This window comes from Microcella sp., assembly GCF_051860105.1.
Classification (GTDB): Bacteria; Actinomycetota; Actinomycetes; order Actinomycetales; family Microbacteriaceae; genus Microcella.
Map to the genome: position 1 here is coordinate 7,864 of NZ_JBHYEO010000011.1, position 41,043 is coordinate 48,906.

The 41,043-nt window shown below is 69.5% G+C and carries 40 protein-coding genes; 25 read left to right on the forward strand and 15 right to left on the reverse strand.

Going from position 1 to position 41,043, the window contains the following annotated elements:
* The 8 genes from ACTIE9_RS07780 to ACTIE9_RS07815 all read left to right on the forward strand — a co-directional run.
* Nucleotides 1–857 (forward strand): ATP-binding cassette domain-containing protein (locus tag ACTIE9_RS07780; RefSeq protein WP_439565011.1); only part of this gene is annotated, 857 nt, incomplete at its 5' end.
* A gap of 55 nt (nt 858–912) precedes the next feature.
* Entirely contained in the window at nt 913–1,731 is an 819-nt protein-coding gene (locus ACTIE9_RS07785) for an energy-coupling factor ABC transporter ATP-binding protein (RefSeq protein WP_439565012.1), read from the forward strand.
* An 8-nt stretch (nt 1,732–1,739) separates the two neighbouring features.
* The gene (locus tag ACTIE9_RS07790; RefSeq protein WP_439565013.1) at nt 1,740–2,636 is read left to right on the forward strand and encodes an energy-coupling factor transporter transmembrane component T family protein; all 897 of its coding nucleotides are present in this window, start codon (nt 1,740–1,742) and stop codon (nt 2,634–2,636) included.
* 12 nt (nt 2,637–2,648) lie between these two features.
* On the forward strand, nt 2,649–3,431 hold the full coding sequence (locus ACTIE9_RS07795) for a nucleoside phosphorylase (RefSeq protein WP_439565014.1): 783 nt from the start codon (nt 2,649–2,651) through the stop codon (nt 3,429–3,431).
* Entirely contained in the window at nt 3,428–4,198 is a 771-nt protein-coding gene (locus ACTIE9_RS07800; protein WP_439565015.1) for a nucleoside phosphorylase, read from the forward strand. The genes ACTIE9_RS07795 and ACTIE9_RS07800 overlap by 4 nt, the downstream gene beginning before the upstream one ends.
* Nucleotides 4,189–5,505 carry an MFS transporter gene (locus ACTIE9_RS07805; RefSeq protein ID WP_439565016.1) on the forward strand — a complete coding sequence of 439 codons (1,317 nt, stop codon included), beginning with the start codon at nt 4,189–4,191 and terminating at the stop codon, nt 5,503–5,505. Before ACTIE9_RS07800 ends, ACTIE9_RS07805 begins: the two co-directional genes overlap by 10 nt.
* Complete coding sequence (locus ACTIE9_RS07810) at nt 5,502–6,830, forward strand: hypothetical protein (RefSeq protein ID WP_439565017.1); 1,329 nt, start codon at nt 5,502–5,504, stop codon at nt 6,828–6,830. Before ACTIE9_RS07805 ends, ACTIE9_RS07810 begins: the two co-directional genes overlap by 4 nt.
* The gene (locus tag ACTIE9_RS07815) at nt 6,827–7,756 is read left to right on the forward strand and encodes a nucleoside hydrolase (RefSeq protein ID WP_439565018.1); all 930 of its coding nucleotides are present in this window, start codon (nt 6,827–6,829) and stop codon (nt 7,754–7,756) included. Before ACTIE9_RS07810 ends, ACTIE9_RS07815 begins: the two co-directional genes overlap by 4 nt.
* Here the strand turns inward: ACTIE9_RS07815 and ACTIE9_RS07820 are convergent.
* Nucleotides 7,729–9,279, reverse strand: a complete 1,551-nt coding sequence (locus ACTIE9_RS07820; RefSeq protein WP_439565019.1) for a PucR family transcriptional regulator — start codon at nt 9,277–9,279, stop codon at nt 7,729–7,731. The two genes, ACTIE9_RS07815 and ACTIE9_RS07820, sit on opposite strands and share 28 nt — an antisense overlap.
* 147 nt (nt 9,280–9,426) lie before the next feature.
* Between ACTIE9_RS07820 and ACTIE9_RS07825 the strand changes: the two genes are divergently transcribed.
* Together ACTIE9_RS07825 and ACTIE9_RS07830 are read left to right on the forward strand one after the other, a co-directional pair.
* Nucleotides 9,427–10,161, forward strand: coding sequence for a formylglycine-generating enzyme family protein (locus tag ACTIE9_RS07825; RefSeq protein ID WP_439565020.1), 735 nt, complete (start codon nt 9,427–9,429; stop codon nt 10,159–10,161).
* Entirely contained in the window at nt 10,158–10,874 is a 717-nt protein-coding gene (locus ACTIE9_RS07830) for a formylglycine-generating enzyme family protein (RefSeq protein ID WP_439565021.1), read from the forward strand. The genes ACTIE9_RS07825 and ACTIE9_RS07830 overlap by 4 nt, the downstream gene beginning before the upstream one ends.
* A 71-nt stretch (nt 10,875–10,945) precedes the next feature.
* On the opposite strand, the gene ACTIE9_RS07835 is transcribed toward ACTIE9_RS07830, so the two are convergent.
* The gene (locus ACTIE9_RS07835) at nt 10,946–11,845 is read right to left on the reverse strand and encodes an A/G-specific adenine glycosylase (protein ID WP_439565022.1); all 900 of its coding nucleotides are present in this window, start codon (nt 11,843–11,845) and stop codon (nt 10,946–10,948) included.
* A gap of 56 nt (nt 11,846–11,901) precedes the next feature.
* On the opposite strand from ACTIE9_RS07835, the gene ACTIE9_RS07840 reads away from it, so the two are divergent.
* Both ACTIE9_RS07840 and ACTIE9_RS07845 read left to right on the forward strand, forming a co-directional pair.
* The gene (locus ACTIE9_RS07840; protein WP_439565023.1) at nt 11,902–13,374 is read left to right on the forward strand and encodes an SDR family oxidoreductase; all 1,473 of its coding nucleotides are present in this window, start codon (nt 11,902–11,904) and stop codon (nt 13,372–13,374) included.
* 60 nt (nt 13,375–13,434) lie between these two features.
* Nucleotides 13,435–14,340: a glycerophosphodiester phosphodiesterase gene (locus ACTIE9_RS07845; RefSeq protein WP_439565024.1), complete on the forward strand. Its 906-nt coding sequence runs from the start codon at nt 13,435–13,437 to the stop codon at nt 14,338–14,340.
* A 14-nt stretch (nt 14,341–14,354) separates the two neighbouring features.
* Here the strand turns inward: ACTIE9_RS07845 and ACTIE9_RS07850 are convergent, their stop codons facing one another.
* Nucleotides 14,355–15,734 (reverse strand): M20/M25/M40 family metallo-hydrolase, encoded by a 1,380-nt coding sequence (locus ACTIE9_RS07850; RefSeq protein ID WP_439565025.1) that lies wholly within the window; start codon nt 15,732–15,734, stop codon nt 14,355–14,357.
* 56 nt (nt 15,735–15,790) lie between these two features.
* Between ACTIE9_RS07850 and ACTIE9_RS07855 the strand changes: the two genes are divergently transcribed.
* The 4 genes from ACTIE9_RS07855 (at nt 15,791) to ACTIE9_RS07870 (ending at nt 20,261) form a co-directional block, all read left to right on the forward strand.
* Nucleotides 15,791–17,695 (forward strand): DUF2207 domain-containing protein, encoded by a 1,905-nt coding sequence (locus tag ACTIE9_RS07855; protein WP_439565026.1) that lies wholly within the window; start codon nt 15,791–15,793, stop codon nt 17,693–17,695.
* A 108-nt stretch (nt 17,696–17,803) separates the two neighbouring features.
* Nucleotides 17,804–18,643: an ABC transporter substrate-binding protein gene (locus ACTIE9_RS07860; RefSeq protein WP_439565027.1), complete on the forward strand. Its 840-nt coding sequence runs from the start codon at nt 17,804–17,806 to the stop codon at nt 18,641–18,643.
* Nucleotides 18,643–19,497 (forward strand): amino acid ABC transporter permease, encoded by an 855-nt coding sequence (locus ACTIE9_RS07865; protein ID WP_439565028.1) that lies wholly within the window; start codon nt 18,643–18,645, stop codon nt 19,495–19,497. The genes ACTIE9_RS07860 and ACTIE9_RS07865 overlap by 1 nt, the downstream gene beginning before the upstream one ends.
* Nucleotides 19,494–20,261, forward strand: coding sequence for an amino acid ABC transporter ATP-binding protein (locus ACTIE9_RS07870; RefSeq protein ID WP_439565029.1), 768 nt, complete (start codon nt 19,494–19,496; stop codon nt 20,259–20,261). Before ACTIE9_RS07865 ends, ACTIE9_RS07870 begins: the two co-directional genes overlap by 4 nt.
* On the opposite strand, the gene mmuM is transcribed toward ACTIE9_RS07870, so the two are convergent.
* Nucleotides 20,250–21,146, reverse strand: coding sequence for a homocysteine S-methyltransferase (gene mmuM, locus ACTIE9_RS07875; RefSeq protein WP_439565030.1), 897 nt, complete (start codon nt 21,144–21,146; stop codon nt 20,250–20,252). The genes ACTIE9_RS07870 and mmuM overlap by 12 nt on opposite strands.
* Before the next feature lie 230 nt (nt 21,147–21,376).
* On the opposite strand from mmuM, the gene ACTIE9_RS07880 reads away from it, so the two are divergent.
* The gene (locus tag ACTIE9_RS07880) at nt 21,377–23,521 is read left to right on the forward strand and encodes a DEAD/DEAH box helicase (protein ID WP_439565031.1); all 2,145 of its coding nucleotides are present in this window, start codon (nt 21,377–21,379) and stop codon (nt 23,519–23,521) included.
* On the opposite strand, the gene ACTIE9_RS07885 is transcribed toward ACTIE9_RS07880, so the two are convergent.
* The 6 genes from ACTIE9_RS07885 to ACTIE9_RS07910 form a co-directional block, all read right to left on the reverse strand.
* Nucleotides 23,518–24,093: a hypothetical protein gene (locus ACTIE9_RS07885; protein WP_439565032.1), complete on the reverse strand. Its 576-nt coding sequence runs from the start codon at nt 24,091–24,093 to the stop codon at nt 23,518–23,520. The two genes, ACTIE9_RS07880 and ACTIE9_RS07885, sit on opposite strands and share 4 nt — an antisense overlap.
* Before the next feature lie 308 nt (nt 24,094–24,401).
* Complete coding sequence (locus tag ACTIE9_RS07890) at nt 24,402–25,739, reverse strand: maltokinase N-terminal cap-like domain-containing protein (RefSeq protein WP_439565033.1); 1,338 nt, start codon at nt 25,737–25,739, stop codon at nt 24,402–24,404.
* Between the two features lie 59 nt (nt 25,740–25,798).
* Nucleotides 25,799–26,707 carry an aminotransferase class IV gene (locus ACTIE9_RS07895; RefSeq protein ID WP_439565034.1) on the reverse strand — a complete coding sequence of 303 codons (909 nt, stop codon included), beginning with the start codon at nt 26,705–26,707 and terminating at the stop codon, nt 25,799–25,801.
* The gene (locus ACTIE9_RS07900) at nt 26,704–26,913 is read right to left on the reverse strand and encodes a hypothetical protein (protein WP_439565035.1); all 210 of its coding nucleotides are present in this window, start codon (nt 26,911–26,913) and stop codon (nt 26,704–26,706) included. Before ACTIE9_RS07900 ends, ACTIE9_RS07895 begins: the two co-directional genes overlap by 4 nt.
* Nucleotides 26,914–26,984: 71 nt before the next feature.
* On the reverse strand, nt 26,985–27,725 hold the full coding sequence (locus ACTIE9_RS07905; protein ID WP_439565036.1) for a Pr6Pr family membrane protein: 741 nt from the start codon (nt 27,723–27,725) through the stop codon (nt 26,985–26,987).
* A 57-nt stretch (nt 27,726–27,782) separates the two neighbouring features.
* Nucleotides 27,783–29,996: a S9 family peptidase gene (locus tag ACTIE9_RS07910; RefSeq protein ID WP_439565037.1), complete on the reverse strand. Its 2,214-nt coding sequence runs from the start codon at nt 29,994–29,996 to the stop codon at nt 27,783–27,785.
* Between the two features lie 347 nt (nt 29,997–30,343).
* On the opposite strand from ACTIE9_RS07910, the gene ACTIE9_RS07915 reads away from it, so the two are divergent.
* Nucleotides 30,344–31,285 carry a J domain-containing protein gene (locus ACTIE9_RS07915; protein ID WP_439565038.1) on the forward strand — a complete coding sequence of 314 codons (942 nt, stop codon included), beginning with the start codon at nt 30,344–30,346 and terminating at the stop codon, nt 31,283–31,285.
* An 81-nt stretch (nt 31,286–31,366) separates the two neighbouring features.
* Here ACTIE9_RS07915 and ACTIE9_RS07920 read toward each other — a convergent pair whose 3' ends face one another.
* Nucleotides 31,367–32,248, reverse strand: coding sequence for a DUF4190 domain-containing protein (locus ACTIE9_RS07920; protein WP_439565039.1), 882 nt, complete (start codon nt 32,246–32,248; stop codon nt 31,367–31,369).
* Nucleotides 32,249–32,346: 98 nt separating this feature from the next.
* Here ACTIE9_RS07920 and ACTIE9_RS07925 point away from each other — a divergent pair, with 98 nt between their 5' ends.
* The 6 genes from ACTIE9_RS07925 to ACTIE9_RS07950 all read left to right on the forward strand — a co-directional run bounded on the left by ACTIE9_RS07925 (nt 32,347) and on the right by ACTIE9_RS07950 (nt 36,621).
* Nucleotides 32,347–32,595 carry a type II toxin-antitoxin system Phd/YefM family antitoxin gene (locus ACTIE9_RS07925; RefSeq protein ID WP_439565040.1) on the forward strand — a complete coding sequence of 83 codons (249 nt, stop codon included), beginning with the start codon at nt 32,347–32,349 and terminating at the stop codon, nt 32,593–32,595.
* A 3-nt stretch (nt 32,596–32,598) separates the two neighbouring features.
* Entirely contained in the window at nt 32,599–32,994 is a 396-nt protein-coding gene (locus ACTIE9_RS07930) for a type II toxin-antitoxin system VapC family toxin (RefSeq protein WP_439565041.1), read from the forward strand.
* On the forward strand, nt 32,991–33,767 hold the full coding sequence (locus tag ACTIE9_RS07935) for a DUF429 domain-containing protein (RefSeq protein WP_439565042.1): 777 nt from the start codon (nt 32,991–32,993) through the stop codon (nt 33,765–33,767). Before ACTIE9_RS07930 ends, ACTIE9_RS07935 begins: the two co-directional genes overlap by 4 nt.
* Nucleotides 33,768–33,819: 52 nt before the next feature.
* Nucleotides 33,820–34,632, forward strand: coding sequence for a DarT ssDNA thymidine ADP-ribosyltransferase family protein (locus ACTIE9_RS07940; protein WP_439565043.1), 813 nt, complete (start codon nt 33,820–33,822; stop codon nt 34,630–34,632).
* A 125-nt stretch (nt 34,633–34,757) separates the two neighbouring features.
* Nucleotides 34,758–35,639 carry a hypothetical protein gene (locus ACTIE9_RS07945; RefSeq protein ID WP_439565044.1) on the forward strand — a complete coding sequence of 294 codons (882 nt, stop codon included), beginning with the start codon at nt 34,758–34,760 and terminating at the stop codon, nt 35,637–35,639.
* A 205-nt stretch (nt 35,640–35,844) separates the two neighbouring features.
* On the forward strand, nt 35,845–36,621 hold the full coding sequence (locus tag ACTIE9_RS07950; RefSeq protein WP_439565045.1) for a hypothetical protein: 777 nt from the start codon (nt 35,845–35,847) through the stop codon (nt 36,619–36,621).
* Between the two features lie 4 nt (nt 36,622–36,625).
* On the opposite strand, the gene ACTIE9_RS07955 is transcribed toward ACTIE9_RS07950, so the two are convergent.
* Both ACTIE9_RS07955 and ACTIE9_RS07960 read right to left on the reverse strand, forming a co-directional pair.
* On the reverse strand, nt 36,626–36,970 hold the full coding sequence (locus tag ACTIE9_RS07955; protein ID WP_439565046.1) for a HepT-like ribonuclease domain-containing protein: 345 nt from the start codon (nt 36,968–36,970) through the stop codon (nt 36,626–36,628).
* Nucleotides 36,971–36,974: 4 nt separating this feature from the next.
* Entirely contained in the window at nt 36,975–37,439 is a 465-nt protein-coding gene (locus tag ACTIE9_RS07960) for a nucleotidyltransferase family protein (protein WP_439565047.1), read from the reverse strand.
* A gap of 250 nt (nt 37,440–37,689) precedes the next feature.
* On the opposite strand from ACTIE9_RS07960, the gene ACTIE9_RS07965 reads away from it, so the two are divergent.
* Complete coding sequence (locus tag ACTIE9_RS07965) at nt 37,690–39,435, forward strand: NERD domain-containing protein (RefSeq protein ID WP_439565048.1); 1,746 nt, start codon at nt 37,690–37,692, stop codon at nt 39,433–39,435.
* Between the two features lie 10 nt (nt 39,436–39,445).
* Here ACTIE9_RS07965 and ACTIE9_RS07970 read toward each other — a convergent pair whose 3' ends face one another.
* Nucleotides 39,446–39,928: a hypothetical protein gene (locus tag ACTIE9_RS07970; RefSeq protein ID WP_439565049.1), complete on the reverse strand. Its 483-nt coding sequence runs from the start codon at nt 39,926–39,928 to the stop codon at nt 39,446–39,448.
* A gap of 121 nt (nt 39,929–40,049) precedes the next feature.
* The gene (locus tag ACTIE9_RS07975) at nt 40,050–40,793 is read right to left on the reverse strand and encodes a hypothetical protein (protein WP_439565050.1); all 744 of its coding nucleotides are present in this window, start codon (nt 40,791–40,793) and stop codon (nt 40,050–40,052) included.
* Nucleotides 40,794–41,043 lie beyond the last annotated feature (250 nt).

Below are 41,043 nucleotides of genomic sequence, written 5' to 3' on the forward strand. Positions count from 1 at the left end.
ACCCCATCATCACGTTCGACAACGTCACTTACACCTATCCGGGAACCGAGACCCCGGCCCTCGAATCGATCAGCTTCTCCGTCCTCCCGGGCGAGTATGTCGCGGTGCTCGGACTCAACGGGGCGGGCAAGACAACCCTCGGCCTCTGCGTCAACGGTGTCGTGCCGACCATGCTCGGAGGCGACCTCACCGGACAGGTGACGGTGGCCGGGCTCGATGTCGGCGAGTACGCCGTGCGCGAGATGGCGAAGATCGTCGGCATGGTCTTCGACAACCCCGAGTTCCAGATGAGCCAGCTCTCAGCCGCTGAGGAGATCGCCGTGGGCCTCGAGAACGCCGGCGTTCCATACGAGGACATGATCCGCATCATCCCCGAGACCCTTGCTCTCGTCGGACTCGCCGGATTCGAGGAGCGTTCACCGCTCGGCCTCTCGGGCGGGCAGCAGCAGCGTCTGGCCATCGCGGCCGTGCTCGCGATGAGCCCGCAGATCCTCATCATGGACGAGCCCACCTCGAATCTTGACCCCATCGGCAAGCAGGAGGTGTTCGACATGGCTGCCCGGCTCAATCAAGAGAAGGGAATGACGGTCATCGTGATCGAGCACGAGGTCGAGGTCATGGCCCGCTACGCCGATCGCGTCATCGTGCTCGACGGCGGTCGCATCGTCATGAACGGCACACCGCAGGAGATCTTCAGCCGGGTGGATGAGCTCGCCGCTCTTCACCTCCGTGTTCCCGAGAGCGCCGCCCTTGCCACCCTGCTCGGTGAGCGGGGTTTGTGGTCTGGCGAGATTCCCACCCGTACCGAATCGGCCGTCGCGGCCGTCACGAAACTTCTGGAGGCCCGTCGTGGCTAGGAAAGCTCCGCTCCCAACCCCAGCCGAGGCGCGGGCCACCTCAGAGCACGCCATCGTGGTCTCCGACGCGCGGTACGTGTACCCGAACGGCAAGGTTGTCGCCCTCGACGGCGTCAGCGTCACCGTCGATCACGGTGAGCTGCTCGGCATCATCGGGCAGAACGGCTCGGGGAAGACAACTCTCACCAAGCTGCTGAACGGCTTGCTCCAGCCGTCGAGCGGATCCGTCGTCGTCAACGGCGTCGCGACGGCCGGGCGCACGGTTCAGGAGATGTCTGCCCATATCGGCTACGTGTTCCAGAACCCCAACCATCAGTTGTTCGCGCGCACTGTGCAGGCTGAGTTGGAGTTCGGGCCCACCAACATCGGCATCGAGGGAGACGAGCTCGCTGAGCGCGTCGCCCGCGCGGTCGAGTTCTTCGGCCTCGCTGATGTGATCGACGAGCATCCGTACCGCGTCAGCTTCCCCATTCGCAAGCTTGTGGGTATCGCGTCGATCGTCACGATGCAGCCGTCGATCCTCATTCTGGATGAGCCGTCGACGGGTCAGGATCACCAAACGACGACCATCATCAACAGCCTCATGCGACGGCTCGCCGAAGAGGGTACGACAGTCGTGTGCGTCTCGCATGACATGCCCTTGCTCGCCGATGTCGTCGAACGCGTCATCGTCATGAAGGATGCGCAGATCATCGCGGACGCATCGCCCCGCGCGGTCTTCGCCGACAAGACACTCATGGCTCGCACCAATCTTCAGGCACCGCAGATCACCGAGATCGCGCTGCAGACGGTGGTTCCGCTCGGCGGACCCGTCGCACTCACCCCGTCAGAGCTTGCCGCCGATCTCGGCGAGCGGCTCGGCTCGAAAGCGTAGGAGCACAGATGTCGATGCAAGGAGCCCTGCCGGTCTCCCTCATTCCGGGTGATTCGGTGCTGCACCGCGTTCACCCTCTGCCCAAGATGATCTGGGTGGTGCTCTACGTCGTTGTGGCCTTCATGACGCAGAACGTCGTGGTGCTGTTCAGCATGGCGGCTCTGGCACTGGTTCTGGGCATCATCGGGGGCGTGCTGCGCCCGCTCATGAAGGCATCGTTCATCATCGTGCCGATCGGTTCCTCGTTGCTCGCGTTGCAGCTCATGGCGCCGGCCGTCGAACAGCCGTGGACCGAGATTGCTCAACTGGGGCCCATCACCTTGTATGAAGATGGCCTGTACTACGGACTCGTGTTGCTGGGGCGAATCGTGGCGTGCCTCCTGATGGCGCTCGTCGTCGTCATGACGACCCACCCGAGTGACCTCTTCACCACCCTGGCGAAGCTCAAGGTGCCCTACACCCTGAACTTCATGATGGCGATGACGCTGCAGCTCATCCCGGTGTTTCAGCGTGAGGTGGGCATCATTCTCAGCGCTCAGAAGTCTCGGGGTATGAAGGGCAACGGTTTTCAGGCAGTGCTGCCGAGCTTCGTGCCTGTGTTCGTCGGGGCGATCGAGCGGGTGCAGCAGCTCTCGATCTCGCTCGAATCGCGCGGCTTCGGGTCGGCGGGCCACAAGACGTCATACCGCCAGGTGAAGGGGCGGCCGACCGACTGGGTGCTCGCGGCGATGGGCATCGCCGCGGCCGCGACGGTCGCGACGATTTCGATCATGCGCGGGGGCTGGAACATCAGCGAGCTCCTCGTCGTCGAGCCGATGACCGCCGTGGTCGTCTGGGTCGTCTCGGCCTCCCTCTTCCTCGGGATCATCGCTTTCGCCCTCATCCTCTCGTTCAGAAAGAGCTAGGAGTTCTCGACCATGGCCGTCACGAATCATGACGATCGGCAGTACCACATCCAGGTCGCACCGGGAGAGGTGGGGCGGTACGTCTTCCTGCCCGGCGACCCCGGCCGTTGCGAGCCGATCGCGCGCTACTTCGACGACCCGGTGCTCGTGGCCCGCAACCGCGAGTACGAGACCTGGACGGGCACGCTCGATGGCGAGCGGGTCTCGGTGACCTCGACGGGCATTGGCTGTCCCTCGGCGGCCATCGCCATGGAGGAACTCGCCCGTGTCGGGGCGGACACCTTCGTGCGCGTGGGCACGTCGGGCGCGATGCAGCCGCACATCGAACCGGGAGATCTCGGGATCGTGCACGCGGCGATCCGCGATGAGGGCACGACCCTGCACTACCTGCCGGTCGAGTTTCCGGCCGTCGCCGACATCGATGTGACGCGCGCGCTCGCCGTCGGTGCCCGTTCGACCGGCAAGACCGTGCACGTGGGGGTGAGCCAGTCGAAAGACTCGTTCTACGGCCAACACGAACCGGGGCGCATGCCCGTCGCCGCCCGACTGCAGGAGCGGTGGAGCGCGTGGATGGCGGGCGGGGCGATCTGCTCGGAGATGGAAGCGGCGGCGCTGTACATCGTCGCCGCGACCATCAAGGTTCGCGCTGGCGGAATCATGATGATCATGGGACACCACGACCAGTCGCCCATGACCGAGGAGGAAGAGGCCCGCGGCTCGCTCGACAACCTGCTACCGGCGGCGATCGCCGGGATGCGCGAGCTCATTGCGCGCGATCGTGAGGCGGCAGCGTGAGCGGCGGTCTCGACCCTAACCTTCAGTACCACCTCCAGCTGCGTCGCGGCGATGTCGGTCGCTATGTTCTGCTTCCCGGTGACCCCGGGCGGTGCGCGCCCATCGCGGAGTTGTTCGACGACGCAGTGCACGTGGCGACCAATCGCGAGTACACGACCTACACCGGCACGCTCGACGGCGAGAAGGTCAGTGTCGTGTCGACGGGCATCGGGTGCCCCTCGTCCGCCATCGCGGTCGAGGAGCTCATCAAGCTGGGTGCCGACACCTTCATTCGCGTAGGCACCTCGGGTGCGATCCAGCCCGATACTCCCTCCGGAACGCTGGCCATCGTGACCGCGGCGATTCGTGACGAAGGCACCTCGGCCCACTACCTGCCGATGGAGTTTCCGGCGATCGCGCATCCGCAGGTGGTGGATGCTCTCTCTCAGGCCGCCCGTCGCACGGGTGCCCCTGCCGAGCGCGGGGTGACGCAGTCGAAGGACTCCTTCTACGGCGAGGTCGAGCCGGAGCGGATGCCGCTCGCGGGCATGCTCGCCGAGCGCTGGCACGCCTGGGTGGCCGGGGGAGCGATCTGCTCGGAGATGGAGGCATCGACGATCTTCTGCATCAGCTCGATCCACCGGGTTCGCGCGGGCGGTCTCATGCACGTGCACAATGACGCAGCGGGTGGTGAGCATGACCCCGAGCGGCGCCTGCTGCTGAGCACGGCGGTGGAAGCGCTGCGCGTGCTCATCGCTCAGGACCGCGCGGGCGGCTCATGGCCCTGACGGCCGATGCCGCTCGCCTCGCGGAGGTCGCCCCCGAATTCGTCGCGCGCATGCGCGGCCATCAGCGCCGCAATGTCACGTTGATGGTGCTCGACGGCGCCGCGTTCGCGATGGTGCTGTCAATGCTGAGTGAGACCACGATCATCCCCGCATTCATCGATGGGCTGACGGGTAGTGCCGTGCTGGTGGGACTCGTCGGGGCGCTCTACGCGCTCGGGCGGTATGCGCCGCAGCTGCTTGGCGCCCACCTCGTGCTCGGGCGGGAACGGCGCAAACCACTCTTCGTGACCATCGTCGTCGCGCAACGGGTGGGCATTCTCGCGGTCGCGGTGAGCGCCCAGCTCGCGGGGGTTCTGGACACGGGAGTCGTCGCCGCACTCTTCCTCCTGTCGTTCGGTCTCTACGCCGCCCTCGCAGGAATCGTCGGCCCGGTTTTCGGCGACTTCGTGGCGAAGGCGGTGCCGGTGGGTCGGGGCATCTTTTTTGGTGTCGTTCAGCTCATCGGCGGTGCGCTCGGGTTCGGGGCCGCCCTCCTCGCTGAGCGTGCACTTCGCACGATGCCCTTTCCCGCGGGCAGTCAGATTCTCTTCTGGGCGGCCGTGGCCGGCTCGCTCGTATCGCTGATCTTCGTGAGCCTGCTGCGCGATGAGCCGCTCCCGACGCCGGAACCTCGTCCGCCGTTCTCCCGCACGCTGGCGAGCATCCCGGGCATCGTGCGGGGTGATCACGACTACCGGCGCTACCTGGTGGGGCGACTGCCGCAGGCCGTGGCCGCGGGAGGAATGGGCTTCGTCGTGATCGCAGGGTTGCAGTCGGGGTCGCTGGTAGCGGCCGATGCGGCCCTGCTCGCCGCGGCGTTCATTCTCGCCCAGGCGGTGCTGGGATTCGTGCTCGGGGTGCTCGGTCACGCCCGGGGGTGGCGAGCCGTCATGGTGGTCGGAGCCTCACTCATGAGCGCCGGGTTCGCCGTCGCGGCTCTCGACTCGTCGCTCATGTCGAGCCTCGTGGCGATGGCGCTGCTCGGAGGGGCGAACGCCCTCGTGTTCGTCGGTGACCAGAACATGTCGATCGAGCTCGCCCCGCCGGGCGCGACGAGCGTATACATCGGGTTGACCTCGACTGCTCTCGGCCCGTTCTTCATCGTCGGTCCGCTTCTCGCGGGTGCGCTGCTCTCGGTGATCGGAGCACCCTTGGTGTTCATGGCGGCCGCGATCCTCGCCGCCGGGGGGGCACTGCTGAGCCTGCGGGTGCGCGAGCCCCGCCATCGGGCTGCCGAGACGCACCGGATCGATCGGGTGCTGCCGTGACGACGGCCGCTGACGTGGAGCGGCTGCGCGCGATCGCCCCCGACTACGTGGCCCAGATGCAGCGTCATCGTCGACGCAACACCACGCTTATGGTGCTCGAGGGGGGAACCTTCGCCATCGCGATGTCGCTCTTGAGCGAGACGACGATGATTCCGGCCTTCGTGCAGGCCCTGACGGGCAGCGCCCTCCTCGTGGGGCTGGTCGGTGCGGTGTTCGCCCTCGGACGCTATCTGCCCCAGCTGGTCGGCGCACACCTCGTTCTCGGCCGAGCACGACGCAAGCCGCTCTTCCTCACTCTCGTCGTCGCCGAACGGGTGGCAATCCTGCTCATCGCTTTCGCGGCGTCGCTCACCGGAGTGCTCACGACCGAACTCGTGGTGGTGCTGTTCTTCCTCGCCTTCGCTGCCTACTCCACAACCGTCGGTCTCATCGGGCCGGTGTACGGCGACTTCATCGCGAAAGCCGTGACGCAGGCGCGTGGCTGGTTGTTCGGTCTCGTGCAGCTTCTCGGGGGAGTGCTCGGATTCGCGGCGGCACTCGGCGCTGAGCGGCTGCTCGATGAGCTGCCCTTCCCGCTCGGCAATCAGGTTGCCTTCTGGGCGGCCTTCGTGCTGTCTCTCTTCTCGATTGTCTTCGTGTCGCAGCTTGTCGAGATCGAGTTTCCGCACGTCGAACCGCGACCGCCGTTCCGTGCGCTCCTCCGCGAGGTTCCCACCATCGTTCGCGGCCATCTCGACTATCGGCGGTACCTGCTCGCCCGAGCGGCGATGGCCCTCGCGACAGGAGGCGTCGGCTTCGTCGTCGTGGTCGGAATCGCGGGGCCGCTGCGGGCCTCCGATGCGGCCGTCATGGCGGCGGTGTTCGTTCTCTCCCAAGCGGTCATCGGATTCGCCCTCGCACTGATCGGCAATCGGGCCGGCTACCGTCTGGTGGCGATCATCGGGGCGGGGCTCATCGTCGGCGGCATGATTGCTGCTCTCGGCGCGAGCACCCTCTGGGGCTTCGCACTCGCCTGCGCACTGCTCGGCGGAGCCAACTCTCTCACCTTCGTGTGCGACCCGAGCATGTCGATCGAGTTCGCCCCGCCGGGTCGAACGAGCGTATACCTCGGAACCACGCTGACGCTGCTCGCGCCCTTCTTCATCGTTGGTCCTCTCATCGCAGGCGTGCTGATCCCGCTGGCCGGCGCAACGGCCGTGTTCACGGGATGCGCCGTCCTCGCCGCGGTCGGCGGAATCCTCGCGCTCCGTGTGCGCGAACCGCGTCGCGCCAGCAGAGAGAGCGCCGCATCCTCGTCACTCATCAGCTCTCAGGAGGAGCCATGACCCGCAGAATCATCATCGACACCGACACCGCCGCTGATGACAGCTTCGCGATGCTCGTCGGGCTGAGGCATCCGGAGGCCGTGCTGGAGGCCGTGACGATTGTGGCGGGCAATGTGGCGTTCGACCAGCAGGTCGAGAACGCGCTGATCACGATCGATGCGGCCGGCCGCAGTGGTGAGGTTCCCGTCTACCCTGGTGCGCGGGTACCCCTCATGCGCGAGTGGGTCGAGGCCAGCGCGCACGGCGACGGCAAGGGCAATCGCGACTGGCCGGTTCCCACGCAGAAGCCGAGCGGCGAACGCGCCGCCGACGCACTCGTGCGCATCGTCGATGCGAACCCTGGTGAGATCGACATCGTGGCGATCGGGCCGCTCACGAACATCGCGACAGCGGTTGCGCTTGACCGCGATTTTGCCGCCAAGACGAGGTCCCTCTGGATCATGGGTGGGTGCGACAACTCGGTCGGCAACATCACCGCCGCGGCCGAGTACAACTTCTACGTCGACCCCGAGGCGGCGGCGATCGTGCTCGACGCCGGGTTCGACACAACGATCGTGACGTGGACCCTGACGTTGCGCCGCGCCCTGTGGACGCGCACCCAGCTGGAGCACATCGCAGAGATCGGTACGCCCCTCGCCGAGTTCTTCACGATCCTGGATGCTCCCAACCTCGAGTTCAACGAGACGGTGGCGATCGAGGGGAGCACGCACCCCGACTCGCTCACCGCGATGCTCCTCGTGCGCCCCGACCTCATCACGGCATCGTCTCGGCGCTTCGTTGCCGTTGAGACGCGCGGCGACATGACGCGGGGCTACTCGTTGATGGACGCTCGGGCCGAGCGCAATGCTCCCAACGCGACGGTGATCGACGACGTCGATGCCGAGGGCTTCTACCGCGCCTACTGCGACTTGCTCGCCGCGGGCTGACGCTCCCGAGGCTCCGATGCCGCTCGAGCGGCAGGGGTGCGGGTGAGGATCGACCACCCGATGGTCGCGACCTGCAGGGCGACAGCGCGAGCGGGGTCGGAGAGGGCTCCGGCGCCGAGTAGCGATTCGATCCGATCGAGGCGGCTGTAGACGCTCTGCCGACGGATTCCGAGGTCACTCGCTGTTGCGGTCTTCTCTTGGCCATTGCGGAAGTAGGCCAGGAGAGTCGGCAGCAAGGCTGTGCTGCGGCGCGCATCATGATCGAGCACGGCGCTCAGCTGGCGTTCGACGAACTCGTCGAGCGCACCCGTTGCCGCGACAGAGCGGAGGAGGCGTACGAGCGCCGCATCATCGGTCAGGATGGGCCGGTGCCCCGCACCGATGAGGGGTGCGACGGTGATGGTCTCACGGGCGTCGTCAACGGCGCTCGCAAGCTCGGCCCAGGACCGCACCGGGGTCGAAACGGCGACACTGCGGAACAGCGGTGCCGGTGCCGTCGTTGCGCGCTCGACCAGGGCGCGCAACGCCTCGGGCTGACGCACGGTCGTCTGCGCGATTACGACGATGAGTACCTGTGACCGGGCGATGATCGCATTCCCCACCACTCGCGGCACCAGGTCGCACAGGTGGGCGTAGCCCTCGTCGAGCCCCCGGCCCGGACCGGGCGACGCGCACACGACGATCAAGCTTTGATCGGCAGCGAGCGAGAAGCCGAGGGCGTTCGCCCGGGCCGCCAACTCGCTCCCGGTGGTGCCGGGGCGATCGACCTCGGCCAGGAACTCCTCGTGCGCGTAGCGGCGGCTCGGCATGACCGGCCCGATGCGAACGAGTTCGAGGGCCAGGGCGGCTGCGCCGCGGTCGACGATGATGCGGTTCTCGACCGTGACGGCAGCCGCGGATCGAATGCGGCCCCGCGGCTCGCCGAAGAGCAGCACCGGGCGGTCGAGTTCAGTCGCCCCGTCGGGAACAGGCCCCGACGCGGCGATCACCCGTCCGTCGACGTCGAGGTATGCGGCCGGCGCGGCGGTCATCTCCTCAACGACTTGCAGCACTCCGCTGGCCCCCCGCCCCGCCAGCAACGCGTCGATCAACCGGGTGGTCGCGGCATCGGATGCGCGCGCCGAGCGAGATTCGGCATCGAGGATCTGGCGGTGGGCCGCCTCTGTGATCTCGATGAACGGCACGACACCGTGAAGACGGACGACCGCGATTCCGGCGGCGCCCAGTTCATCGACCAGCTCGAGTGGCACCGCCGAGAAGGTGCGCCCGACCTCGAACAGCAGTGCGGCGACGTCGATCGCGACGAGCGACTGCGCATACTGGCGGATGCGGGTTCCGGAGGCGCCGACGAGGCCCAGCCCCGAGGTCAGCAGTGCTTCACCTCCCTTGAGCAGGGGGGCGATGTCGAAGATCTCGGAGGTGTGCACCCAGCGCACATCACGACCGTCGTCTCCGCACAGCACCTGCGGTTCGGCGGGGGCGAGGGCCGGAAGATGCAGGAGGGCGTCGACGGTCAGGGTCACGCTCTCAGGCTCGCGGATGCCGGTCACAATGTCCACCAAATGCTCGAATGTGCAGCCAATCATGGACACGGTGTCCCTTGTCGCGCCGGTCCCGCGCTTCCAGACTGGCGGAGTCCACTTGCACCGCTGCCGGAGGAAAGACACCACATGACGACCGCGTCGATCGTTCGAGGAGCCAGCCCGCTTGTCGAGGTACCGGAGGGGTACTCCTGGATGGGCTGCGACGATTTCGAGCGGGAGGCTCCCCGTCGACGGGTGTACGTGCCCTCATTCTGGATGGACAAGTATCCGGTGACGAACGACGACTTCCTCGCCTACATCACCGACACCGGTGCGCGTCGACCGAGCTACTGGATCGATGGCCTCCCCCCGGAGGGCTATGGCGACCACCCGGTCATGGTGTCGTGGCGCGCGGCCGACGACTACGCCCGGTGGGCCGGAAAGCGGCTTCCGACTGAGGCGGAGTGGGAGAAAGCCGCGGGAGGGGCCCAGGGCAACGTCTTCCCGTGGGGCGACCGTTTCGACGCCGATCGGGCTCTGACCTGGGAGACGGGAGCGATCACGGGGCAGCGGAGCGAGCCCGTGACGGCGCGGCCGCAGGGGGCGTCGCCGTACGGGTGTGAGCAGATGGTTGGTCTCGTCGAGGAGTGGGTCGACGACGTCTATCGCGGATACAGCGGGAGCGGGTACGACTCGCTCGGGTACACGCAGGGCTACCGCGTGCTGCGCGGTGGCAGCTGGATCTTCTCGCAGACGCATGCCCGCATCACCTACCGCTGCTTCGAGGAGCCGGATCTCAGTGATGAGCACTTCTGGGGCCTCGGAGGTCCCAGCTTCCGCTGCGCGTCGTCGGCGGCCCCGCAGCCGGAGAAGCGCGCGTGAGCGCCGCCGGCCAGGGTGCCCTGCAGCACGACTTCGTGAGAATTCCGGCTGGTTCGTTCCTCATGGGCAGTGATGAGTTCGACCTCGAGGGGCCCGAGAGAACCGTCGAGCTGCCCGCCTTCGAGATCGATCGGTACCCGGTGACGGTAGAGCAGTACCGCCGGTTCGCGGCAGCAACCGACCGCGAGCTACCCGCCGACTTTCCGACGGTCCCGGTGCTCGAGGCCGATCCGAGTCGACTGCTGCACCCCGTCGAGCGGGTGTCGTGGCATGACGCCCTGGCGTATGCGACCTGGGCCGGGTACCGGCTCCCGTCCGAGGCGGAGTGGGAGCGGGCATCCCGGGGAGTGGACGGCCGTCGTTGGCCGTGGGGCGACCGCTTCGACGAAGCGCGCGCCGTGGTGTGGGATAACGCGAAAGCGCTCGGGGTCACGACCGTCGCGATTGACCAGTTTCCCGGCGGCGAGAGCGCTGACGGTGTGCGACACCTCGCCGGCAACGTCGAGGAGTGGGTCATGGATGCGCTGCTTCCGTACCCCGGGAGCACGCACAAGTCGCCGTCAGCCGACGGTTCGTGCCGGGTGCTTCGCGGAGGTTCCTGGTTCTACACCAACGAGTACGCCCGTGGATCGTTCCGGCGGGGGGCCCTGCCGGAGTTCACCGGATACGACGGCGCAGGTGGCCCGGGATTCCGCTGCGCACGCGACATCTGAGGGCTCGTCTGCTGACGACCACCTCCGCTACCTGAGGGGGCGCGTGCTGCCACCTGGGGCCGCGCGCCTCCTCAGCCCGGCAGGGTGAAACCCTCGTCGGGCGAGCCGGTCGCCAGCCCGTCGGCGAGCAGGCCCGCGAGGGCGCGCTCGCGCTGCACGGAGTCGGGCCAGAGGCCCTCGACGACCTCGGCGGGCACGGGGGTGTCGCTGTGCCGCAGCTCGCGCATGATGAGCCCGCGCACCTGGCGGTCGCTGCCCTCGAAGCGCGCCTGACGCGGCGCCGAGGGGCCGTCGTAGTCGGGGTACCCGGCGGCGCGCCAGGCGCACAGCTCGGCGATCGGGCAGGCCTCGCACCGCGGCGTGCGCGCGACGCACACGGTCTGGCCGAGCTCCATGGCGCCGGCGTTGAACGCTCGCGCCTCGGCGGGGTCGCTCGGCAGCAGCTCCTGCATCGCGGCGAGGTCGACCCGCGTGCGCGCCGGACCGGACTCGCCCTGACCCGCGACCGCGCGGGCCAGCACCCGGCGCGTGTTGACGTCGACGACCGGCACGGGCTGGCCGTAGGCGAAGGCCGCGACGGCGCGGGCGGTGTAGTCGCCGATTCCGGGGAGGGCGATGAGAGCATCCACGTCATCGGGCACGACCCCGCCGTGCTGTTCGCTGATCGCGACGGCGGCGGCGTGCAGCGCGAGGGCACGGCGCGGATAGCCGAGGCGGTCCCAGGCGCGCACGGCCTCGGCGGGGGAGTCGGCGGCGAGCGCGTCGGGGCTTGGCCAGCGTGCGAGCCACTGCTCGAGGCGCGGGATCACGCGCGCGACGGGCGTCTGCTGCAGCATGATCTCGCTCACGAGCGTGCCCCAGGCGCTGAAGCCCGGCCGCCGCCAGGGCAGGTCGCGCGCGTTCTCGGCGAACCAGGCGATCACGCGGGGCGGGATGCCCGCCCGCCGTTCGTCGTCGCCTGCACTCTGCACCCCTCCACGCTACGTCGTGCGGGGCAACTCTCAGCGCGCGCCCCTACCGTGACGGCATGAAGATGCTCGTCACCGGGGCCACCGGCTACATCGGCGGTCGACTCGTGCCGCGCCTGCTCGAAGCGGGGCACGAGGTGCGCGTGTTCGTGCGCGACCCCGTGCGGCTGCGCGATGTGCCGTGGGCCGGCCAGGTCGAGGTGGCGACCGGAGACCTTGCGAACGCCGGCGATGTCGCGCGCGCGGTCGCCGGAATCGATGTTCTCTACTACCTCGTGCATTCGATGAGCAGCACGGGTGATTTCGAACGCACCGAGCGGCACGTGGCATCCACCGTCGCCGCGGCGGCCGCGGCCGCGACGGTCGGCCGCATCGTCTACCTCGGCGGCCTGCACCCCGAGGGCAAGCTCTCGCCGCACCTGCGCAGTCGCAAAGAGGTCGGCGACATCCTCATGGCGAGCGGGGTGCCGACGGCGGCCCTGCAGGCGGGCGTCGTGATCGGGTCGGGGTCGGCGAGCTTCGAGATGATCCGTCACCTGACCGAGGTGCTGCCCTACATGCCGGCGCCGAAGTGGGTGCGCAACTTCATCCAGCCGATCGCGGTGCGGGATGTTCTGCACTACCTCGTCGGCGCGGCGACCCTGCCGGCCGAGGTCAACCGCACGTTCGATATCGGTGGCCCCGACGTGCTGCGCTACGGCCAGATGATGAACGGCTACGCGGTGGAGGCGGGGCTCAAGCAGCGCCCCATCGCGAGCCTGCCCGTGCTGACGCCCTACCTGGCGAGCCAGTGGGTGAACCTCGTGACGCCGATTCCGCGCGCGCTGGCGGTGCCGATCATCTCGAGCCTGCAGTACGACGCCGTCTGCACCGAGCACGACATCGATCAGTTCATCGATCCGCCGGCCGCGGGGCTCACCGGCTATCGCCGGGCCGTGCGCTACGCGCTCGCGAAGATGCGCGAGGGCGAGGTCGAGACGACCTGGCAGAACGCCACGGTGCGCGGCGCCCCGAGCGACCTGCTGCCCAGCGACCCCGACTGGAGCGGCCACACCGTCTACACCGACCGTCAGGAGGCGGACTCGGCGGCGCCGCCCGAGGCGCTCTGGCGCGTCGTGGAGGGCATCGGCGGCGACAACGGCTGGTACTCGCTGCCCGTCGCGTGGGCCGCGCGCGGCTGGCTCGACAAGCTCGTCGGGGGAGTAGGCCTGCGCCGCGGCCGCCGCGACCCCGATCGGCTCGCGCCCGGTGAGGCGGTCGACTTCTGGCGCGTCGAGACGCTCGAGCGCGGGCGGTTCCTGCGCCTGCGCGCCGAGATGAAGGTGCCGGGCCGCGCCTGGCTCGAGTTCACGGTGGAGCCGCGGCCGGGCGGCGGATCGCGGCTCATCCAGCGCGCGGTGTTCTTCCCGAGCGGGCTCGGCGGGCGGCTCTACTGGGCCGCGGTGTTCCCCTTCCACGGCATCATCTTCAGCGGCATGGCGACGACGATCGCGAAGACGGCCGCGACACGGATTCAGGTCACGAAACGGTAACGACTGCGCTAGCATGACGGAACCGCAACGACGCGGTGCCCGTACCCGGAAGCGATGCCGATGCCGAGACTCCGTGCGACTGCTCGTCGAGCTGCCGAGCGCCCGTACTCCGCGCGCCGCACCGCTGCCTCCTTCACCGCGAGCCTCGCCCTCGTCGCCGTGCTGGCGATCGACCACACCGCTGCCACCGTGTATGCCGCGCAGCCGCTCGGCTCGCTCGGGCTCAACGACGGCGTTCCGCTCACCATCGCGCACCGCGGTGACCCCGCGGCGGCCCCCGAGAACACCCTGCCCGCCTTCGACGCGGCCCTGCGGAGCGGAGCCGAGGTTCTCGAGCTCGACCTGCGCATGACCGCTGATGAGCAGACGGTGGTCTTCCACGACGAGCTGCTCGACCGCACCACGAACGGCTCGGGCCCGATCGCTGAGCGCACGCTTGCCGAGTTGCAGGTGCTCGACGCGGGCAGCTGGTACGGCAGCGCGTGGGCGGGCACGCGCATCCCGACCTTCGACGAGTTCCTGCCGCTGCTGCAGGGCTCCGACGCGCGCGCGCTCATCGAGCTCAAGGGGCTCTGGACGGTGGAGGCCCTGCGCCCGATCATCGCCGGCATCTACCGCTACGGGGTGCAAGACCGCGTGGTGCTCGCGAGCTTCGAGGTGCCGACACTGCTCGAGCTGTGGCGCGAGGCACCCTCGCTGCACCGCGCCGTGATCGTGCGGCGGCTGCCCGACGACCCGGTCGACTTCGCCGCCTCGGTCGGGGCCTCGACGGTCGTGACGAGCCTGCGGTCGTTCCGCGTCGACCCCGAGGCCGCCGCGATGCTGCAGCGCGCGGGCCTCACGGTCGTCGTCTACACGCTCAATCGCGGTGACCTCTGGCAGCAGGCGCTCGACCTGGGAGTCGACGGCGTGGTGACGGATGCCCCCCGCCGGCTCGCGAGCGTGCACGACACGCTGCAGGGCTGAGCGGGTCGCGCGGGCTACCGCCGCCGCAGTAGCGCCTCGTAGGTCGCGACCCCGTCGAGGAAGGCGCTGACGCGGATGCGCTCGTCGCGCGCGTGCAGGCACGCGCGCTCGGCGGCGCTGAGCCGGAACGGCGTGAAGCGGTACACGTGCTCGCTGATCGCCGTGAAGAAGCGGGAATCGCTCGCCTGCATCATGACGTAGGGGCTCACGAGCAGGCCGGGATGCGTCTCCTGCAGGGCCGCCACAAGGTCGTTCCACGCGACCCCGTCGGCCGGGGAGACGGGCGAGGGCTCGCTCGGCTGCAGCACGTCGATGGCGACGAGCTCGTCGTCGATGCCGCGACGAACCTCGTCGACGGCCTCGGCGACGCTCGACCACGGTGCGATGCGGATGTTCACAGTCGCTTCGGCGTGCTCGGGCAGCGCGTTGGCCGCGTGGCCGGCGCGCAGCTCGGTGACGGCGCGGGTCGTGCGCAGCAGCGCGGTGATCTCGGCCCCGCGCCGCAGCAGCGCGCGCACGATGAGCGGTGCGAAGAGGTCGACGCGCGTGAAGACGAAGCGCAGCGGTTGCCGGGCCCGCGCCCCGAGCGTGCGGATCATGCGCCGCATGACCGGGTCGAGCCGCGCACGAGCGGGTGCAGCGTTGAGGCGCAGGATGGCGCGTGCGAGGCGCTCGGTCGCGGCGAATGGAGGAGGGCTCGACGCGTGGCCGCCCTGCTGCTCGACCCGCAGGCGCAGGGTCGTGATGCCCTTCTCGGTGACGCCGACGAGCGCGAACGGCTCATCGAGCCCGGGAAACGAGTCCTGCACGATCGCCCCACCCTCATCGAGCACGAGCGCCGGCCGGATGCCGCGCTCGCGCAGCAGGGCGACCGCGGCCCGGGCATCGTCGCCCGCGACCTCCTCGTCGCCGCCGAACGAGAGCAGCACGTCGTGGCGCGGGGTGAACCCGGCGGCGAGCAAGCGGTCGACCGCCTCGAGCTGGGCGACGAGCGCGCCCTTGTCGTCGATCGCGCCCCGGCCCCACACCACGGGCTCGCCGTCATGCTCGACGACCTCGCCCGCGAACGACGGGTGCTGCCAGCCCTCGTCGGTCGCGGGCACGACGTCGCTGTGCGCCATGAGCACCGTGGGGCGGGATGCCCCGCTCGGGTCGGAGCCGGGCCACCGGTAGAGCAGCCCGCGCGCCCCGACCCGCTCGACCTCGAGCCGCTCGTGCACGCGCGGGTACAGCTCGTCGAGCGCGGCGGTGAAGCGAGCGAACGGCTCCACGTCGGTGCGCGGGCCGGGGCCGCTCGTCGGTCGCGAGATCGTGGGGATGCGCACGAGCGCGCGCAACCGCTCGATCGCGCGCGCGTCGGCATCGGCATCCCGCATCGGTGCGCTGTCGCTCATGCGCTAACCCTAGGGCGGCCCTCGTGGTCGGGGGTGTCAGCCGGTAGCGTTCCGGTATGCGCCGTGCCCCCCTGCGTCGAACCGTGCTCGCGGTGCTCGCGGGCGCTCTCGTGCTCGCCCTCGCGGCCGTCGTGATCGTGCTCGCCCTCGGTCGCGCTGCGCCTGAGGCGCTGACGAGCGGCGCGGCCGAGAGCGACTCAGCGGCTGCGGCGGCGCGCACGGCCCCGCTCTCGGCGGTGACGGGCGGTGGGCTGCGCACGGGCGTGAACGACTTCACCTTCGACTCGTTCGACGTCGAATACCGGCTGGGCCGCGATGCCGATGGCCACGCCACGCTGCTGACGACGGAGACGCTCGTCGCGCGCTTCCCCGAGTTCGACCAGAACCGCGGCATCCGCCGGTCGCTGCCGGCCACCTACCAGGGGCACACGACGCAGCTCACGGTGGTCTCGGTGACGGACGGCGACGGGCAACCGCGCCCGTACGACGTCGAGTACGGCTCGGGCATCGTCGACATCATCGCGGCTGTGCCCGAAGGCCAGTTCGTGCGCGGCGAGCAGACCTACGTCATCACCTACAGCCAGCGCGACGTCGTCGACTACTTCGCGAGCTCGGACGCCGAGGAGTTCTACTGGAACCTGACCGGCACCGACTGGGCTCAGCCCTTCGCGCGCGTCTCGGGCACCATCGTGCTCGATGACGGCCTCGCCGACGCGCTGCTGGATCAGGATGCCTGCTACCGCGGCTATGCGGGGTCGACCGAGAGATGCGCCATCACGCGCTCGGGCGGCACCTTCTCGATCGACGAGCTCGCCCTTGGCCCCTACCAGACGGTGACGATCGCGATCGGCTTCGCCCCGGGCACGTTCACGCTCTTCGACGCCTCCTACCTCGTGACGCCGTGGGCGTGGGTTCAGCTGCTCGCCGTGGCCGTCGCGCTCGCCACCGCCGTGCGGGCGGTCGTGCTGCGGGCCACGCGCTACCGCGACGCCCCCGGCCGCCCAGTCATCGTCGCGGAGTACCTGCCGCCGCCCGGCCTCAGCCTGCTCGAGGCCGCGGTGCTCACCCATCGCCGCACGCGCGCCGTGGCGAGCCAGCTCGTCGACTTCGCCGTGCGACGGGCGATCACGATCATCGAGACCCCGGCGGCCTGGTTCCGCTGGCGCGACACCTGGACTCTGCGGCTCGAGACCGCATCGGGCATCGAGGGGGAGGAGCGCAATCTGCTGCAGTACTTCTTCCCGGGGCTCATCGGGGGCACCGAGCACCAGCTCACCGCGCAGAACACGAGCCTGAGCCAGAGCATCCAGGCCCAGCTGACGCGCATGTCGTCGGGCGTCATCGCCCGCGGCTGGAGGTCGCGCATCCTGGCCCGTCACTCGGTGCTGCTACCCGCGGTCGGGCTCGTCGCGGGAATCGCCGTGTTCGTGACGGGGATCGTGATGTCGGACGAGGGGCGCGGCGGGGCAGTGCCCTGGGCGCTCATGCTCGTGCCGATCGTGGCGTTCCTGATCATCGGCGCGTGCCTGTGGCGCTCGCCGCTGACGGCGGAGGGTGCCGAGCTCGTCGACCACCTGAAAGGCCTCGAGGTATACATCGAGCTCGCCGAGGCCGACCGCATGCGGGTGCTGCAGTCGCCCGAGGGTGCCGAGCGCGAGCTCGTCGACGCGACGAGCCGAGACGAGCGCCTGAAGCTCGTCGAGCGGCTGCTGCCGTGGGCGGTGCTGACGAAGCACGAGCGCGAGTGGGCGAAAGAGCTCGGCGAGTTCTACACCGAGGGTGAGGGGCCGGCGTGGTTCTCGAGCTCGCGGACCTTCTCGGTCGCCGGGTTCACGGCCGGCGTCGGATCGGTCAGCTCGACCCTCTCGTCGAGCTACTCGGGATCGAGCTCGTCGGGCGGATCGTCGGGCGGCGGGTCCTCGGGCGGAGGCGGCGGCGGAGGCGGCGGCGGAGGGGTCTAAGCGCCCAGCGATCGCCGTAACAATCCGTCACCGCGTGCACAATGATCGCGCGGTCGGGTGACAATTCTTCTCACCCCCTTGCCGGATGCCCAGAGATCGGACTCGCCCATGCCCCGCACCTCCCGCACCGTCGCCCTCGGTTCCCTCGTCGCGACCGCTGCGCTCCTCCTCGCCGCCTGCACGACCACGGCTCCCTCCGACTCGACCGAGCCCTCCGGCTACGTCACCGAGGGCAAGCTCACGATCGCGACGGGCGAGCCCGCCTACTTCCCGTACGTGATCGATGACGACCCGACCTCGGGCGAGGGCTTTGAAGCCGCGATCGCCTACGCGGTCGCCGAGGAGCTCGGCTTCGCGGCGGAAGACGTCGTCTGGGTGCGCACGAGCTTCGAGGCAGCGATCCAGCCCGGGCCGAAGGACTTCGATTTCAACCTGCAGCAGTACACGATCCTCCCCGAGCGCGCCGAGAACGTCGACTTCTCCAGCCCGTACTACTCGACCCCGCAGGCCGTGATCACCATCGAGTCGTCGCCCGCAGCCTCAGCCACGAGCCTCGCCGACCTCGAGGGGCTGCTCGTGGGGGCCGCGACCGGCACCACGAGCTTCACCGCCATCGAGCAGCAGATCGCCCCGACCGCGGGAGCCCAGGCCTTCAACACCAACGACGACGCCGTGCTCGCCCTGCAGAACGGCACGATCGACGCCCTCGTCGTCGACCTGCCGACGGCCTTCTTCCTCACGGGGGTCATCCTCGACGGAGGAGTGCTCCTCGGGCAGCTCCCCGCCGACGCCGGCATCAGCGACGAGTGGGGTCTCGTGCTCGCGAAGGACAGCCCCCTCACGGCCGCGGTGACAGCCGCGGTGGATGCCCTGCGCGAGTCGGGCCGCCTGGCCGAGATCGCCGACGAGTGGCTCGGTGCCGACGCAGGCGCGCCTATCCTGCAGTAGTGCGCTCCTCGTCCCTCCCGATCAGCGACGTCGAGATCGGGCGGCGCGCATACCGGCGCACGCAGAACGTGCGGTCGGTGCTCGTGTCGCTCGTCTCGACGATCGTGTTCGCGGTCGTCATCTGGCTGACCGTCGTCAACACGCCCGGCTGGCAGAGCGTGCAGCGCAGCTTCTTCGACCTCGAGACGGCGCTCGCCGCGTGGCCCCGTGTCATCGCCGGGCTGTGGGTGAACATCCAGGTGCTGTTCTTCGCGGCGATCGGCGTGCTCGTGCTGAGCGTGATCATTGCGACGATCCGCACCCTGCGCGGGCCGATCTGGTTCCCCTTGCGGGCCCTCGCGGCGGCGTACACCGACCTGTTCCGAGGGCTGCCGCTCATCATCGTGCTGTTCCTCGTCGGGTTCGGCATTCCGGGTCTCGAGCTCTTCCCCCGCAACTCGGCGCAGTTCTGGGGAACGATCGCTCTCATCCTCACCTACTCGGCCTACGTGAGCGAGGTGTTCCGCGCGGGCATCGAGGCCGTGCATCCCTCGCAGCGCCTCGCCGCGCGCTCGCTCGGGCTGAGCCACGGCCAGACGATGCGCATCGTCGTGCTGCCGCAGGCGGTCCGCAAGGTGACCCCGGCGCTCATGAACGACTTCGTCGCGATGCAGAAAGACGTCGGGCTCATCTCGGTGCTCGGCGTCGTCGACGCCGTGCGTGCGGCTCAGATCGAGACGGCGGCGAACTTCAACTTCACACCCTACGTGCTCGCGGGGCTGCTGTTCGTGCTGCTGGCTCTGCCGATGATCCGGCTCACCGACTGGTACACGGCGCGCTTGCGGGCGCGCGAGCAGATGGGAAGCCTCGTATGAGCGCCGACCCCGTTCTGCGCATCGAGGGCGTCGTCAAGCGCTTCGGCGACATGACCGTGCTCGACGGCGTCGATCTGGCCGTCGCCGAGCACGAGGTCGTCGCGCTCATCGGCGCGAGCGGCTCGGGTAAGTCGACCCTGCTGCGCTGCATCAACCTGCTCGAACAGCTCGATGACGGCCGCATCTGGCTGCGCGACGACGACATCAGCGACCCGCGGGTGCCCGCCGATCGGGTGCGCGCGCGCATCGGAATCGTCTTCCAGCAGTTCAACCTGTTCCCGCACATCCGCGTGCTCGACAACGTCACACTCGCTGCCCGACGGGTGCTCAAGACGCCGCGGGCAGAGGCCGAGGCCACGGCGCTCGCCCTGCTCGATCGCGTGGGCCTGGCCGACAAGGCCCATGAGTTTCCCGACCGGCTCTCGGGCGGCCAGCAGCAGCGCGTGGCCATCGTGCGCGCCATCGCGACGAGCCCCGAGCTGCTGCTGCTCGACGAGATCACCTCGGCGCTCGACCCCGAGCTCGTGACCGAGGTGCTCGACCTCGTGCGCCAGCTGTCTGCCGAGGGGACGACGATCGTGATGGCGACCCACGAGATGGCGTTCGCGCGCGATGTGGCCGACCGGGTCGTCTTCCTCGACGGGGGAGTCATCGTCGAGGAGGGGCGTTCTGCCGATGTCTTCGAGAATCCGCGCGAGGATCGCACGCGGGCGTTCCTGTCGCGGTTCATCGGTCCCGGCGGGAGCGGGAGCTCAGTCGCCTGATTCGTCGCGCAGGGCGATGGCGATCTCGGCGATCTCGTCGGGTCCGACGCGGCAGCATCCGCCGATCGCGGTCGCGCCCGCGTCGCGCCACCGAGAGATGCGGTCGGGCGTGGGGCCCGCGACGCCCTCCCATCGCCGTGTCGCCGGGTTCCAGGTCTCGCCGCTGTTCGGGTAGACGACGATCGCCTTGCCGGTCGAGCGCCGCGCCGCGCGGATCGCCCCGTCGACCTCATCGGGGTGCGAGCAGTTGATGCCGACCGCGACGATCTCGTCGATCGCATCGGCGTCGGCGAACGCGTCCGCGAGAGATCCGCCGTCGCGCAGGCGCCCCTCGGCGACGGTGAACGAGATCCAGGCGGGCACGCCCGAGCCCGCGATCAGGTCGAGCAGCGCGCGCGACTCGTCGCGCGTCGGGATCGTCTCCATCGCCAGCAGGTCGGCCCCCGCATCCGCGAGCACGGCCAACCGGCGCTCGTGCCACCGGCGCAGACCCTCCCGATCGAGGTCGTAGGCCCCGGTGTACTCCGAGCCGTCGGCGCGGGCGGCACCGTACGGGCCGACGGATGCCGCGACGAGACCCGTGGGACGGGTCGCGTCGCGCGCCTCCCGCGCAAGCGCGACGCTGCGGCGCAGCAGCTCCTCGCCGTCCGCGGCGGCGATGCCGATCGCCACGAGGCCGTCGAACGAGACCTGGTACGACGACGAGATCGCGACCATCGCCCCCGCCGCGAAGTAGTCGCGGTGGGCATCCCGAATCACCGCCGGATCGTCGATCAGCAGTCGCGCGCTCCACAGGCTGCCGGTCAGATCGTGGCCGAGTGATTCGAGATGACTGCCGAGACCGCCGTCGAGAACGGTGCGCGGCGCGAGGGTCGGGGGGAGCACACGCTCATTGTCGAGCAGTCGCGCTCGCAGCGCCCAGCGCGGCGTCATGCATCGTCACAGGAGACCGATCGGTGCACTACACTGGAGGAGACATCACGTCTCCCCGGGGGTTCTCGACCGGGTCAGAGTTCGGGGTGATCATCGGCCCTCACGTCTTCGGCGGGGTCGAAGCTCTCTTCGCGGCCGCTCCGGCAGTGCCGCGTGGTATCCGTCAGCACCCGAGGAGGGGCATGGCCCAGACCGGCCAGCGTCAGAGGAAGAACTCATCGACGCGTCAGGCATCCACGCGTCGGCGGCGACCGCTCGACGAGCAGGGCATCATCCCGATCCTCGCGCGCGCCGTGCGCGAGGTCGAGAGCGCCGCCGAGCGCGGCGCCAAGGTGAGCCCCTCGAACCGCACGAAGTTCCAGGTGGCGGCGCTGCTCGTGCGCGAGGAGCGCGCTCGGGTGAAAGACGACCGCGAGGTGCCCGAGAGCGAGCGTGCCGAGGTGCTCAAGCGTCTCGACGGTCTCGCTGGCATCATGGCCAAGACGGCCGCGCGCGACACGTCGCTCATCACGCTGCTCGCCCCCGAGGCGAAGGTCAGCGACGCCGCGAAGGCGCTGCGTCGCGACATGCTGCTGGCGTCGGGCGCTGAGCTCGAGCCGGATGACCTGCTCATCGTCACCGAACCCGTCGCCGTGACCCCCGAGGTCGCGAAGCAGGTCGTGCCGAAGTCGGTGAAGCAGGCCCAGCTCGCCAACCCCTTCCTCGCCCCCGATCTGTCGGCGCTCGAGCCCGTGCCGGCGTCGACGGCGGGGCGCCTGGCGAACTGGGAGCTCATCGAGCCCCTCTTCCGCTCGTTCGAGTACGGCTCGGGCGGCCAGGCCGCGTCGATGCCGCTGCCCGAGATGGGGTCGCTCGTGACCCCCGGCGGCATGGAGCTCATGCGCCACCAGGCGCGCCTCATCGAGGCGGTGCGCCGCGGCCACCGCACGTTCCTGCTCGCCGACGAGCCGGGTCTCGGCAAGACGGCGCAGGCGCTCATGGCGGCCAACGTCGCGAACGCCTTCCCCCTGCTCGTCGTGGTGCCCAACGTCGTGAAGACGAACTGGGCGCGTGAGGTGCAGCGCTGGATCCCGCAGCGCTCGTCGACTGTCGTGCATGGCGATGGAGAAGACCTCGACGCCTTCAGCGACGTCGTCATCGTCAACTACGAGATCCTCGATCGCCACGTCGGCTGGCTGGGCCGCTTCGGTTTCAAGGGCATGGTCGTCGACGAGGCGCACTTCATCAAGAACGCGACCTCGCAGCGGTCGCGCCACGTGCAGTCGCTCGCGCAGAACATCCGGGTGCTGCACCCGAAGGCGCTCATGATGGCGCTCACGGGCACGCCCCTCATCAACCAGATCGAAGACTTCCGCATGATCTGGAAGTTCCTGGGCTGGATCGACGACAAGAAGCCGCTGGGCCGCCTCATGGCCTCGCTCGAGGAGACCGAGCTGACACCGGCGGATCCCGGCTTCTTCGCCGCTGCCCGTCAGTGCGTCATCGAGATGGGCATTGTGCGCCGCAAGAAGGTGGATGTCGCGGCCGACATCCCTGCCCGCCGCATCGCCGACATCCCCGTCGAGCTCGACGACGATGTCGCGCGCTCGATCCGCGCGTCGGAGGAAGCCCTCATCGGCCGCCTCGTCGAGCGCTACCGCCGCGTGGTCGCAGCGCGCGAGGTCAAGCCCATCGGCATCGACCGCGACCTGGTGCGTCTCGTCGCCACGGCCGAGCTCGAGGAGTCGAAGCAGGCGACCGGCGGCGACAACGTGTTCACGATGGTGCGCAAGATCGGAACGGCGAAAGCGGTTCTCGCGGCCGACTACACGGCTCAGTTGGCCCGCAACGTCGGCAAGGTGGTGTTCTTCGCCAAGCACATCGACGTCATGGACGCCGCGGAGGCCCATTTCGCCTCGGTCGGCCTGCGGTCGGTCAGCATTCGCGGCGATCAGAGCCCGAAGGCGCGCCAGGAGGCGATCGACGGCTTCACGAACGACCCCGAGGTGAGCGTGATCGTCTGCTCGCTGTCGGCGGCCGGCGTCGGCATCAACCTGCAGGCGGCCTCGAACGTGGTGCTCGCCGAGCTGTCGTGGACCTCGGCCGAGCAGACGCAGGCGATCGACCGCGTGCACCGCATCGGTCAGGAGCTTCCGGTGACGGCGTGGCGCATCCTCGCCGCGCAGACGATCGATGCGCGCATCGCCGACCTCATCGACGCGAAGGCGGGCCTCGCGGCGCGCGCGCTCGACGGCAGCGACGAGCAGGTCGCGGCCGAGGGCACCGTTCAGGTGCAGGCGCTCATCGCCATGCTCACCGACGCGCTGGAGGAGCGCGCGGCCGCCTAGGCCCGCGCCGCTCCTCCAGGCCGCGCCGCTCCTCCCCGCCGTGCCGGAACCTCGGCGCGCCGGTCGCACCGATCGGCCTGCCGCAGGGCGACCGCGCGGCTCACCGCGCGCCGGTCGCCGCTGGCGGCGTCGCGCGAGCTCCAGTGGATGACCGGCGCGAGCGGCTCGCTGATGCCCCATCGCCCGGCGAGCTGGGCTGGGCTGGGCGCTCCAATGGCGTTGTCTCGAAGGCACACGTGGAGGTGGGCCCCGATGACGGCAGCGGAGATCGCCGTGTCTGTCGAGATCGCGTTGTGGAAGGCAAGTGCGCTGACGCACGCGAGCGGTCCTCCGAACCGCCAGGCGAGCCGCACGATCTCGGGCACGGAGGGATGGCAGTGCCAGCCTTGGCGCACCGCTTGCAGCGAGCCGCGGTCGCGATAGAACTCGAGCGTCGTCGGGTCCACGCCGATCGCCCGGAGCTCGCGCGTCGAAACGATGCCGCCGGTGCGCTCGAGCAGCTGCAGGACCGGCCCTGACAGGTAGCCGTTGCCGCGCGGTGGACCGGAGTACGTGTTGGTGGGTCGACGCATGTGGCAACGATCGGGCATGACTCCACCCCGATCGGCGACCGTGGGTCCGCACGGTGTGGATCGGCGTTCTCGTCGCCGAGGGGAGGACGCGGAGCGGTGCACCGAGCGTGCGGATGCCGGTGCACGGCTGAGTGCCGGACACTGCCCGGAGAGACTCCCGAGTCCAAGGACTATCACGAGCAAAGTCGGCTCGTCCTCCTTGCATTCGGGAGTCTGCCCGGGGCGAGTCGAGGGGCGGGAACGGTGAAAGGGTGTAGCCCACAGGAGAGGCGGCAGGAAGAGATGGTCAGGAGTGGTGGGCGGGGTGGTCAGCGCTTGGTGGCGCGATCGGCCGATACGAGGTAGGCGACCGCCGCGAGGGGGATGGGCAACCAGGTCGGCCGGTTGCGCGCCTCGTACATCGCCTCGTACACGGCCTTGTCGAGCTCGAAGGCGTCGAGCAGGGCGCGGTGCGCCCGCAGGTCGGTCTGGCTCTCGGCGATGTAGCCGTCGAGGAAGGCGGCGCGCGCTTCGCGGGCCCAGTCGGCGCGCGCGGCCTCGAGCGCCAGGGCGTCGAGGTCGAGCGAGGCCGTGTCGATCGCGCCGGCCGCGGCGCGGCTCTCGCTGCGCAGCGATCCGACGGCGTAGTCGAACGAGCGCAGCATGCCCGCCACGTCGCGCAGGGGCGAGTCGACGCGCGTGCGTTCGGCGAGAGGGCGCAGAGGTTCCCCCTCGAAGTCGACCAGCAACCACTCACCGCTCGGCCGGCGGAGCACCTGGCCGAGGTGGTAGTCGCCGTGGATGCGCTGTAGCACCGGCCAGGGAGCCTCGCGCGCCGCGTCGTACACGGCCTCGATGGCCGGGCGGAGTGCGCGCAGCTGCGGAACGTCTGACATCGCCACTGCGAGCCGCTGGTGCCAGCCGGCGACGAACCCGACGATGTCGCCGAGCGTCGGCTCGCGTGTCGGCATGCAGCTCGCCAACGCCGTGTGCACGGTGGCCGTCACGCGACCCAGGCGCTCGGCATCGGCCGCGAACGACTCGCCGGCCGCCGCGGCCTCGAGTGCGAGCGGCCAGCCGTCGCGCACGCCCGGCACGAACTCCTGGGCGAAGGCGAGGTGCCCCGTCGACGGCTCGTCGGTGTGGGTGTCAGAGCCGAGCGGGTCGACCCAGGTGGTGGTCACCGAGCCGAGCATCCGCGGCACCGAGCGGTTGCCGGCACTCGTGAGGGCCGTCTGCAGCACGACGTCGGGGTTCTCGCCCGCGTGCACGAGCCGGAAGATCTTCGCCACGAGCGGTGCCTCCGACCCGGTGTCGAAGATGATCGACGTGTTCGACTGCTCTCCGCCGTGCACCCGCGAGGTCTCGTTGTCGCGGTGCACGCCGAGCCGTCGCAGCAGCGTGTGCGTGTAGGCGGCATCGTAGGCGCCGTCGAACAGGTAGTCGTCGTGCTCGTCGCGGCCGATGAACGCCGCCCCGGATCCGCGGGGGATCGTGCGGCGCAGCACGATCGGAACGTGGTACAGCGACGGGGGATTGTTGGCGGTGTCGCGCACCAGGAGCACCCGGATGCGGGCATCCGGATCGTCGCTCTGCCACTCCTGACGACTGACCTCGACCAGGTTCGGCACCCGGCCTTTGCCGGCGTACCACCGCTGGCGCGTCATCCAATCAGTGAGGCACTCCATCGTGCTGTGCATGGTTCGACCATACACAGGGGCTCGCTCTACGCGGTCCGGGCCCGCAAGAACCCGTTCATGGCCGCGGTCAGCGGCGCGTCGACCGGCAGCGCCGCGCCGCCGACCGACCGGATGGGTGCGGCGTGCCGCACGCTCGACACGAGCCACGCGGCATCGGCGGCCGCGAGGTCGTCGGGGGTGAGCCGCTCGACGGCCGTGCGCAGGCCCCACTGATCGGCCGCGGCGAACAGGTCGACCTGCGTGGTGCCCGGCAGGATTCCGAGGGCATCGGGCGGCGTCGCGAGCTCGTCGCCCCGACGGAGGACGAGCGTCGAAGTCGGGCCCTCGAGCAGCAGACCGTCGCTCGAGACGAACACGACGTCGTCGGCCCCGCGGCGCTGCGCCTCGCGCACGGCGGCGCGGTTCACGGCGTACGACAGCGTCTTCGCGCCGGCGAGCAGCCAGGGGCTCGTCACACCGACATCGCTGCGCAACCCCCGATCGAGCAGCACGACGTCGACACCCTCGGTGCGCTCGCGCCGGAAGTCGGGCGACACGGTGCCGTACGCCCAGCCCGTCGGCAGCTGCGCGCCGGCGCTCTGGCCCCCAGCGGTCGGGGCTTCGACGCCGCGCGAGAGCACGATCTTCACCCAGGCCTCGTCGTGGTCGGCGAGGTGCTGCGCGAGCGCGAGCACAGCATCCCGCCACAGCGCGAGGTCAGGGGAGGGCAGGTCGAGCATGCGCGCCGACCGCGCGAAGCGGTCGAGGTGCGCCTCCAGCGCCTGAGGTCGCCCCCGCCCGATGCTCAGCGTCTCGAAGATGCCGTCACCGCGCGTCGCCGCGACGTCGAGCACCGAGAGCTGCGGATGCTCCGCATCGGCTTCGACGAGGTGCGCGGTGGTCGCGGCCGAACCGGGCGGCGCGGGCACGACGAGCAGGAGGTGCTGCACGGTCATGCCGAGAAGGTATACCCGCATGCGTCGTTGCGGCATTCGAAGGCCGGCGGGTCGGGCTCGTGCACGACGCCGCCGAGCGCGATCTCACCCCGCAGCGCGGCACGGATGTGCTGCGGCTCGGGGTAGCCGTAGTGGATGGGCAGGGGTTCGGGTGTTCCGCATTGCGGACACGGCGCCACTCCCGGCCCAGGGGCGGTGTCGTTCATGGGCCTAGTCGAGTGCACTGCACCGACATTGGTCAAATCCTCACGATCACGGCCAGCGCACCCATGCTCGTTTACCGAAGATCGGCGCGTACGACCGGGATGGGCCCGGTCTGCCGTCGGCCCTGCCCGACGCCGCGCACGCCGCGCGTGTGCACGCGGTTGATGACCACGGCGAGGGCGGCGAGAACGATGATGAAGGCCGCGATCGCGACGACATAGGCGACGACGCCGACGACGCCGTTCGGGCCGTCGGGCTCGAGGAACGGGTAGGGGTACCAGCCCGTGGCGGCGCCGCGCAGCATCGTCACGCCGACCCACGCGAGCGGGTAGCTGACGGCGAGCCAGAGGGCCGACCAGGCGATGCGCACGCGCCCGGGGGTCAGCAGCCAGTCGAGGGCGATGTAGATCGGAATCCAGACGTGCAGCGACTCGTTGGGCCACACCGGCCCGACGTAGCCGTCGTCGTTGGGGATATCGCGCAGCAGGAGGTTGTAGACGACCCCCGTGACGATGGCGTACGAGAAGATGCTCGCCCGGATCGCCGTGTAGAGGCGCGTGTCGCGCTCGAGCCGGAAGGCCATGATGCCGCCGGCGATCATGACGACGATATTGATCATCGCCGTCTGGATCGTGAAGAAGGCGAAGTACTCGGTGGGCTCGAAACGGCCCACCGAGATCTGGTCGGTGATCTGGGTGATGAGCGCGACGAGCACGATCAGGCCCGCCACGATGCTGATGATTCCGGCGATGTGGCGGAGGGTGGCGAGACGGGCGGCGGCGGCTTTTTCACCGAGGGGGGAGGTCGCAGTCACTCCTGCGACGCTAGCAAGAAATCTGCGTGCATACGCATGAATCTTGCAGAGCATCCCTCAGCTGATCGGGGTTTCCGTCTCGGCGAGCCCGAGCACGTCGAGCAGCCAGGCGAGCTCGATCGCTCGCTGCCTCCAGGCCGAGTATCGGCCGCTGACGCCGCCGTGCCCGGCCTCCATCTCGCACCGCAGCACAGCATCCGCCCCCACCTCGCGCAGCCGCGCGACCCACTTGGCCGGCTCGACATACAGCACGCGCGTGTCGTTGAGCGAGGTGACGGCGAGGATGCGCGGGTAGGCCTGCTCGGTCACGTTCTCATAGGGCGAGTACGCCTTCATGTAGTGGTACACCTCGGGGTCGTGCAGGGGGTCTCCCCACTCGTCCCACTCGATGACGGTGAGCGGCAGCTCGGGCATGAGGATGCTCGTGAGCGGGTCGACAAACGGCACATCGGCGAGGATTCCGGCGAACAGCTCGGGGGCGAGGTTGGCGACAGCCCCCAGGAGCAGGCCCCCCGCACTGCCGCCCTCGGCGACGAGCCGATCGGGCGCCGTCACTCCTGTGTCGACGAGGTGCCGGGCAACCGCGACGAAGTCGGTGAAGGTGTTCGTCTTCTGCGTCGTCTTCCCGGTCTCGTACCAGTCGCGACCGAGCTCGCCGCCGCCGCGCACGTGGGCGATCGCGAACACGACGCCGCGGTCGAGCATCGACAACCGCGGGATGCTGAAGCCGGGGTCGATCGACGACTCGTAGCTGCCGTAGCCGTAGAGGTGCAGGCTGCTCGCCGTGCCAGAGCCGGTGTCGAGCGACGGAACGAGCCCCTTCTTCCACACGAGCGACACCGGCACGCGCGTGCCGTCGGGCGCGATCGCCCAGTCGCGCCGCTCGGCGTAGTCGGCCGGGTCGTAGCCGCCGAGCACGGGCTGCTGCTTGAGCACCGTGATGGCGGCGGCGCCCTCGCGCATGCGCGCGACATCGAGGCTGGCGACGGTGGAGGGCTCGGTGAAGCTCGCGTAGCCGAAGCGCAGCAGCGGCTGGCTCCATTCGGGGTTGCCGCGCGCGCCGATCGACACGAGCTTGTCGCCCTCGAGGGGGGCGCGCAGCTCGACCCATGCGCTGCCACCCCAGTGCAGCGACGCGAGCTCGGCCGTGGGCTCGAGCGGCGCGATGGCCGTGCGGGGCAGCCCCTCGGCCCGGTAGTCGAGCACGAGGAAGCGCTCGAAGGCGTCGATGCCCTCGACCCGACGACCGGGCTCGTGCGGCACGAGGGTGACGGGGTCGGCGAGCGGAGCATCCACGGGCACCGCCACGATCTGGAAGTCGGGGGCCTCGTGATTGTGCGTGATGAGCCAGAGATCGCGCCCGCCGATGACAGCGTGCTCGAGGTCGTATTCGACGGCCTCGCGGCGCGGCCAGACCACGGTGAACTCGCCTTCGGGCGTGCGCGCGTCGAGCACGCGGGCCTCGCTCGTGATGCTGCTCGACGCCTCGATGACGAGGTAGCGGCCGCTGCGGGTGCGGCCGGCACCGACCCAGTAGCTCTCGTCGGGCTCGTGGAACACGGCGACGTCGTCGGCCTTTGTGGCGCCGACGCGATGCCGCCAGACGGTGTCGGGTCGCCACGACTCGTCGACCGTCGAGTAGAAGACGAACTGCCCGCTGGGGTCGAAGAAGGCTCCCGCCGCGGTCTCGGTGATCTCGTCGGGCAGGGTCTCGCCGGTGCTGAGGTCGCGGATGCGCAGCGTGTAGCGCTCGTCGCCCTCGGTGTCGACGGCGAACAGCAGCCAGCGGCCGTCGTCGCTCACGTCGAGCGACCCGAGAGAGAAGAAGTCGTGCCCCTCCGCCTCGACGTTGCCGTCGATGACGATCTGCTCGCCCTCGCGCGGCTGGCTCGGGTCGGGCAGCGGCGGCGGGGGAGTCCACGCGGCGGGGTCCGTGGGGTTCGCGGGGTCGATCGGCATCGCCGGCACGCGGCACTGGATGCCGTACTGCAGCCCCTCGACGGAGCGCCCGTAGTACCACCAGCCGCCCTCGCGCACGGGAATGCTCATGTCGGTCTCGAGCGTGCGGCCCTTGATCTCGTCGACGATGCGGTCGCGCAGCCCGTCGAGGTGGGCCATGCGCGCCTCGGCGTAGGCGTTCTCGGCGGTCAGGTGCGCGATGACCTCGGGGTTCTCCTTCTCGCGCAGCCACTCGTAGGGGTCGAGAACGATGTCGCCGTGGTGCTCGCGGCGGAGGGGCTTCTGGGCGGCGCGGGGCGGGGTGAGGGTCACCGTGTCAGCGTAAGGGCGTCTGACCAGGGTCGATGTCGATCTCGCCCGTAGCGAAAAGCCGGGGCGTCTGTCACACTGACCCCGCCGTCCCCAGACCCCGGACGCTCTCGATTCGAGGCGAACCGGAGGACTGCCTGTGTGGTGCCATCTCTCTGCCGTGCGGTGTTCGTGAAACGTCGCATCTCGGGGCCTGCGGTGCTGGCAATCGTGACGACGATCGCCAGCGTTGTGGCCCTCGGAGCGATCGTCGTCATGCTCGGTCTGCTGAGCCCCGACGAACTCGTTCAGCTCGGTCGGCTCGCCGAGTAAAGGCTCCGCTCAACCGGCCGTCGTAGGCTTTCGGCACCATGTCTGATTCCCCGCTCGCCGCGAACCCCTACGACGTGCTGGGGGTCAGCCCCACGGCGAGCGACGACGAGCTGCGCAAGGCCTACCGCCTGCGGCTGCGCGAGGCGCACCCCGACACGGGCGGCTCGGCCGCGGCGTTCGACGCCGTGCAGCGGGCCTGGCAGCGCGTCGGAACCCCCGCCGCCCGGTATGCCTACGACTCGGGGGCGGAATCCGGTGCGGGCCCTGGCGGCGGGCGCGCGTGGGCGCAGCACGGCGGCGGAGCATCCGGCCCGGGGCGCTACGACTCGCGGCCGAGCGCGAAGGCGTACGGGCATCCCGGGGGCTGGTATCGCGAGCAGTACCTGGCGAATATCCGCGAGTGGGTGGGCCGCGGCGTCGACCTGCCCGACCCGTTCGATGCGGCTCTTGTGCGTTCGGCGCCTCGGCAGATCAAGCACCTGCTGGCCGCGGCGATCGCGGAGGAGCGCTCGGCCACGGCCCTGTCGACCCTCGGCCTGGGCTTCACTGTTTGGCACGACGTCGTCGCCGGCCCGCGCGCGGACGACAAGCTCGACCACGTGGTGCTCGGCCCGACGGGTCTCTGGGCGGTGCTGAGCGAAGACTGGGGCGCGCCCGTGCGGGTGAAGCGCGGCGAGCTCATCGGTGAGGGGCTCGAGCCGGGCGAGAAGCCGCTCGCTCAGCTGGGCGGGCGTGCTCGCGTGCTCGCGCGCGCCGCACGGGTGAAGTTCTCGGCGCTCGTGATCGTGGTCGAAGACGACCAGGCGGCCGAGTCGGCCGTCGAGCTCGGCAGCGTGCGCGGCGCCCAGGGGATGCTCGTGCAGCGCTCGCGCCTCGTCAACCTCATCCGCACGGGCTTGCCCGGTGTCGGCGTCGGGGGTACTGACCTGTTCGAAGTGCGCACGCGCCTGCAGGCGGCCGGGGGGTTCGTGGGAGGGTGATCGCGCGACGCGTGTGGGGATGCGCGTCAGCCGTGCGGACGATCCTTCCGCACGGCTGACGACTGAGAAACCGCAGGCCTGCTATTCGGCCGTGAAGAAGAACGGGTCGCCGAACAGCGTCGAAACCGACCAGGTACCCCCTGCAGCGTTGTCGGTGGGGATCTGGATGACGACGTTGCCGGTGCCCGACCCGCCCGGGAATAGCTCGTTGATGTCGAGCAGCGTCGGAGACGGCGCGACCGAGAGCGTGTCGCCCTCAGTGTGGGTTGTGCCCGCGGCCGAGACGAACTGGATCGACAGGTCGATCCACGGGGTTCCGGTTTCGGTTCCGACATAGGTCACGGTGACCGGAACTAGGGCGTACTGGAAGCCTGCCGCGGGCGGCTCGTTGAACATGTTGGCCTCGAGCACGGCCGCGTTGGCCTCGAGCGTGGCAGGCCCCATCGTCAGCTCGTAGATCGGCTCGCCAAACTCGGTGATCTCGATCGTCGTTCCGAGCGGGGCAGGGTTGTCGCGAGTGCCTTGCTCAGACTCGGCGGGGGCTTCGGGTGCTTCCGGCTCTGCCTCGGTCTGCTCGCCATCGATGATGGAGGTGTCGTCGCGCACGTCGTTCACGGCGTTCGTGAACCCGGCCACGTAGACCACGATGAAGACGAGCGACAGCAGCAGGGCAAGGCCCGAGACGATGACGCCGCTGAGCGGGAGACCTTTCGAGGTCGCTTTCGTGAGAGCGATGATGCCCAGGATCAGACCGACCACAGCGAGGATCGCCGAGAGGACATTCAGCACCGGTATGGCCACGCCGAGCAGCGCGACGATGCCGAGGATGAGTGCCGTGATGGCCATTCCCTTGCCCGGCGTGGCGGGAGGGGCGGGGGGTGCCGCGGCGTACGCCGGCGGCGGCGTCGGCGTCTCTGTCGCCGGATCGTTGGTGGGGGTCTGTGAGGTGGATTCTTCATTCATGGTGCTCACCGTAGGGGAGTACTCGGACATTTGGACATCCCTCACTTAGGGGGTGACTGGTATCCTGGCTAGATAATCACGCCAGAAAAGGGGGGCGCATGGAGCCGGTCAACATTCTGAATGCCCGCAACAGCCTCTCGAAGCTCGTGGCCGCGGCCGAGAACGGTGACGACGTCGTGATCGCGAAGCGCGGACGCCCGGTCGTCCGCCTCGTGCCGGTCGAGCAGCCGCGTACCACCGCCGGAGCGCTCGCCGAGCGGCTCGTGCGGAATCCACCGCCGCATTCGCGCAGCGCGGCCGAGGTCGACGCCGACATTCGTGATGCTCGCGAGAGCTGGGGTTCGTAGGGCGTGATCTACCTCGATTCGTGCATCCTCATCTACGCCGTGGAAGACGAGGGAGAGCGCGGCCGGTTGGCGCGGCAGGCACTGGCCGACCACGCCGATGATGAACTGGTCGTGTCTCCGTTGGTCGTCATGGAGTGCCTGACGGGGCCCCTCAAGCGCGGTGACCTCGCACTCGTCGACTACTACCGGGCGACTCTCGACGCGGTCGGGCGCACGCCGTTCGACGAGGCGGTGTTCGTGCGGGCCGCCGAGTTGCGCGCCCGGCACGCGATATCGACTCCGGATGCCCTGCACCTCGCCGCGGCGCAGAAAGCCGCGTGCACGGCGCTCTGGACGAACGACCATCGTCTCGAGCGAGCCGCCCACGGGCTCGCGGTGGCCATCGTCGAGGGCTCGTGAGCGTGCGGGTCGCGGGGGTCGACCTCGCGGCGGAGGCCGCGGGCACCGCGGTCGCCGTGCTGCGCGTCGAGCACGCTGCAGCGGAAGGGGCGACCGCCGCGCTCGAGTCGCTGCGGCTCGGCGCCGACGACGAGTCCCTGCTCGCCGCGACCCGCGACGCGGGCCTGATCGGCATCGACTGCGCGCTCGGCTGGCCGGTCGACTTCGTCGACTTCGTGGGTCGGCAGGCATCGGGGGAGCGACTGGCTGACTCCGACACGGGCGACCTCGCGTGGCGCCGCCGTCTCGCCTTCCGCGAGACCGACCGCGTCGTGACCGAGCGCACGGGAGCGCGACCCCTCAGCGTGGCCACCGATCGGCTGGGCATGACGGCGCTGCGGTGCGCGGTGCTGCTCGACCGGCTGGCGGGCGACGGGCGCGTGGTCGATCGGTCGGGGCAGCATCCGAGTGCCGTCGTCGAGGTGTACCCCGCGATGGCGCTGCGCGTGTGGGGGTTGGCGCGGCCGGGCTACAAGCTGACGCCGGATGCCCGCACCGCCCTCATCGATGACCTCGGCCGCGCGGCCCCGTGGCTCGAGCTCGGCGATCACCGCACGCTCATGCGGGAGTCGGCCGACGCGCTCGATGCGGTGCTCGCCGCGCTGGTGGCGCTCGCGCACGCGCGCGGGGCGAGCATCCCGCCCGAGCCGCAGCGGCAGAGGGCGCGCGCGCGGGTGGAGGGCTGGATCGCGATTCCGACGGTCGGGCTCGCCGAGCTGGGCGCGATACTCTAGAGGTTTGGGGCCGGGCCGCGATCTGCGGTGCCCCTTGTGAGGGAGTTGCGTGGTGGCTGGGTCGTCGACGGAAGAGTGCATCCACGGTTTCGAGCCCGGCATGTGCGCCAGCTGCTTCCCGCCGCCCCCGCCCGTGGCGCCCGCGCCCGTGCGGCGTGCCCCGCGCCAGGCGGCGCGCAGCCTGCGCAGCCCCGCCGCCGGAGCGACGGGCAAGGCCGCCGAGGTGCGCCCGCCGAACCTGCCGCAGCGCATCTTCCATGTCACCCACATGAGCAACCTGCCCGCCATTCTCGAGGCCGGTCGCCTGTTGCCGTCGTCGGAGGCCGAGCCGGTGGTGCGGCTTGCGAGCGATCTGACGCTCGAGCTGCGGGCCTCCGCGCCCGTGCCGGGCGACGGTAGTCACGACGATGACGGCGTGGAGCGCACGGCCGCCGACTGCGTCGCGTTCAGCTTGACGCCGCAGGCCACCTGGTGGCTCGAGGTGCAGGAGGGTGCCCCCGGGCCGACGTGGAGCGCCGCGGCGAAGGCCGCATCCACGATCGACTTCGTGGTTCTGGGCGTCGACATCGCGGCCGTGTCGAACACGGTCGTGGTGACCGATGGCGACGCGGCGGCTCCGGCGACGACGCTCGGCATCGGCGTCGACGGCCGGCAGCGGATGCTCGCCCGCGCCGCGTCGTCGCCCGAAGCACTGCAGGCCGCTGAGGCGCTCGTGCCCGGGCCGGTGTCGCTCGCGACGGTCGCGCTCGTCGCCGTCGCCAACGACCGCCGCCGCGACGAAGTGCGCGCGCTGCTCAAGGCCGCCGGAGTGACGGCGAAGGTCGCCGTGTATCCGCCGTGGTTCGTGCCGAAGGTCGACGACTAGCGCGATTCGGGCCCGGTCGGGGCGGGTGTGCGCTGCGGAGACTCCCGAATCGAAGGACATCGGGGCGACTTCTGGGTGAAGGTTGTGAGCAGTACTCTGTGAATCACCCGGCAGAGAGGTTTCTCATGACCATCGGAACCCGCGCACTCGTTCTCATCATTCTGGCCGCGCTGCTCGTCGGCGCCGGCGGCGGAGCGGTGTCGGGTGCCGTGATCGCCGCGGCGAGCATCCCTGCGACGACCGACGACGGTGAGGATGCGGGGGTCGGCCCCGTCGGACCAGCGGGTCCGCAGGGCGAGCCCGGCGAGCAGGGCCCGCAGGGCGAGGCCGGTGAGCCGGGGGCGAACGGCGCGACGGGGGCGCCGGGAACGCGCGGTGCGGCGGGCCGCGATGGAGCGCCGGGGCCGACCGGCCCGGCCGGAGCGGCAGGCGCGGCCGGACCCCAGGGCGCCCAAGGCCCTCAGGGTCTCCAGGGTCTCCAGGGTCTCCAGGGTCTGCAAGGTGTACCGGGTGCCCAGGGTGAGCCCGGGGTGCAGGGCGAGCCGGGGTTGGTCTCGCCGTACCCTTTCGCGTACTTCCAAACCGGGGGCTACGGCTCTGCTGACCCATTCCCGATTCCGGTTCCGGTCTTCCTGACCGATCGGTTGGGTGGTGCCCTCGACATCGACGTGGCTCCCGACACCCCCGATTCCGTGACGGTCCCGGCGGGTACCTACCGAATCTCCGCACGCATCGCCGCCGTCTCGACGGGGGCAGACCAGATGGTTGGGAGCTTCCGCATCGAGCTCAGCCCGTCGTCGGTGAATCGTGCCGAGGAGTACTCGCTCGTGATCGTCGAGCCGCGCGTGTTGCCGCCGGCCCTGCAGACGAGGTCGGTGCAGACGTGGACGGTCGTCACGGTCGACGAGCCGACGGCGGTTCAGCTGCTGGTCACCGGTGAGGGGGGTGTCGCCCCGAGATCTCTCGTCTTCTCCAGTGGCGTCTTGCTCATCGAGAAGCTCGAGTAGCAGCGTCGCGACATCCTGCGGAGGGGATGGCGCTGGCGCGTCCCGTGCGTCATGATGGAGGAACGCTCGGCTTTGCGCCGCGCGTTCGGCGCACCCACGCCGGGTTCGACCCTCACCCGACTACCCGCACCGGCCCCCGAGTGCTCACGACCCGTTGCTCGAGTCGTCGTGCGCGGGCGGGGCCGACCCGATGGGAGCGCATCCCGTGGCCGCTCACTCGTCTTTCCCCCCGACGCGACGCACCCTTCGCCGCGCCTCGCACCCCCTCTACGAGCCGCAGACGCGCGCCGCGTGGCTGGTCGACGAGCTGCTGGCGCCGAGCTCGGTCTTCTCCGGCCGGGTGCACGTGCCGAGCCCGACGAGCGACCGGGGAGCGGCCGACCAGGCGTCGCAGTCGACACCGATCACGCTGGCGACGTTCATGACCGTGATCGGCGAGATGCTGCACCACCAGTCGACCTACGTGCAGCAGATCTGCCTGCCCGACGACCTCATCGCGCAGGCGGTGGTCGACGGCCCCGGGTCGCTCGCGCATCGCCAGGTCGAGCGGGGCGGTCGGCTGCTGGCGGGTCTGTTCTCGCACTACTGGCGCGCGGTCGCGACCGCGTTCTCCGAGGCGTGGGATGACCCCCACGGGCACCTGCTGTGGCACCCGCGCGGCCTGACGGCGTTCGCCCGGCTCGGATCCCACGTCGTGCACGACCAGGTCGTGGCCTACGACATCCGCCAGCACTACTTCGACGCGGTGCTCGACCGCATCGCCGGCACCGTCTCGCTCGCGGCAGCCGAGCACGCCGACGTGCCGCTCGGCCAGCTCTCGACCCACCTGTTTCTGCAGCTCGCCGCAGCCCGCCACGCGGAGGGCCCGCCCCGCCCCGGCATCATGGCTGTGCCGGGCGGCGTCGCCGATATCCGCTGGGGCTCGGCGGCCCCGCCGCTCTCGCCCGACGTGAGCTCGGTGCCGTTCGGGTCGGAGAACTAGGGGACTACGACGCCAAGAGTTGATCGAGCAGGGTGCTGAGCGCGTTGAAGTCGTGCGCGACGGTCTGCCAGAGCAGCTCGTAGTCGATGCGGTGGTAGTGGTGGGTCACGACGTCACGGTTGCGGGCTGCCGCCGACCAGATCGGCGCACTGAAGCGCTCGGGGTCGAGCGCAACAAGTCGCTTGGCGAGGTCGCCAACACGATTGCTGAGGGCTTCGAATGCGAGGCGGAGGGCGGCATCGGCGTCGTAGGCGGCTCGGCCCCGGTCAACGAGTTGTGCGGCGGTGGTGAGCGTAGAGCGGAGCTCGGTCATCCACCGTGCGGCCTGGTCGCTGGCGTCGCCTTTCACCGCGTCATAGTGGCACGGCGTCGGCGAGCAGGGCGGCATCGGTCACAGGGTCGAGCGATCGCGCGCTGAGCACGTCGACGGGCCGGCCGAGTAGCTGCTCGAGGTCATCAGCGAATTGGGCGAGATCGAGCAGGCTGGCTCCGGGTTGCGGGTCGACGATGAGGTCGAGATCGCTGTCGGGGGTGGCGTCGCCGCGCGCCACTGAGCCGGTGACGAGTACACGGTCGAGATTCGCCAGGGCGGCCAGTCGCATGATGAGGCGCCGCCGCTGCCGCAGGGCGTCGAGCGTGAGAACGGGCGCCACGGTCTCGACCGCTCGAAACGTCGCGTACGGCACGATGACCGCCTCGGGCTTGCGGTGCGACCCGAGAACGACCGGCTCGAGGTCGCCGGTGCGAAAGCGCCGCAGGGTGCGGCTGAGGTCGTAACGTGCGACCGCAACGGTCGTGACGGTGCCGGTGGAGGTCATGAGTCGAGGGTACTCGCTGTGCATCAAAACTGTACAGAAATATGTACATATTTTCCCGGTGTGGCATGCGCGTGGCATGACGAGGGTCGGCGCGATCCTCTGAGGCAGTGTGTCTCCCGCGGCACGTGCCGTGAGCGTCACATTGGGTGTGAGGCCCACGCCCTTCCTGCGCACGCCGCACCATGTCGCCGGCCGCGCCCAGCGAGTTGTCGCCCTCGCCGCGCGCCCACCAGCGAAGTAGTCTCACCTCATGGCCCGCATCATCCCGCCGACGATTGGCGACGACGCCCCTCCCGGGGAACACGCCGTCTTCGCGGCCCTGCGACAAGCGCCCGACGACTGGGTCGTGTTTCACTCGCTCGAGATCGCCCACCACGTCAGCCAGGTGCAGGGCGAGGCCGACTTCGTGGTCGTCGCGCCCGGCCACGGCGTGCTCGTGATCGAGGTGAAGTCGCACGAGAGCATCGAGGCCGACGGTGACGGACGCTGGCGCTACGGCAAGCGCGACTGGGTCACCCGTAGCCCCTTCGAGCAGGCGTCGGGGGCGCAGCACTCGATCATCGAGTTTCTCGAGTCGCGCGGGGCCGGGCCCGTGGGGTATCCGGTCTTTCACGCGGCGTGGCTCACCCAGCTGAGCAAAAGCAAGTTCAGCGCCGGCATCGGCTGGCACGAGTGGCAGTTGCTCGATGCCGCGGATCTCGTAGCCGACAAGGCTCCCAGTGCGATCATCCGCACCCTGAACAAGGCGAGCGCCCACTTGGCCGAAGCGATCAGCGGCTACCGGCGTGTCGAGGGTCAACCCGACCAGGATCACACGAGCAGAGTCACCGAAATGCTCACCCCGCGCTTCCAGGTCGAGCTCAGTGCGAAAGAGCTGGCCCGCCGGCGCGAGCACGAGCAGGCGACGTTCACGACTGAGCAGGTGAAGATTCTCGACGTGGTCGGCAGCAACCCGCGGCTGCTGGTCGAGGGTCCGGCGGGCTCGGGCAAGACGTGGGTGGCCGCCGAGGCCGCCCGACGCGCGGTCGAGAGTGGCAAGCGCACGCTCGTCGTCGTGTTCAACCGGCTCATCGAGGCGCGGCTCGCCGAGCTGTGCGGTGAGGGCATTGAGGTGCGGCGCATCCACTCGCTGATGGCGCAGGTGGTCGACCGGCACGCCGGCAAGAACGAGGCGCAGCGCAAACTCGCGAGCGGACGCGTCGAGCCCGACTGGTACGACGTCACCCTGCCCGAGCAGGCGCTCGAAGCGGCGCTCGAGCTGGGGCCGCAGTTCGACTACCTCGTCATCGACGAGGCGCAAGATGTGGCGCTCGAGCAGTACCTCGACGTGCTCGACGCGCTCATGGTGGGCGGCCTCGCGCAGGCGGCTGTGTTTATCACCGGAGACTTCGACCACCAGGTCATCTACCGCCGCCACGCGACGGCCGAGAATTCCGACGGCGATCAGGCACCGGATGCCCGCGCCACCGTGCTGCGCCGCATCCCGGGTCTCGTCACGCTGCAGTTGCGGTCGAACGTGCGCACGACTCCTGAGGTGGCGCGCTTCGTGGCCGAGCTCATCGGCGAGCCGACCCTCTACAGCGAGCACCGCCGCAGTGACGACGACCAGGTCTCGGTCGAGCGCCACACCTTCACCACCATGGATGAGCAGCTGCGCCTGCTCGCCGACGCCGTCGAGCGCATCCTGTCTGAGCCGTTCACGGTGCGCGAGCTGGTGATTCTGTCGCCCTACGCCCGCGAGCGGTCGGCGGCCGGCCAGGCCCTGGCCAATCCGGCGACGGATGCCCGCCTCACCTCACGCCTCGGCGCGAGTATCGACGACTCGACGCACATTCGGTGGGGGAGCATCCACGAGTTCAAGGGCCTTGAGGCGCCCGCGGTGATTCTGACCGACGTCGACCTGTCGAAGGAGTACCACCGCGATCTGCTTTATGTGGGGGCGTCGCGCGCGACGGATCGGCTGGTGGTGCTGGAGGCGACTTCAGTCGGGAGGTGAGTTGCATCGCTCAGGCGAGCCCTTCTCCACGCTTCAGTCTTTCTACTCGATTCCTAAAATCTGCGTCGCTACGCCGCCGAGTAAAGAGTCTTTGCATCAGGAATCCGGTGCTCACCATCGCTGTCGCGACAAGCGCACCTATCGCCAGTGACATCAAAAAAGACACTGCGGAAGGCACCGCCGCAAGGGGCTGCAGCCAAACTACGAACCACGATCCGGCCACGAACAAGAGGACGCCAATTAGAAGCTGAACACCCCTGATGCCTCTGTTGATCGGCTCGATCCACTCATTGAGATCCCGAACAGCAGCTAGGACGTTCTTCTCCAACGCTGCCTTTTCGTCCGACGAAGGCACAAATTGAAGCGCACTTCCGAGGCGATTCACGCGCAAGATGAGACGCGCTTCCCGCGTCCATCTTTGCGAAAGCCACCCAATAAACGGCACGACTGCAACACCAATGACGCTCAGCAACGCGGCGAGGAGTTCAGGCACAGTGGCACCCTACTTGCAAGACACGACACTGAGGATTACCTGGAACCGGCTGATGATCGCGGTCGGGGCAGTTGGCAATGCAGGATCACGGGCATTTATTGTGCGCCATCGAGTCTCGTGCCTAGAGCCCCAAGAATGCGTCGACAAGTCGCGTCGCTGACTCCTGTGGGACGCCCTCGTCGATCAGCAAGTGGTAGACGAGAGTCGTCGCCAGGAAGGCCATATGTACCTGGCCCGTGAGGTCTCGGTCCATCACGGGCGGCTGTCCATCCGAGTCTGCTGATGCGGGTGCGTAGGCCGAAGCCAACGCACCTGTCGCGTGTGCGTACTGTGTCTCTTCACGCCACAGGACGTAGAGGCCCAGCGACTGGCCATTGGTGCTCTGTGCGGCGGCCAGGAACCTTCGCGCTTCGTCCTTGCGGACACCATCGGCAGCGTCCAGGATGAAAGCACGCATCTCGCTGAGATCTCTTTCCGAATCGAACCCCATGGTTCGGAGATGTTCGATGGACCTTTCCGTTAGTTCGCGCTCGTGTTCAAGCATTGCATCAAGGGCGGGGCCTCTCTCTTCCAGGGGGATTGCGGTGAGCCATTGGAGACGAACGACCAGCTCCGCGTACGCTCGGCGATTTGGCGCGGCTACGTGCGCGAGCCCGGCCAAAGTAAGAGTTGCACTTGCGTGGGCCTGAGCGAATGCCGCCCGCCACCAACCAATAATGAACTGCCTTGGTCGTGTCACCTTGATGCCTGACACGTCGGCCTCGAATATTCGCTGACAGGCCGCGATCAGGTAGTCGGCATTTTCGGCTACCTCTGTTCGCGCAGGTTCGGCGCGTCGCCTTGCCTTCGCTCGTGAGCCGCTCACGATTCGGACCGCTTCTGCATAAACCTGACGTTAGCGCTTTGAAATGACTGTATCGACGTGGCGTCAATCCCAGATCCTGCTCGAACCTGATGGCGGTCTTGATGATTCGTAGCCGGTGATCTGTCCGCCCAGCTGCCTCAGTGTGGGTGCCCCTATTGCAGGCAAGCTCAAGTGACGCTGTGCGGACGCCCCGCCGTTCGCTCCCCAGAATGCGGATCGGAGCGGCACGCGGGGGCGCACCAGATTTAAC

Coding starts and splice junctions, on each gene's coding strand:
- ACTIE9_RS07825 (WP_439565020.1), top strand. CDS start 9,427: ATGACGACCGCGTCGATCGTTCGAGGAGCCAGCCCGCTTGTCGAGGTA.
- ACTIE9_RS07880 (WP_439565031.1), top strand. CDS start 21,377: ATGGCCCAGACCGGCCAGCGTCAGAGGAAGAACTCATCGACGCGTCAG.
- ACTIE9_RS07795 (WP_439565014.1), top strand. CDS start 2,649: ATGGCCGTCACGAATCATGACGATCGGCAGTACCACATCCAGGTCGCA.
- ACTIE9_RS07860 (WP_439565027.1), top strand. CDS start 17,804: ATGCCCCGCACCTCCCGCACCGTCGCCCTCGGTTCCCTCGTCGCGACC.
- ACTIE9_RS07960 (WP_439565047.1), bottom strand. CDS start 37,439: ATGACCTCCACCGGCACCGTCACGACCGTTGCGGTCGCACGTTACGAC.
- ACTIE9_RS07945 (WP_439565044.1), top strand. CDS start 34,758: ATGACCATCGGAACCCGCGCACTCGTTCTCATCATTCTGGCCGCGCTG.
- ACTIE9_RS07915 (WP_439565038.1), top strand. CDS start 30,344: ATGTCTGATTCCCCGCTCGCCGCGAACCCCTACGACGTGCTGGGGGTC.
- ACTIE9_RS07890 (WP_439565033.1), bottom strand. CDS start 25,739: ATGACGCGCCAGCGGTGGTACGCCGGCAAAGGCCGGGTGCCGAACCTG.
- ACTIE9_RS07920 (WP_439565039.1), bottom strand. CDS start 32,248: ATGAATGAAGAATCCACCTCACAGACCCCCACCAACGATCCGGCGACA.
- ACTIE9_RS07805 (WP_439565016.1), top strand. CDS start 4,189: ATGGCCCTGACGGCCGATGCCGCTCGCCTCGCGGAGGTCGCCCCCGAA.
- ACTIE9_RS07790 (WP_439565013.1), top strand. CDS start 1,740: ATGTCGATGCAAGGAGCCCTGCCGGTCTCCCTCATTCCGGGTGATTCG.
- ACTIE9_RS07845 (WP_439565024.1), top strand. CDS start 13,435: ATGCCGAGACTCCGTGCGACTGCTCGTCGAGCTGCCGAGCGCCCGTAC.
- ACTIE9_RS07965 (WP_439565048.1), top strand. CDS start 37,690: ATGGCCCGCATCATCCCGCCGACGATTGGCGACGACGCCCCTCCCGGG.
- ACTIE9_RS07850 (WP_439565025.1), bottom strand. CDS start 15,734: ATGAGCGACAGCGCACCGATGCGGGATGCCGATGCCGACGCGCGCGCG.
- ACTIE9_RS07815 (WP_439565018.1), top strand. CDS start 6,827: ATGACCCGCAGAATCATCATCGACACCGACACCGCCGCTGATGACAGC.
- ACTIE9_RS07925 (WP_439565040.1), top strand. CDS start 32,347: ATGGAGCCGGTCAACATTCTGAATGCCCGCAACAGCCTCTCGAAGCTC.
- ACTIE9_RS07840 (WP_439565023.1), top strand. CDS start 11,902: ATGAAGATGCTCGTCACCGGGGCCACCGGCTACATCGGCGGTCGACTC.
- ACTIE9_RS07855 (WP_439565026.1), top strand. CDS start 15,791: ATGCGCCGTGCCCCCCTGCGTCGAACCGTGCTCGCGGTGCTCGCGGGC.
- ACTIE9_RS07870 (WP_439565029.1), top strand. CDS start 19,494: ATGAGCGCCGACCCCGTTCTGCGCATCGAGGGCGTCGTCAAGCGCTTC.
- ACTIE9_RS07895 (WP_439565034.1), bottom strand. CDS start 26,707: ATGACCGTGCAGCACCTCCTGCTCGTCGTGCCCGCGCCGCCCGGTTCG.
- ACTIE9_RS07900 (WP_439565035.1), bottom strand. CDS start 26,913: ATGAACGACACCGCCCCTGGGCCGGGAGTGGCGCCGTGTCCGCAATGC.
- ACTIE9_RS07885 (WP_439565032.1), bottom strand. CDS start 24,093: ATGCGTCGACCCACCAACACGTACTCCGGTCCACCGCGCGGCAACGGC.